Genomic DNA, 57,671 nt, shown 5'->3' with positions numbered 1-57,671 from the left:
ATGTGGAAATAATCGTAATCCTGAAGAAGTTGCTACAGCGTATTTCGAAGATGGAAACAGCCTACTATCAAATTAAATGATAGTAGGCTGGCTGTTAAAATTATTTAAGAACTGGGTTATGTTCTAAATGATAAGCTTTCATTATCAAAAAGATTATTACTAGTCCCTCCACAAACAAAAACCCCCTATCACTTCGGTTCTAAATTTAGCACCTTCCCCTCTATTCCCTCCGTATTCAATGTAGTCGTATGATACGTTCCACTTACCCAATCATCTATTTGATCATGATACCAATCACTTCTAAAATGTCCCGATTGTCCTGGTCCCACTATATGATAACCGTTTGACATATCTTTCGTATCAATAATGAATCTCCAAGACGCTCCGTGATTTACAATGCCGTTATCGCCGTAACTCGCTGCTTGCACGGTAACTTGACTTCCGCCAATCGGGACTGGTTTCTCACGATTAAAAGTGAGTAGTGCTAACATACTAGATGATTTTGAAATTGGATGTGTAAAAGCGAGTTGATGGTAATCGCCCCACTTCCACTCTCCAACATCCGGTCCATATTCCTTCTGCAATTTCTTCATTACATTCTCGTACGATGTATGCACAACTTTTGTGAAACCTCCGTACTTCGTAAACCACGCGCTATTTTCTCCCGCTACTTCTTTTCGAATCAATTCATCAACAACTTGTGACTTCCCTTCAAATAACTTCATTACATCTTTCGGTATTTCTTTTGAAAATAACGTATTTGAAATCTCTTTCATTAATAAATAGAATATTAATGGTGCCGGTTCATCTTTACTATCGTAAAAATTCCACTTTGTTAATTGGTTTACGCCTTCTTTCTCTACCTCATTTAAAGATGCTTTATTTAACTCTTTTAAAAATATAGGAGTAAACTCTTTCCCGTATAAATTCTTTTGATCCATCTGTAACTCTTCTAAATCTTTCACCGTATACTTTTCCTTCTCTTGCAAAAATTCTTGAATACGCATTTGCCTATATGGCTGTGCCCACGTATTGCTAATATGGTACGGATAATCATCATCAACAATTTTATTATTCGCAGTTGAAATAAAACCTTCTTTCGGATTTATAACTTTCGGCAGCTGATCAAATGGAATATACCCTTCCCATTCATATTCATCTGTCCATCCTGGAACAGGCAAGCTACCATCGCCTTTTTTACGCACTGGTATATTTCCATTCGCTTTATAAGCAATCGTGCCATCGTTTGATGCAAACACAAAGTTTTGGGTTGGTGTATGGAAATCTTGAAGAGCGGTTTCAAACTCCGTCCAGTCTTTTGCTTTGTTCATATTTAATACAGCTTTTAACTCAGCTGACGGTTCTAAAGCAGTCCACTTTAAAGCAAATACTGTTTTCGTTTTCTCCTTCCCCTTATCCGCAAACTCTGAAATTACTGGCCCATGCCTCGTAATCGTAACGTTATAAGGAATTGTCTTCCCGCCTTTTACTTTAATCGATTCATCAACTACCGTAGCTTTCTCCCATTTATCGTTATACAGAAATTCATTTTCATTATTAGGATTTCTCTTCTCAATATATAAATCTTGCACATCAGGCCCCGTATTCGTAACGCCCCACGCTATTTTGTCATTGTGGCCTAATATAACACCTGGTACTCCAGCGAAAATAACGCCACTCACATTTAAATCTTTCATTTCAAGTCTCGTTTGATACCATATAGAAGGTGTCGCAAGGGATAAATGAGGGTCATCTGCTAAAATCGGCTTACCTGACGCACTCTTCTCACCGCTCACAACCCAGTTATTACTACCGTTAAACTCCGGGGGAATTATCGTTTTTGAAAAACTTTGTGCTACGTCCACATTTGTAGTTTTTAGTTCAGCTAGCAATCTAGGTGCATCTTTCGGATATGTAGGAAATAGCTCATTCGCTTGCTCTTTCGGAAGATTTTTCAGCGCCCAATATCGAAACGCCTGCCCATGCCAATGTCCCCCTAAGTCAAACGCCATATACTTCCCAATTGTTAAGGAATCAACAATTGACCATTCAGAAGGCTCATAACCTAATATAGTAAACTCAACTGGTAATTTCTTTTCCGCTTTCGCCTCACGTATAAAAGCGTTCACCCCATCAGCAAATGACTGCAGGGCATATTTTGCTTCTCCATCATATTGACTAACTGAAGCTTCTGCCGCTCGCCGTAAACCGAGTGTTCGAAACAATTTATCTCGGTCAACGGCTGCTTCCCCAACAACTTCACTTAACATACCAGAAGCTTGTCTTCTACTTAAATCCATTTGAAACAACCGATCTTGCGCTTGTACATATCCTTGTGAAAAATATAAATCATGTGCATTTTCCGATTTAATATGCGGTACACCTTTACTATCCCGCTTCACCGTAACAGCGTGTTGTAAATCCTCTAGCTTTATCGTTCCATCTATCTTTGGCATAGATTTCAGCGTATATATATTCAAAAAAATCGCAGCGGAAATAACTAACAAGAGAACGATACTACTAGCCCAAATAAAAATTCTTCTTCCCCTTTTTCGTTTCTTCTTTATAACTACCTCCATATAATCACCCCTTTCTCACACTATTCGCTTCTTTTTGAGAATGAACCTTTTAAAAACATTGAAAAACCCCCTTCATTTTCCTACCAATGAAGGGGGTCTTTCTTATCGTTTGCTACGCCGACTTTCATTATGCCCAAGATTTGCACCTGTCGCTACTTGCACATCATATAACATTTCACTAAAGAAGCGTTTATCTACTTCTTTTGGTACAATGCGTCTTTCATCATCAATTTCATCGTATTCATATGAACCATGATTCACTGTACCTGCTTTATAAAATTGAATGTCAAATACACATACATCTTCTTCATCTTCATAACCAATCGGCGCTCCGCTAAATGAAAGCTCTGCCCCTAATCCAGTACGAGTATCTTCTTTATAAAACGTATAATACACACCGCCATCTTGAACAGATCCACGGATCCATCCAAGCTTCGTCATCTTACCGAATAACAAACGACCATTTACTAAAATACCACCAAATCTCTCAATAGCACTCTCATCATTCTCTTCTACTACAAACACTGGACGCTCAATTTGTAGGAACGGCTGAACAATTCCCGCACTTTCTAATTGCTCTTTCCATAATTCCTTCTCCGCCCCAGACAATTCTAACGGATGAACGAAACCAATAACAGTGCCAAATGAAAGTTCATAACTCTTCCCGTCAATTGTACAGAACACGCCACCTTCTGCATAACGGAATGCGTTCAGCAACTTCCCTTCCTTATACTCACCCCAAATGAGTGAAATAGAAAATTGCTTCATAATTGGATTATCCATAAATACAGACTTCCATGCATTATGTGACCAATAACGCTTTAACGAAAGTGCCGCTTCCAATCGTTGTTTTTGCATTGAAAGAGTAGTTCGGAGTTCCTTCTTTAAAGAGGCTAATTCTTTTTTAGCCTCTTCAGCCTTTTCTACATCATCTTTTGCATTCGGCTTTGGAAGTGACTTCATACGTTTTCCTTCCTCTGTCTCTAATTCAATTTTTGACTCTGTAGTTAAAATGGCAGTAAAACTTCGATTCCCGAAATCAATTATCTTTTCACCATGTATAGTAAAGCCAAGGTCCGGCACCAATTGATCTTCCAGCTCTTCCTCTGTTATACCACGTGTTTTCGCAGCAAGACTTAACGCTTCTTTTGCTGCATTACGTACTTGCTTATGTTTATATTTAAATGCTATTGCATGAATAGACATAAGTGCAAGCTTAGATGAAGACAAACCTAAAGCACGAACGGCATCCGCTGCTATCTTTCCTCTCATTTGAAGCACCCATTCATCAATTTGCTTTATAAGTATGTCGACCATTTTGTCGTCACTATACATTCCGTATAACGAAAGAATTCCACGCTTCTTCACATCTGCGTCTTGAGAAATCCATATTTGATATATCGTTTGCACATATTCTTTTAAGTCCTCTTCATTTAAAGCTCTACCAATTACTTCTGCCGTTTCTTTCTTCTCAATAACAGCATCTGAGATATACTGTTGTAAATAGGCTAACGGAATTGCAGCATCAGCAATTTCATTAGAGTCACGTAAACGGATTTGTGGCTCATCCCCAATCAATTGCAGAAGTGAATTTCTTGTTTGTTCCGTTAAAATACGTGCACATAGTTCTTCGATCTTTTCTTCCTCCGTTTGAAATAAAAACGAGAATTTTCCTGCGAAAGATTCATTTTTACTTTCTTGCAAAGCTTCCTGTACAAGTTTCGTATATTTTTCAAGCTTATACTCTATTAGTATTTTCATCACATTTTCACGAACAATCTTCTTTTTATTATGAAGTTCAACTGCTACATCCGCTGCAGCTTCTACATCTTTTGAAAGCAGTTTAACTACAGACTCACGCATTTTTTTAGATGAATCCCCTAAGCTTTTAATTAAAATCGGACGCATTTTAACCATGTTATCCTTTGCTAACTCTTCTAAAATATATGCTTTTGCCATAGCAGAATACTCATCAAACCGTTCAATTATATATGCTTGTTCTTTTACAATTACACAAACAAGCGCTTCCTTCGCCTTATTTCTCTCTTCACTGTAGCATGCAGCTTCTTCAACTGCATAAGCGATAAGTTTTTCCTTACTTAACCCATACGAAAGCAGATCTTCTAATACTTGTTTCGGCTCTACTCCTCTGACAGAACATTCGTAAAGAAGTTCGTATAAATTAACACTATCATCATCTCCAAACTGTAGTGTAAGTACAGCTTCCCTTTTCGCTACATCATCTATATCCCAAAGAAGCGCAACCTCTAACACCGGCATACCCCAATACATACTTCTATATTTCGGATTTTTAAGTATTTGCTTTATATCCTCAAGTGACAACTTCCCTAGTAAATAATCACAATATGTATCCCGCAATGTAGACAATTTAATTTGCAAAGCAGCAACAAAAAATTCTTCTCGCATTTTCCCTCTATTTAGTTCATATCCTTTTTCGGCTAGCGTTCGTGCGATGATGAGATAATTCATTTTACTTACATATTGCAAAGTTTGTTGAATAAATTCAGGATTTCCCTCCAACATAAAGCATAGCAATTCATATTCATACGTCTTACAAAAATCCTCACTATTCAAATCATGTTGCCTTAGACGATGCGCGAAAAATCGTTCCTTAGAAATCCAAAACTGTGTACAAAAACTTTGAATTTCTTCATATGTTTCTCTATTTACACTACCAGTTTTTTTGTAGTTTTGAGACTGACCGAGAGTGTGACACATATAACGTGTTGCATAGTTTATAAAACCCCAAACATTTTTCTTCGCCAATATTTCAATATATCGCCTCGCAACATCCGAATATTTATGAACACAAAATAATAGCCGCCAAATATGTTCCGGTAAATTCCAACCTATAAATACTTCACTCTCATCTTTACCTTTTAAATACCGTTTAACTGCTTCAACCTTTTCCTTTTCCCCTAGCAGTTTCAATATAAATTCTGTATGTTCTTCTAACCTCTCATTCAATAAAGAACTATATGTACGAAACTTTTCATAATCTACATCAAACATTACAAGAAGTAATGTTACTTGCTGGTTAGTTGGTAAAGTATGTAATTGTCCCTCTATATAGTTCGGATTCTCTCTTGTTAACTCTCTAAGAAAAACATCTGCTTCATTCACATAACTTGAAATACTGGATAAATATTTACATGCGATTGCTACAAGTTTGTCCAAAGGAAGTGCACTTTTTTCTAAATAAATCTTCATTTTAGAAAAACTGACATGCGCAAAACGGACTACAAGAACATTTAATAATTGCTCCTCGAGTATATGGTAAAATAATCGAAAAAAATCCGGATCTTGTTTATGCACTTTCCTAAAATCGTTTATAAATCGCTCCGCAAAATCGCTTCTTTTTTGATCACGAATTGTCGTTAGTTGAATATCTTTTAAAATCCCTTCTTCTTTTGTCTGTAAATATCGTTGTGATAATTGTTTCTGTTCTTCTGTCATATTAATATATTGAAACAACTCAGATGTACTAGTAGTCAAACTTTGTACCCCCCGCATCTTTTTATCTATTATAAAAATACCCTTATTTAATGGTAGTATAGCATAAATCTCACAAAAACGAACATACATTCTATGTTAAGTTAATGTAAATTAAAATACACTACTCAAAATACATTTCCTTCTCTCTAAACTTCCCATTACGCACTTCTCCCCACTAAAATCCTTTAATTTTTCACTACACCAATTCCTCAAAATCCCCTTCACATAAACTAACGTTTTCTTATTATTTTCAAACGCAATTTTAAGTGCCTCTAACACTTTCTCTCCAGAAAGTCTTTGTATCCAATTCTTCAATTCCTTCACAATATATGGGGATAAACTACTAATATTTTGTTCATAAAACTTATAAACTTCACTATTTGGAACGCCCTCTTCTATGGTTTCTATCTCTTCCTCTTCTTTTTTCTCTTCAATAACTACTTGTGAACTACTATTATCCTCTTCTTCTGGCATACCAAAATGCTGCAATAATAATGGAATCGTGTATTCTTCTTCAAGGCATTTACGTAAAAATATATGTATGAACTCATTACTTTTTACAGTCTTTAACTCACGTAATACGCACTTCTCCACATTCGCATTTGAAATAGGGTTATAGTGTAACCAGTTTATTATGAATACCTCTTTCGTTTTCGTATCATATAGAATCTTTCCATACTCAACAAACCTGTTTAGCAGCTTCTCAACAGTCTCCATACTATAACCTGTTTCAAGCTCTGCCACACGCTTCGGTAATATGTAAATACCACATTGCTTTGTTTTCGTACCAGTTAACAAATATATGTAAAAATAACGCTCCTCTGGCGTTAAATCTAATATGAATTCATCTTGCCAAAAGTTCACCTGCACATTACGGTATACCGCCATATGTTTCCCTCCACTCTTTGCTAGTAAATAGGAAAATTTTAATCCTTCATTATAAAGATAGGCATGCGGGAATGGTTTTGGCATTCGAATTACAATTTTTTTACTACTACAACGCCGGTTTCATTTTTTCGCGCTTGTTTTGTTCTTGTAGTTGTTTTTGTTTTTGTTTTTTCTTAGTGATTTATTACTTGGTAGGGGCTTATGAGGGGCTTGGAAGGGCATTCTACATTACAATCTATCAAATACAATTTTTTCTTCCTACTAAATAGGAGCTATTCCAAATTATTATTTTGGATAGCTCCTTTCAAATTCTTCTTATTTTTTACTTCTACCAATGTCAGCTTCTACATACAATTTCTTCTGCTATTTGCGGGCAGTAACACTCTCATTTCAAAATTCGGTGAATAAACTGCTCGATTGCAATGCGAGTGACCCTCACTGATTAAAGTTTCATTTTATTTTTGCATTGAATCTAACATCTTCACAATAAAGGCAGCTGCCTGACCACGAGTTGCTGTGCCTCGAGGATCAAACTCATTATTTCCAATACCATTAACTACCTTTAGACTGTATAATCGTTGAACCGATTCTTTGTATGTTATTAAATGCTTATCTGTAAATGGTAATGCTACTAACTCACCTGTAATTCCTTTATATCGTAATGCTTTGTCAATCATAATAGATACTTCTTCACGAGTAATTGGTGAGTTAGGATCAAAAATCCCTTCACCACGACCATTAATAATTCCTGCACTTGCACAATGTTTAATACCGTCATGAAGTGATGGATGTGCCTCATTAATATCTACAAATGACTTATTTCCCTCTGGTAGTTTAAGAGCATTCGAGATTAATTTCGCAAACTCCGCTCTCGTTACATTTCGATATGGCGCAAATACACCATTACCTTCGCCTTGCATAATACCTAGACTGTTTAATTTACGAATATGCCCTTCAAACCAGCCACCTGTAATATCATCTTTTGGTTTTTGTACTTCTTCCTTTGGCTTTTGTACTTCTTCCTTTGGTACATTGTAGTTAATTTTAATCCAACTTGGGTCATAGAAAATCCATTCTCCATTACCTACTTTATACCAACCATTTTTAACCGCTAATACTTTGTAACGATCTCCGTTTGAAGCTTTACGTACAACACGATGTTCAATACCCGCATCACTACGTACATTGATGCCACTACCATTTACCACTAGTTCCATGCTAGGTTCAGCTGGATTATTTTCATTTGGATTAAATGAGTCATTTTTATCTTGTAAAGGCGTATCAATCTGCGCATTTATATTTGCATACCACTGAATTCCTTGTACGAAACCAGCCCAATTACCACGTGAAATTAAAATGTCAGGACATTTTTTCCCGCTCCATTGTTGATGCTTGTAAATATGATCTGCACCAATTCCTTCTTTGTTCATTAAATAACCTGCAAGTCGTTTTGCATTTTCTAATGCTTTATTGTAATCACCATCTTGGTTAACCGCGATCTCGATACCGATAGATTCCCTGTTTCCTGATCCATCTCCATCTCCTGCATGCCAACCATTTTCGTTTGTTGGTAAGTGTTGATAAATTTGTTTATCGTCTACAGTAAAATGCCATGAAGCTGTTCGGAAAGTGCCTTCAGTTGCTTGCTTGTATAAATATTTCGCATGATTTTCAGCATTAGCACCAGCGGCTGTATTTGCGGTCTCATGAATTGTAATGTAACGTGCTTTCATCGGATTTGCAGGACGAATATCAGGATTTCCTGCCGGAACAATCCACTCCACAAATGGAACTCCTGCAAGTGTTCCATATTTCTTCGTACTCTGTGCGCTATATTGAATACCTCTTGGCTTTGCAACAGGTTTCATTTGACGATCAGACCCATCATTTCGACCATCTACAGATTCAAATGCCTTTTCAATGTTTGAAATAGCTTCCTTTTCTGCTACTTGTCCCTTCTTAGCATCTTGCATTTTGTTTAATTCTTCTGTTTCATCATGTTTATGCTTATATTCTTCTAAAAGCATTTTTTCATTTTCAGATACTTCTGCTTCGTTAATTTGTACATGATTAGGAACTTCCAACTTGAAATTAGAATAATTTAATCCGCTCGATCCGTATTCTCCTTGGGCAATATTAAGTTGATCAGTTTGAGAGTTGTTTATCTCTTCTGCTGATACTGATAAAGGTACGCTCCCTAAAATCACTAGACTTGTTGATAGTGCGATTACTTGTTGTTTGATTGTCTTATTCATTATTATAATAGATACATACACATTCCCGCCGTGTATGTATCTCAACCTCCCTTTATTGTCACATTAATTTTTTAAAATATGAATCTACTATGTACTTCTAATACATTTTCTTTTTATTTATATATTTACATTACTATATTTTATACCCATTAAGAAAATATTTATATGTCATCCCTACAGATGAATTTCATCTAACATACTTTTTATAAAATTCGTCAACAAACATTATTTTACAACTAATTACAAATGCCGTCAAAATAATCAATTTAAACTTAAACAAATGACTGGCACACAAATTTATATAAATTGGGATGGCGTGTTAGTAGACGACATGTTAAATGATGAGGGCAACCAATTCGCAATGTACTACTTTAACAATAAGGATGAGTGGAAGTATATAGATGATTACTCAGGTATTTTTACAGACGATGGAGAAACTCTCTACCACGTGCAAGTTACTTGAGAAAATTATTTCAAATTAAAAGAAGTTATTGATAATAGCTATAATTTTTGGAAAGACAACTTACAAAATATATAATTATAACAAGTCGATTTCTTATTTTAATAAGGAATCGACTTTCTTAATATTTAATTTGCTGATTAACATCTCACTCAAAAATTATTTTACTAACGATACTATTATAGATACCGAATTATCTATAACGGAACGTTCTGGGCGTGATTTCATTAACACTGTTAATCCAATTAAGGACGTGACTAATGTTTGCGCTAATGCTTTAGCGTTCAAATCACTTTGTAGTTCTCCTGATCGAATTCCTTTCATGATTAATTCTTGAAAAATAACTGCAAGATACATTTGGTGTTCTCTAGTCAGTACTTCAAACTTTTCATTATGAGGAGCAAGCTCAACCATTGTGTTAATACAAAAACAGCCTTTACTGAACTCTTTTTTATATTCCTCTTCCACCATATTTTCAAAAAACATCTGAATTGCTTCTTTTACAGATTGTTCGTTTTGAAGTTTTGTTCGTATACGAGCCGCATGTAAATTTGTGTATCTCCTTAATGCCGCTTCAAATAAGCCCTCTTTATCACCAAAAGCTGAATATAAACTCGGTTTTTGTATTTCCATTCTTGCAGTTAGATCACTTAATGAAGTAGCAGCGTATCCTTTCTCCCAAAAAAGTTGCATAGCAGCATCCAAAGCTTTTTCTTCATCAAATTCGCGTAGTCGAGCCATTTAAAAATATCCCCTTCCTCTACATTTTCAGATTATAAACTAACACTTTATGTACCAATCAGTATATTATATATCGTATTAAATTATAAACGATGTGTCAAAGAAAATGGAATTAAATCAAAAGAAACTTGACATATATATTTACTCAAGATTATATTTTACTTACAAAATAACATACCGTTCGGTACGTTATTTACAACAATACAAAATGGAGCTGATTTTATGAATAGCAAGGAAAAGATGATGACCACTCTTAAACATAATGATCCCCAGTTACATTCACCTATTAGCACAAACATGTCCCGCTACATGACTCTATTATTCGCAATAGCTTGCGGGATGGCGGTGGCAAATATATATTTCGCTCATCCGCTACTTGATTCTTTATCAAATGAATTTAAGATTAGTCATTCAACTATCGGTATTGTGATTACTATTACTCAAGTTTGTTATGCAATCGGATTACTTTTATTAGTTCCACTTGGTGACTTATTAAACCAAAAAAGACTCATTATTGTTCAAATGGTTTTATCCGTTATCGCTTTAATTGTAATTGGGACCGCTCCCTCGGCCATCGTACTTTTTATAGGTATGGCCTTAGTAGGAATTCTTGCAACAGTTACGCAAACACTCGTCGCATACGCATCAATTTTAGCAAATCCAGCAGAACGTGGACGCATAGTAGGTTTCGTTACAAGCGGTGTTGTAATAGGCATTCTCCTTGCGCGTACATTTGCAGGCGCATTAACAGACTTAGCTGGATGGCGGTCCGTTTATCTCACTTCCGCTACCCTTATACTATTCGTAACTGTTTTGTTATATCGTAATTTACCTACTCTTGGACAGAGCAGAATGACAACTATGCCTTACCGGAAGTTAATACGTTCTGTACTCTTATTATTTATAGAAGAACGACTCTTACGCATTCGCGGAATATTAGCATTGCTCATTTTCACTTCATTCAGTATTTTATGGACTTCTTTAGTATTACCTCTAAGTGCTACACCACATAATCTTTCACATACAGCTATTGGTGCGTTCGGCCTTGCTGGAGTTGCAGGTGCATTAGCTGCTACTAAAGCTGGACAATTAGCTGATAAAGGATTAGGACAAAGAACAACTGGCATAGCTTTATCTTTATTAGTACTTTCATGGCTCCTAATTAAATCTATTAATCACTCTCTATTATTACTAATTTTCGGCATTATCCTCTTAGATTTAGCGGTGCAAGCTGTACATGTCACCAATCAAAGTATGCTGTTCACAGTGCGTCCCGAAGCAAGAAGTCGACTTACTGCCAGTTACATGATTTTTTATTCTATCGGTAGTGCAACAGGTGCAATTCTTTCAACAAATACGTATGCAAAATATGGTTGGGATGGCGTATGCATATTAGGTGTATCTATTAGTGCTTGTGCTCTTTTATTTTGGATAATAACCTTGCGGCGATCATCACAGCTGAACGAAGAATAATTCATTTATGATTAATACGTGTTTTTCTACAAGACTATAGAATAGCATTTATTTTTTAACACAAATCAACGGCATTTTCATATAAAAAATGCCGTTGATTCACAATTTCATAATAAGAGATCCTATACTATCGAAATACATCTATTACAAATTCCCTTTAACGTTTTCAACAATTTCGTTTATCGTATTTCGATCAAACTTATCACTAATTTCGTATGGCTCACGATCTTCTACTAATTGTACGCCGACGATATCGTTGCGATTTTTACTATATTGCACTTCAATAATAGACCCACGCTCTATTTGTTTCCAAACGAGACTTGCTTCATCTTTATTATCTAAAATAATACAGTCCTCAATATTTTCATCAATTCCAATTAACTTATTATCATCCATATATCCAATCTCGTATTGTTGCCGTTCTTTCGCTTTGCCACTTACTAATATACCTTTGCTACCATATGAATAATCCATATAGTCCTTTTTCTCCGTTTGTACCGCTTTCGGCTTTTGTGCTTCAGTTTTTTCAGTAGCCCCACAACCTGTAATAAGACTGATTGGCATAACCACTATTAATACTAATCTAGTGAATTTCTTTATCATTTGTAACCAACCTCATATATTTAATGTAAAACTCCATTTATTACTCTATTAAAGAATAACATGATACTAAGTAAACAGAACGAAAGATAACATATTATTTACATACCCACACTTTAATGAAGGACCAGACCATTTAAACCTAGTCCTCCATAACTTTAGCTTTGCTTCACATACTTAATTGTATGAAATGACGTCTCATTAAATAATCGCAAGTTTTCCCCATCATAATCTTGAACTTTATATGCTATTTTCTTTTTTTGAATTGTATCTTCTACACCGTCTACTAAACGTTTATTGAGATGTAAATAGATTGTAAAAGCTTCCTTATCATATTCCCAAGTGCCTTCAATATAATTCTTTTTATTTGGATACTCATCTTTACCATACGTTTCAAATGTCTTATCACCTTTTAAAATAAGTGACATAATGAAACCGTCTGTTCCTTTGAATCCCCAATTACCAATTAATTCCATACCATCCTTCACATTCTTCATAACGTTATCCGTATTAATTCCAGCTTTCTTATCTAACTCTTTCAAATCTTTCACAGATACTGTACCGTCACCGATTTTAATATCCCCTTCAAGGTCTTTGAATGCCTTAAGCCAGTAAATATCTCCTTCTTTCACTAACTTTTCGGATTTCTCCATTAACTCTTTATCAGTCTTATCGCCTTTTTCTCTTTTTTCTTTTCGGGTGAATACTTCATTGATTAAAGAAAAAGACTCTCTAAAATAACTAATTGCTTTTTCAAAATCCTTTTGTTGATTTACATACTCTGCAGGGGGATCTATCGACTCGAATTTATCTAACGTTTTATTTAATTCTTTCACACTATCTACTATATCTGATTTCTTTTTCTTACCGTCAAAAACCTCTCTTGTAATATTGTTATGCTCCGCAAACAACTTATCAAACTCTATCCCTAATTTATACACTTTATTAGGATAGTCTTCCTTTGAAACTTTTTCTTTCTTACTATTAGACTTCGATTCTTTTACTTTAGACTCTTCTGTTTTCTCCTGTTTAGAAGTGTTCGTTTTCTCAGACACTCCACAACCAAATAACAACATGACCGGAACTGCTACCCCTAGTAGTTTCTTTGTATTCATGACTGATTTCTCCTTTTACTTGAATAGATTACTCTTGCTATACCCATCCTCTTTTTTTATCTTGTAATTAAAATTACAATCGCAATAACTCCTAGAATCGGTCCCCAATATTCCATTTTTATAAAAAATAATGAGTGCTTTTTGTTAAACATAACTTTTTCACCAGTTTCGGCATCTATATAAACTTTCCCATCTGGATTATTAATATATTTACCTAAATACCAAGACATAACCCCTGATATAATAAACATTACCGCCATTGGCCAACTATGGTCTTGAAAATATGTAGCGTCCCCCATTATAGATCCAAAGATAGCCTTACCCAAAAGAGTATTAATAATTACAATAATTGCGACTAAAAAACCCCAACCAGACCAAATAATCATTTATTTCTCCTCCTAAAGCGTACAACTTTGTACTTTATGTTAATTTGAACTGCAAACGAAAATGTTTAAAAATCCGAATTTTCAGACGTCAATAATTATATTTAGCTTACATTCGATTCTAACTTTAATGTTCTAAATGCAAATGAACCAGACATAATTTGTAATATTGTTTGAATAAGTAAAAAGAATAATGACATAAATAACATAACTATAGGAATCACAATCATACAAACTCCATAAACTTTATTATTAACCTTGTTTACTAAACATGATAAAATAAGCAACCCTATTTGAACCGTTAAAATAATAGAATAATAAGCTAAAAGTTCATAATCAAAACCTTCCATAATATTAAACGCTACAACTATTAATAGTATGGAAATAATAATTCCTATAATGCCACCAATTAAACCTAGTACGAATTCAATCGTTCTTTTCAATTCAATCCCCCTTTTATGAGCCACTAAAAACTTGTATATTTTTCCCATTCACCATCATACCAAATATTAATTGGAAAAACTATACATATTTTTCATACTCCCTTACCTTACAGTGACCTTCTTACCATTATAGATAGCTTGTAGCAGTCACAAAATCAAAACCTTCAAAATTACTAACCGAATTGTCATACTGAAAATTATAAATTAATATGATCGAATTGTAGGATTTCTTTAATTTAACTTCTTCGTTAATTCGAGAAAGTATTTTGTCATCATATGAACATCCCGTTAATAACATAGAAATGTCATCACTTGCTTCTTCTAACACTTCCTTTTCAATAAAATCCTCATCTACATCAATCATATCTATATTAAAATCAACAAAAAAACTCGCTGGTATAGCATCTCCTTCTTCATCATATGTAACATCGATATATGCATCTAACTGATCTTGCGTTTTCATATTACCTATCCATATTGAAACCATTCCATGTACTTCCATTGTAGTTCTCCTTTATTTTTTATCTTGCAGAACCAATTTTATAACTTACCGACTACTTTAAAATACATAATTTTTATAAAAAACATTTCTTCTTTCCATTTAGTTAAATGGGGTTATTCGGAAATTCATTATCATACTTATTAATTAACGCTTTATCATTTTCATTAATTGGTACTTCACCTAAGTATTTATGTTTCCAAATAATCATTTGATCACTAAAACTATATTCTGTTTCGAGCCAATTGGTATAATCGAAATGCATGTTAAATTCCCCACTATGTTCCAGGGACATTGTAAAAGAGTACCAAAGCTCTTGCTGATTATCTTTAAAAACATCTCTTAATTCCTTACTCAATTTATATAAAGAATCTTCTTTCCTTTCAAACTCCTCTTCATTAACTTCGTATTTAAAAGGAATTTCTACACTATACTTATAATTTTGTTTATTTCTGAAGTTGTTATAGAAAAAGTAAGTTCCCCCTCCAGCTTCTGATATTTGTGCATAAAAATAAAATTTCTCCCATTCTTCTGGAATCATGGCATGAACCGTTTCCGCTATCTCTCTATATAATCGATTCAATTTTATTTCCAATTGAATACCCCCTATTTGATTTTCATCATTCACTTTTTCTATATTATACCACCCTTTTAATTAGCTCTTTATTTCATCTAAAATTCAAACCAAGTTTCGATGCCTTTAGAAAGTAGACATACCTCTTAAATACAATTAGTATTAAAATAAGAAATATGAAAGACTTAAAAAGGCTCTTACATGAAGGAAGGAAGTGCACAGCTATGGATTTTAAAACAGTTATGCAAGAACTTGAGGCTCTAGGTAAGGAACGAACGAAAAAAATATACATATCTAACGGTGCGCATGAGCCAGTATTCGGAGTAGCTACAGGTGCTATGAAACCAATCGCCAAACAATTAAAATTAAACCAAGAGTTAGCTGAAGAACTTTATGCGACAGGTAATTACGATGCTATGTACTTTGCAGGCATTATTGCGGATTCGAAAGCTATGAGTGAGTCTGATTTTGATCGTTGGATAGATGGGGCTTATTTTTATATGCTATCTGATTATGTTGTAGCCGTAACTTTATCGGAGTCAAATATTGCACAAGACGTTGCTGATAAATGGATTGCAAGTGGGGACGAGCTTAAAATGTCTGCCGGGTGGAGTTGCTACTGTTGGCTTTTAGGAAATCGCAAAGACAATGAATTTTCCGAAAGTAAAATTTCCGATATGCTTGAAATGGTGAAAGATACAATTCATCATTCTCCAGAACGAACAAAATCCGCTATGAATAATTTCCTAAACACCGTGGCAATTTCATATGTACCACTACATGAAAAAGCAGTCGAGATTGCAAAAGAAGTTGGTATAGTTGAAGTGAAACGTGATAATAAAAAAAGCAGTTTGTTAAATGCTTCTGAAAGTATTCAGAAAGAACTAGATAGAGGAAGACTTGGTTTTAAGCGTAAGTATGTAAGGTGTTAAACAGATTCGTATCTGGGTGTCAATTCGAGAAAGGTTGACACCTTTTTCATTCAGTTTATATATCCCCCGACTTATATTAAAAAATAATATCCTGATAACCTACTTCCATTACCTTTTCATTTAATAAACGAACTCCTACACCATTTTCTATATCCCACGTACAATTAAATGTAATTCCAACCTCTCGTCCTTCCGTAATATCTGCATACGGAACAACAATACCATCTAAACTAATCATCTCTAGTATTTGATCATTTGTTTCAATTAATGGATAATTTTCTTGCACTCCAATATCATATCCTAATTCACATCGCCTTTGTTTGTAATAATCTAATATAGAATGTAATAAACTTATTTGTACCTCTTCCCAATTTTTTATTAATGATTGATATGCTACATACTGCCCTTCATCAAACACTCCATCTTCTTCACCATCTATCATCAAATCAATCTCAGTTACATTGCCTATAAAAGTTATAGGCATACACTTAGCCCAAGCATAATTATATTCAATCTCTCCAAAAACTGAATTGTTCACTCTCATTTATCTGTCATTCCTCTCGCACTTATTACTAAGGTGTCCCTGCTTCTTGTTAACTTCCATCAACACTTAACACTTGAAATACTCTTTCAAAAACATATAAAACGTTGGCCAACTCTCCTTTAATTCTCCATTTCAAAGTAATTCATCTCCACCTTCAAAATTTACTGAGTAAACTTTATCGGTTACACTATCAAGGACCAATACAGCATTTGCTGTCATTTCCGTTAATACTAAATACTTATTAGGAAATCCATGTTCCTTTCGAGCAATAATTGTGTAATATTCTATATTATTCTCTTCATCTATAATGTCAAGTAATTCATAAGGAACATGCACTTCCCAAAATGGTCCTGCAAATCGATAATAAAACTCTCTAAATGTATTAGACACTTCTACACCTAACCTATTTATTACTTCATTCACCTGACCTTTATCTTCCCGTTTATATATATCTTCTTCCAAGACTTCTTCTAAACGATTTGGCAAAGCATGCATTTGTATCCCTCCTTTACAAGGTTTATCCATGTGTTTATGAAATGAATTTGCAGCTCCCTGCAAACTACCTGTACGGCATAGAACCAATAAATGTAACCTCTAAACCATCAAACATATCCTCTCTTTTCACTTCATTATATTTAAAATCATAAAGAACAATAGCAAAGTTAATATCGTTCGCTAAACTATCTCCATTTACTAGCTTTTTTATTTTAGGAATAATTCGTTCACTATAAGAAAAATCATTTATGTTCAATTTCCCTTTTATTATTCTCATAAAAACAAATTTCAATATTATCTTCATCATAATAACCGAATTCAAAGCTCGTCCCAAACTTTGAATGAACTGAATCACCATCTATCGTGTAATCTATATCGACATACTCCTCAAGATTTTGGAGTGATTTAGAAATTCCAAACCAAACTGAAGCCATTCCACTATATTCCACTTTCCCACCCCATCTAGCCGGTCTATAATTCATATAAACATTCTTTACTTTACTATTTTTATAGCCTCAAACAAGAAATTAACTCATTTAAACTATTCGAAACCTCTATAAACAACCCACGTTCAAAATCCTCGAATTCGATCTTTCCGCTTACATTATTTAAAACAAATAGTGAACCATTTCTTTCTACCACTATAGGAACCTTATCTTGTCCCTTAATAACTCGTGATTAAGTCTTCACCCTCATATCTAGGGTCTTTCTCAACTTTACCATCTTTTGTTTTGATGACTTTTAGTCTACCTAACCACTCTGCTCCGTTATATGTCTCTTCACTTACCCATACATTATGCTTTTTACCGTCTACCTCAACTACTAATGTTGGATGTGTAAACATGAATTCCTTCTCTACATGCCTACCTACAATTTCTGCATGTAATGATGTACCTTCTTCAACTAGTTTACTATTCTGATACCCTTCGATAATAGGTAATCCAATAAATACAAATAATATCAACCCAAATACGGTCACTTTCTTCTTTGTACTCCATTTATTCTTTTCTTTCACTTCTAATTATTCATATAAGCTCTCAATTTCCATACACCAAAAAGAACCCTTTTCCATACACTTATCATCAATTTTTTTCAATTCTTCCCTCAACCAACTTATTGTACACTCTGGTATATTATTATCGATAAAGGCATCCTCACCATTTATCTCTACTGCCTTATCAATCATTTTTGAATACACTAATAAACATGCTGCAAATTGTTGTATAGAAGAATTCATAAACACTTCTTTATACGCATCACTATTATTTAGAAATACTATTTTTTCTTGTTTTTCAATTATACAAATTGGATCTCCAGAACTTGTTGTTCCTAAATACCAATATTTTCGAAACTCTTCTGGCATATGAAATACATTTATAATAGACCTTACGAAAGACTGAGATGAAGTAAATTCTAAATATGGTGGCGGTGTTTCTGGCAAGCCTCCTATAGACAAAAATCGTTTCACTTCAGCTGAAAAGTTTTTGTTTATTAATTCTTTTTCAGGAAATGTAATGAGTGGGCCATCTTTATTAACATCCCATTTCTCTCGAAAATCCTCTGGTAGTATCATTTTTTTCACCTTCTTGATGTGTTTATGTCTTTTAAGATTTAATTGGGCTACTAGATGTATTTTTATTTTTCCCACACTAAAAATACCATCTAGTATTATCTACACTTATTCACTAAAACTCCCTAGTTCCTCTGTCCAAAAACATCCTTCTGTTAAAGCAGCTGCATCAATTTTTCGAAGTGCACTAGAAATCCACTCCACCAAACCTTTAGGTATATTTTTTTCAATATAAGCCTTTCTTCCATTAGCAGCCTTTACTTCTTTTATAAATTCCACATAGACAAGTAAAGATTCTGCAAACTTCTCTATCGTACTATTTATAAGAACGACTTTATTTTCATTGTCATAATCTATATATACGAGTTGTGATTTAGCTTCATCAATACAGATTGGATTTCCACTACCAGTAAATCCAAAGTATATAAACTTATCATACATCGTACCTAATTCATTTTGTATCTCGCTCAACCTTATCCCGCCACCGTTATCCGCAGTTTCAAATGTAAGAAATGGAGGAGCAGACTCGGGAAAACCTGCTTTAATTAAGAAGTCTTTCGTTTCTTTCGAGAAGGAAAACGAGTGAATGATTTTTTCATTATAATGAATTAAACCGTATATTTCTTCATTCCAATTCACTAAAAAATCTTGTGGTGAGATCATTTTATCCTCCTGTATATCATACACTCTGTATTCGATTTTACTCGTATATTGCTTTCTTATACGACTACATGTCCATAAAAATACTTTTTACCAATCTTCCATTCTTTCTTTGTTAAAACATCGATATATGACATCAACTCTCTATTTTTTTCATTTTTTATTATCGTATCGTATTGAATAGGACATTTGATTCCACTCCTAAAACGGAAGGTATAGTAACAACATTATAAGTAGTTCTATCTCTTAAAGAACTCATAACTTCCGAAACTAACTCCTTTGCCAAATCTCCAGGAAAAGATAGTCTATTACGATAATAGTATTCTTGCGTATCGTTATTTTCGATAAAACTAGAATAAGCTTCATTAAATTCTTCTAACGATACTTCATAATACTCGTCCTCAATTCCAAGCATCCATGAAAGTTCATTTCTTATAGCTTTTTCAACAAAGGTATCTTCCCACTCTTCTAGTAACGCTAAAAGATGTGGTACTACATGATATGAAAGAGTTTCACTAGCACTTACTACAAAATTATGAACTCCATCCTCTGAAGCACTTGAAAGGAATTTCAAATTATTCGTTTCTAATAAATCATCATGAGTAGCTACTGAACAAAATAGTCTAGTGCATAAATGCAAAACAAGCTCATTTCGAGTACTATTCATAAGTTCAATTAGTAACCCCTTTACGGAGAAATCACCTAACTTTAACAATTCGTTAATTAAAATAAAGGATTCTGTCTCTGTTGCACTATCCCTTAAGTTAGACTTAAGAGTTTCAATTGTATGATTAGAAACTTTTCCATACCAAATATCTTTTTTTAAATGCTCTAAGTCCATCATTCTCTCTCCTTTTATTGCTGCTTACATTTATACGAACCATTTCATATGAATAATATTATTAATCATGTAACTTATTTAAAAACTCCGTAAAATTATTAGCAATATGGTATACATTTTCTCTTGCTCTTTCCTCTGCTTCCTCAGCCGTAATCCCTTCACTTTCCATCAATGTTTCCTTTTCCCATGCCCCCTCATGTTCCCAAAAGACGACAATTGGATCTTCTTTATGATTTTTATAATCAAAGCAGATTAAATTTCCTGCTGGATCAAATGCGAATGGCACCAATTCATTTGGCAGAGTAGAAATATACTAGTTATATACTTTAACGATATATTCACTACTATCTACATCATAAGTAAGCAAAATTCCAAATACCTTTGTTATCGTATCTATTTCAAATTTATAAGGTAATACAGCTGAACCATTATTATTTTTAGCACATTCTACATAGTCACTTGGAAATATATACCCTATCTCTTTTCCCACATTGTTTATATATTCTGCTGAAACTGTCTCATCCGGTACTGGCCATGTTAAGTCATTTCTCATTTAACTTCACCTCCTAACAAATCACATCACGTTTATCCGAAATAACTAATTGCATCATCTAAGCTTTTATGTAAATTCCAGTCTAATTACGACCTCGTTTCTTTTAATTTTTCAGATAATCCTTCCCAGAAACATTTGGAGAAAAGGATACACCCCTCCGATCCTCCTCAAAACTTGGTATAGCCATTGCTTGTGCTGATTCTAAATATTTCATTGTAGATAGCCAACTATCAAATAACGTATCCATATCAGATACTAAGGGATTATTTAAAACATCTATGCAAGTTCCATCGTATATGTAAACCTTAAATTTCATTAATTATTAAAGAGGTTTGGAGTTCTCACTTAATAAGAGAAGAGATAGACGAGAAGAAAACGCCTAATAATCAAAAACTATAACAATTTATCGCGCTACTTTTGGGCAGTAAGTGCCTGAGTGGTTTAAATAATCCATCAGTAAGGATGAAGAAAAATCCTCACTGATGGAAGTTTCACTTTATCCTGCAATCTCAGCCGAAGAGAGCCCCTCATGAATATTTCCGCTTACAATGATAGAATGTCCCCAAAATATATCTCCATCCGAAAAGAATATTTCAAAATCACCTTCTGAATAAACGCTTAAGCTGCTTAATGTGATGGAATTAATGAACATTTCTTTTGTAATTTCGTCGATTTCTGCTTCATCATCATCTTGTAGCCATTCATTTGCTAACTCTACCAGTTCTTTTGCAGCGTACATTTTCATTTTCCATTCATCTTGCTCTTTGAAAAGTGCATGTGCTGTTTCCAGTGCAGACTTCATCATATGTTTGTCTTCACTCCAATCAAAATATAAATGACATTCTTCACCAGCCCAAGATATTCTCTTTTCAAAAGTTTTCACTCTTTTATCGAGTTCGAACACACCCAACATCTCATCATGATAAAAAAGCGGTTTCATTGCATCTTGTAAGATGATTTCCAACTCATCATCTTTATATGGTGTTTCCAAAACCTTAACAAGCATCAATGAATTTTCTGACTTGCGCACCTGTAATGTTACAACTGTATTTGCTGTCAAAATGTCTTTTGATTTTCTCCATTCTGCATCATCAACCAACCATGCGAGTCGTATATCTTCTTTTGTAATCGTTTCATTGGTATGTAAGTCTTTCCACGCAATCAAATCAATTGACGCAGTCCACAAAATGTTGTCACCGCCTTTTGATGCGCCGATTCCTAATGCCCCTGTGACAGCTGCTATTTCAATCACATTTTCTGAGAATCTATTTTCAAATCTACTTATTTCACTTGATTTACTCAATTTCGAATACATTCCTTTCATCACCCACAGGCATAAATACTTTGTGAGTTTTCCTGTTTTATTATAATTGGTCATGGTAAAGCCTATATAGAATTATAGCTATAATTCTATATAGACTTTTTTTCACCTGGAATTTTAAATTTATTTACATCATATTCTTTAATTATATATACTTTTATAGCTTCAAAATCTTTACCAAATGCAAGAGATGGATTTTTTAAAAAATATATTATTTCTTCCTCTTCATAAATTCGGGCTTTAATTATTTCTTTGTCCGAGTGAAACGATAAATTGACTCCTTTGTAAAAATATTCGTAGTATCCCTCTTCATCCTGCTCACTCTTATCTTCAAAAGGAACAGATTCAATATGATATATATTCCCATTTATATTTATTGATTTCATATAGCATCACTCTCTTTTTAAGAATATTCATAAGAAATTAAATAGTCTCTGTCAATCATACCAAAAATAAGGGATTTACTTTTAGAATTTATAAAAAATATATAGGATTAAATTTAAATCTTTATATTTTTTTTCATATTACTTCATTATCACTGTACAATTGTGTAATGTGTCACAGAAGTAGACATATTGCAATGAGTCGCAGTGAAGTGGGATATCCCTTGAGAATATAAAATAAGAAGATTAATCTAGAAACACTATCTAGTCTAATCTTCTTTTATTGAATTTTTAATTAATGCATTTTTACCCTTAAAATAATATAATCAACGGGTGGATTATTATTTACATCCTCAAAACTGGTTCTAATTTTAAAGTCAAATTCATTTGTTATATTTTTCAATGAATAAAGGTTTGTTCCATCTACACTTGTACGGAGCAATATATCCGAAAACGTAAAACGCATGAAGAATATGTTGAGGAACTATTAGAAAACGCGGGTATGATATGCCGCAGAGGTTTTAGAAGTTCATGGCGATAATATCGAAGTTATAGGAACATACAAAGGCGCTAGAAATACCACAGAACACAAATGTAACTCATGTAAAAATATACGGGAGGCAGCACCAACAAATATTTTAAAAGGAAAGGGAGAGAAACATTATGTCAAAGTTATTACGTGAATTATCTAAACCGGATAGTGAGGCCCTGCGTTCCGAAGCACTAGAACAGTTAAAAGTTACTTCAGGTAAAATTGTTGCTTGTGATCCTCTTATTTTTAATAAAAATCACTTCGAACAAACAATTCAGCCAGGTACATATTCAATTGTTGCTTGGTGGCATAAGGAAGATGGAGTCATTGCTGGTGCTGAATTGAAATTGTCGGAGTCAAAAGCGGTAGGATGGAAGATGGCAACAAAACCAGAACAAAATGTAAGTGAACTGGAAGACGGATATATTTTTGGTTACCCGGTTGATACAGGCTTAGGGTGCTTTGCAGATGTTGAAGCAATTGATAAGTTAGAAGAAATAGAAGATAGGTTACAACAAGAACTAGGAGAAGAATTTACTAGTTTGTATGATGATCTTATAGATGACATACTAACAGAACATGATGAAGATTGGGGAAATTGCGTGGTTTGTGAGGAAACAGGAAGTAATATCATTATATTCCGTTCAGGTTATGGAGATGGATTTTATCCTTCCTATTGGGGAATCGATGAAGCAGGAAAAATCGTTTCACTTGTTACTGATTTTCAAGTGCTACATGAGGAAAATTGAGGACAATATCAATAATGATATAAGAATCAATATTTTTTCTTTTACAGCGTCAAATATTCCTCGTCTAATATTTGTATATAACTCGTAGAATAATCTCCTTATATACTACTGGTTCTAATAAATAGGGTTATATTCTTAAGTGAATATAACCCGTCATTAATTCTCGTTGTTTATTAACAGTTTTTTATTTAAATAATTTATTAACTCTACTGATGTAGAGTTAATAATGCACTGTTTTATCACGATACAGGTGAACTTCAGATACTCTACGCTCCGAAATTACTTTTTCTATGATTTCCTGGCGATTATATTCTACCTGCATCGTTTCACAGTTTCCCCAATGAGTAGGAGCGGATTTTTCGTTTGACTCAAATACATCTAGAAGACGATTTAATATCTCTTCTTCGTTAAATGCTACAGTCGGATACATTGCGATTGTAAAATAATTCGGTTTCATTTTAATCCCCCCTTTTTATTAGAAACGAGGTTATGTAACTATTTTCATTTATCACTGCCAGATAAGTTTGAATCCTTTCCACTATTAATCATGTAACTTATTTAAAAACTCCGTAAAATTATTAGCAATATAGCTTTCATACATCCTCCCTCAAAAAAATCCCCACGCTTATGTGAAAATAATCTTTCAACACAAATATGAGGACTTCCTTATTTCATTACTATACTTTACACATTTTATTCGCTAGAATCTTCTTCTTTCAATTTATATACTCTATCTCTTTTCTCATCACTTTTGACAAAAATAAGCTTTTCTTCTTTAACAAAACCTTCTAATAGTAAGCATACTTGCCCATATGCTTTAGGCTTATCCGTTGTGAATCTTTCATCTGATATTTTACCAGCTCGTATTAATTGCTCGCATAACTCAAGTGCACTTATTTCTTCAGAATTAATTAACTCTAAAATAGCCTTTTGTAAGGGCGATAAAGGTACGGGAATCTCAGCTACCTCCAACTTTTCTCGTTTGTTTTCTTCTTCAAATAAATCTTCGAATGAAATTTGATTCATACTTCTTTTCCTTTCTAACTATTGATTTTTATAACATGAACTGAATCCTATAGCGTATGTATTATTATGTATTACTTACCTTTTTTCATAAATCTCAAACTCATGTACATCGTTTCATATAGTATATTTTGATTATACCAAATATACGTTCTGTTTTCTATTGTAGAATTTGTTATAATAGGAATGAAAGTAATTATGAACCTTTTTCTCGTTGTTAATTGTATACTCTCTGTAAAAAAATAGAAATATAATTTATAAATTTGTATAATAAAATAGTACGAGTGAAATTTTATTATAGAAAGGTTCTGGTAATATGTTAGGTATTCATGTTGAAAAAACAAAAGATGAATTAATTATTTCATGGCAATTCTCTAAAATTCATATTCCATTATGTGAAATCACTGAGGTAACGGAAGATAATACATATGCTGGTGTTGAAGAAAAAAGCGCAATCCGAATTGGAACAGCATATGGTACAACTGATCGTATTTTAATTAAGACAGCAAAGCAAAATTATTTATTATTCACTACTAATAGAGTATCCATTTTAAATAAAATAAAAGCTTAATTGTTTTTCTTCCTATATTTAAACGTTAAACATCTACTAGATGTATATGTAACAACCTCACCAGCGTTATTGTCTTCTAATTGGCGATCAAGATGTTCTCCCAAGGCTTTTCTCCCTTTTATTTCTTCTTCTCTTCCACGCTCTTGGCTCTTCCTTAAATTTTCAGTCCTAGCGTCCCAATCTTTACGCTCTAAAGGTTGTTTTGTTTCTTCACAATGACAATCATATCTAATATCATCTGCTGCCTTATAATCTCCTCGCGCTTTGGCTTCATCTATTTTCATTCGATAGTATTTTTCTCGTTCTGAAGTTAGTTTAATTTTGTTTGGGTTTGTATTACTACCTTCACCTGTCTCCTTAACCCCACCACTCTCCAAATTCGAGACCCTACTCTGAATACTCGCCTTTGAGGCATCATGGGCTTCTTGGAATTTTCCGCTATAGTTCGTTCCAGATCTAACGACACTTCCATCTGGCATTATTTCTACACCTTTAACGAATGGGGTTACGGAGTCCACACCTTTTGCTAATGTATTTTCAATTATATAATACTAATAATTTATGTTAGCCTGAATTCATAAAAAATAATTTCTAAAAATTTATAGCATGTCTATCTAATAAAAAAGCACTCGTTGCCTTTCGGAGACAATCAAGTGCTTTAAGTTCATGTATTTTTAAATAGCATAAATCTGTAAGTTTTTTAGTAACAGTACGACACCTTTTATATGTCATGACAACTACTACATTAAAACTTACGAGTTTCTATCAGTTCGTTAGTTTAATATGCATTCCATGTGTTTTGAAGTATGCACTTTTTAATAGCCTACTTTTTTTCCACTGCAAATACACTTTATTTTCTATTCATCTACATATATGATTGTTATCTTTAACCAAGTACCACATTTTTTAGCATTCTCATGTATAAAGTATAGTTTTAGCATTTATAAAGTTACTGTAACCCATTTCGTATATTTGCTTAATATCTTAAATTATTAATTACAACATACAAAAGCTGGTAATTAAGGATTCTTCAATCCATTAATAAAATCCTTAAAGCTATCAGCTATTTTATACGTATTTTCTTCTTCACTAGACTGTGGAAAATAAAAAGAGTGATCCCAATAATATACACCATGGTTTTCAGTATCTGTAATAAGTACAATTAACCCTGAATTCGGATCATCTCCTATGATTAAACTGGTCGGTAACATATCTTCTTCAAACTCTTCATAGCATTCACTTAAATCAAAAGTTTTTGTTACACCTATACCATACAAAACATCTAAAGGGATTTCCTGATTTAATTCTTTAACAAAAAATTTACTATACCTAACTTTCGAAGTCCCTCCGTTATATTCACTTAAAAATTTTTTATAATCTTCCGGAAGTAAAAATCCTAAAAACTCTTCTAATTCTTCAATTGATTCTTCAGTTGCTTTACCAAAAGCATTTAAATTCATTTATTTCACTCCTATTTAATCTTTTAACTTCTTAGCTAATGACATTCCACCCATATGTCGAAATCTTCTGTGTATCTCTTTACTAACTTCTTGCATTGTTGTTAAATCTTGATGATGGTGCCATGTGTTTTCATCTAATTTTGGTCCATTTGGAGCTAATTCATCAGCTTTAGCAAAATCAATGTCATATCTATTAAATTCACCTATCGGAACTTCTTGTCTTACCAACCCAGCAGATTTAAAGTTGGGAAAACCTCCAGGATAAGAAACTCGATTTGGAGGAATCTCCCAATCAATATAAGTACATATTCCTTCCTCACTAATTTCGATTTTCCCACCTTTTTTCTGCCATTTTTCAGGATTTCTAGAATATAAGGGTTTAGTAGATAATTGTTCCTCTGTAAATTTCACTATTTCTGGATTTTTACCCGTACCCTTAGCAAGTTGATAAGCGTCATAGCTGCCGTACTTGCCTTTGAAAACTTTCCAGCTACTTCTCCAACAGTTGAAGATTCTATATAAGGAAGCTTCATTCCTATTCCAGTATCCACCGTCCTAACTGCTACTGGAATAGGAGTATTTTTCATAGCATCTAGTGTATTCTTTAAAGTGTTATTTTCCTTAAGCGATTGTACCACATTATTTCTACGCTAAAACGCAAAAAAGCACTCGTTGCCTTTAATTGACAATCAAGTGCTTTAAGTTCATATGTTTTTAAGTAGCATAAATTTGTAAGTTTTGTAGTAACAGTATGACACCTTTTATATGTGGTAACAACTACTACGTTAAAACTTACGAGTTTGTACAAGTTCGTTAGTTTAATATATATTCCATGTGTTTATATTCAGCACCCAGTAAAATGTCATCTCGCCAAAGCTCGTACTTCTTTTTCTTTTCTATCATTGTACATAGTACTCCATGATGGTACAACCATCATGGAGTTTACTCTTCAAAATAGCCATTTCTTTTTCTACCCACTTCTCATATATGCTTATGCATGTTTACGTTAAACCACTATAAACTTTTATCATATATGGTATTGCACTCAATTTTTTGTATCTTCAAGATTTTTAAGATGCTTTTCTAAGTATTTTTTCCCTGAATTACTTTTAGGCATAAGACCAAGATGTTCATATTCCCAAATAATCATTCTCTCGTGGGAATTTTCATCTGAAAGGTCATCATAATTAAAGTCAATATTAAACTTTCCTGTATTATCAAAAATCATAGTGAAATTTGTCCAAGCTTCTTGATCATTATCAATAAACTCTTTCTTCCTTCTCTTAATACAATCTAACAAACGATGCCACTTCTTAAAATATTCTTCTTCTGGGACATTAAAGAGTTCAAAAATACTATGACTGTAAATAGGAGTACTATTCTCTTCAGGGTAGTAATAAAAATATAATTCTTGAGCACCTTCCCCAACCTCACCATACAGGTAAACCTTAAACCACTTCTCTGGAATTGTATCAATTACAACCTCTGCTATTTCATTGTATAACTTGCTTAATTTTTCATCATTCATCTAATTTTCCTCCTGGTACATTATCAAAATTCTTTAATCTCCATCTATCTTCATCACCAATTTTATATCTAATAACAAAACTGTCTGGACGTTTTGAATTCCCGCTATAATTCGGCGTTATTTTCACCCTAACTTTATCACCATCATTAAGAGCATTAGCCCATTCATTCTCTAGTTTTTTCCATTCTCCTCTGTTTAAGTTACTATTCATTGGAACTAAATTATCCATATTACCAGAGCCTTTAAATATAGTTGCAATTAAATGTCCGCCGTCATCATCATCCAAACGGTCATTCCCACCTACCACTCTCTGAGCGTAGTTATTCCGCTTACCATCACCTAATTGAACTACCCTCGCAACTTGCAACACGCCCTTGACTATCTGTTGTATATGTATATCCTTCTTTACTTGTATACTCAACATTTGGCTTTAATATCTTTTTACGTTTTTCCCTAGCATATTGTTCTCCATAGTTTACTTTTACAGGTCCTTCACCCGTACCCTTAACCCCACCACTCTCCAAATTCGAGATCCTACTCTGAATACTCGCCTTTGAGGCATCATGGGCTTCTTGGAATTTTCCGCTATAGTTCGTTCCAGATCTAACGACACTTCCATCTGGCATTATTTCTACACCTTTAGCGAATGGGGTTACGGAGTCCACACCTTTTGCTAGTTTAATTTCAATTATATAATACTTGTAATTTTTGTTAGCCTGAATTCATAAAAAATAATTTCTAAAAATTTACAGCATGTTTATCTATTAAAAAAGCACTCGTTGCCTCAAGTAGACAATAAAGTGCTTTAACTTCATATGTTCTATAAGTAACATTAATCCGTCACTATTCTTCTTTCAATAGTCCAACTAAAGCTAGTTAATTTGGATATTTTACATATTTACTCGCTAATAATACATTCCTTAATTTAACAAAAAAATATTTTAAGATTTATTTTGCTCTTCATATTCTTTCATCTCTTCGAATTTTCTTCGCTCATTTTCATTACTAGGTTTCTTCCCTAAATATTTATATTCAAAATAATCCACTCGGTCATTCGGTCCAAAAGTAGATTGATACCATTTAGTATACCCATAATGAATTTTTACTTTCCCCTCAGATGTCACAATCATATCAAAAGAATACCAAGGTTCCTGATTATTTTTTATAAATATTTCCTGTAACTCTACACTTAAATGAAATAATTCATCATATGTCTTATCATATTCTTTTTCACTCACATTAAATACATCTGGTATATCATGGGAATATATATATTCATCCGATCTATCTGGGGTATTGAAAAAGAATAATACCCCACCCTCTTGGTTATAAATCTCTGCATTAAAATAAAAGATATCCCATTCTACGGGAATTGTATCATTTATTTTTTGCGCTATATTTTGATAGATTTTATTTAATTCTAATTCGAACACTTTTACATCAACCTCCTGTTTTATTAAGTATTTCACGTATTACCTTACGTTGGCCTTCAATTTGGTATTTTATTTTAAATGAGTTTGGTCTTAGCGATGAACCTAAGTATACTGGTTCAATTTTTACTGATACTTTTTTAGGAGGCTTCCCACCTAATGCATTAGCCCATTCTTTCTCCATATTATAACATTCTCCACCCGAACGATTAATTTGTTTATTTTGAGCGATTAAATTATCAATATCACCGGATCCATGGAATTGCGTCCCTATCAAGTGCCCACCATCATCATCAGGCAATCTATCTTCTCTTCCTGCAGCCACTTGCATTCCTGTGTTTCGTTTTCCTTTTTGAAGTATTAATCCTTCCGCCTCAACATCTACTATTCTACCAAGCTCATCTGTTGTATATTTATAACCATCCTCAGTGATATAACGTACGTTTGGCGCAAGTTCTTTCCTTCCATTTTTTCCTTTAACAATGTGCTTCCCAAGATCTTTCTCTTTTATTTCAGTTATCTTAGGAGTCTCACCCGTACCCTATGTTGTAATCTTAAACCCTCACAATAAAAAAGCAAACCATGTAAAACCTTATTAAACTACTTCTTTTTCTTCCACTACCGGCAATTCATAAGCTGTTTTATATTTCATCATGCCATATACAATGTTTACAAGCCTTCTCATAATACATACCAATGCTTGTCCTTTTGTTTTTCCTTCTTTAAGCTTCTTTTGATAGTACGCATGAAACACTGGATTTCGTGGCATCTTACTCCCTTTTGCTACTTGCACTTGCTGTACTGCTAAATTATAAAATAAAGCGTGTAGCGCCCTGTTTCCTTGTTTGCTTTTGTGTGGTGTGTCTTACCTTTCCCACCAGAACCAAAGTAAACAGGTGCAATCCCCGCAAATCGTGCTAATTTATTGGCATTTGAAAATCGCCTTACATCCCCAATTTCTGCAATTAATGCCGATGCCGTCACAAGTTCTATTCCCGGCATCGTCTCTAATTGATAATCTAGTAGTTTTACTAGCTGGTTTAATTCTCTTTCGATGTATTTCATTTCCTTCTTTTTAAACTCAATGTCCCTTACAATACTTCTTACTAAAAAATCTCGCGTTTCCTGATACTCTTTCATTGTTTGTCCATCTTCTTTTACAAGTTTTAATATTTCGCTTGCTTTCTTTACTGAACATGTATTGTTGCTAACATCTAATAAAAAAGCTGTTAATTGCTTTATATTAGCCCCCTCTAAACAAGAGGGTGACGGATATTGCTGCCAAAATGCTAATGCTGTTTTTCCATCTAACTCTGAGAAAAACTTTTTATAGCTTGGATAATGATGGTTTAATTGAATATGTAGTTGGTTCTTTAATGCACTTTGTGCTTTTACTAATGCATTCCTTCTTGAAACTAGTTGTTGTATCGACCAAAATAAATCGTTTGGCTTTGCATCTGGTAATTGATTTAACTTATTTATTAGTATACGGGCTACGCATTCCGCATCCCAACTATCATTTTTTTGTATCATCACTTGGCTCTTTCGTTCTAAAAATGATAAAGCTGGATTTACTTCTTTCACTACTTGTTCATGATCTACTAAATATTTCGCTAATGCTCTTCCATAACCGCCAACATCCTCTAAACCAAATACAACTGATAAACCATCACTCACATATGTCTCTACTTCTAATAAAAACTTCGAAAATGCAGATGGTTTATTCTCAAATTGTATTTCTCCTAATTTCTCTTGCCAACAATTAATAATAACAGCCGTATGATACTCCTTATGTAAATCTACTCCTACATACAAATAGTTCTGTCTATTATGCATAACTCATCCCTCTATTCAATGATTTAGTCATATACAAAAATGTCGGCAACCTTAGTTCGAGCGTTCATCTTTCGATGCGCATAGGTACGCAAGCCTATCCATTTTTCATCTCTTTAGTAGTATGTATAGTAAAATGAGCTAATTTTTTAAGTGAGTTTATAAAATAATTGCTGCATGTTGTCCTTTTGTTTGTATTTTCCCGTATTTATACATGCCACGATAAAAATTCTCTCTATCTAACATGCGTTTCACTTGTACTTTCGTAAATTGTTTACCTTTCGCTGTGCAGTAGCCTTCTACATTCAATTGTTCTGCCAATTGGGTAAGTGACCAATGTTTAAAAATGTGTCTTAACTCAAATAGTCTACGTACAACTACTGCTTTCCCAGCATCTACTTCTAACACCTTTTGTCCTTTTTTGGCCTTGTAGCCAAAAAGTACGCCACCACCTGCATATCCACCTCGTTCAGCCTTCTTCTTTCTACCTCTACTTAACTTCAATGCAATTTCAAGTCTTTGATATTGGTCTAATAGTTCTAACATGCCATTCACCAAAAAGTCATTTGGATCATGTGTGTAAATACTATAGCTTGATTGTTCAATTGCCTTCACATCTACTTCATGTTTCTTTAGTTCTCGTTGTATCAATACTTTCGCCATATCAGAGCGCCACAATCGTGATGTATTCAACACAACAACATAGCTTACTTGTTTATACGCCATATCGGACAATAGCTCTTGTAGTCCATCACGTTCAACTGTTAATCCCTCTTCATCAACAGTCGCTCCGCTTAATCCTCTATCTTCATACACACGAAGTAGTTCTAAATTATTTTCGTTACAGTAACGTTCAATCTCTTCTATTTGATACGCTAAACTATACCCATCACGTACTTGTCCTTCCGTTGAAACTCGTATGTAACCAACTACTTTCTTTCCCATCATAAATCCCCTCCCGTTACAGTAATTTGAGTCCCTGTAACGTTTATCCGTTTTTTTGCGGATAACGTGTTCGTAACGTAAATCCGTTAAAACGTACTTTACGATGACTTCAAAACATAATACAACCCTTTATTTTTACAATAGTTTTTTCTCTAGTAGTGTCGTACACTGTACAAAGCCACTACAGTTTATAAAATTTAACACTTAATACATTTATAAAATTATACGTTTACCAACTTATTTCTACTCTAAAATGCAAAAAAGCACTTGTTGCCATAATTGACAATCAAGCGCTTTAAGTTCATCTGTTTTTAAGTAGCTTTAATTTATAAGTTTTATAATAATAGTATGACACCTTATATATATCGTGACAAATATTAATTTAAAACTAACGAGCTTGTACGAGTTCGTTAATTTTATGTCTCTTCCATGCGTTTATATTCATCTTTCGGTAAAATGTCATCTCACCTAAGCTCGCACCTCGTTTTCTGTTCTATCATTGTACGTAATACTCCATGATGGTACAACCATCATGGGTCTCTACTTTTAAACCACTTATTGTTTTTCTTTCCACTACAAATATACTTTATTTTTTATCTGGTGAATATACAATTATTCTCCCTTGTGGATATTCACCTTCCCATCCACAAGGCCATCCCCCAAGCTTATAAACCTCAAAGATTCTTTCATAAAAATTATCAACTTTTCCATTTACTAAACGATTTAGTGCACACATATGTAAATCTCCAATTATTTCTTCAAAAATATCAATATATTGTAATACAAAATCACCTGGATAGTTCTCAGATGATTGAATAATCTCCCTTATAGGACGCTCCATAGAGTTTAAATCATGCTCATATAATTGTCCTATTATTTCCCCACCTTCTGAGGATTTAATATCTTCCCAAACGTTTTCAACCTCATCCAAATCTTGAGACCATGCCAATTCTTGTGCTCTTTCATACTCATTAACCATAACAACATCACGATTTAGAAGGTTTTCATTATGAAAAAGTTGTAAATTTGTAATAAAATTAATAACCTCTTCGACTAATTGAGTGTTTTTTCCGTACTTCATTTATTTATCCACCTTTCCCAAAGTTCTTCAGTAGCACCGCCACCTCTTTGCCAAATCTTTATTTCTTCATTTAATTTTGTTTTGTAAAACTTCTCAATACCAATTTCTAATACCTTTGATTTGTATAATGGCAAGCCACTTTCTGTACCTTTTTTTAATTTTTGTTGCAATTCAAATACTTGTTGTTCCAACTCCTTAATACTTTGATTGATATTTAATTTATCTAACTGATCTTTAACCACATTATTATATACACTATGAAATCCTCTATGCCTAGACAAAGCACTTGGATCTTTTGCTGGTATCGGTAAAAATATCCCGTTATCAGCATGATCCATATCCATTCCAATTTTCTTTAATACCGGATGATTTCTTAAATTTTTAGGTATTATATGTTGCGCCTGATATCCTTTCCGTGATGCAGAACGTGGAAGCCCCATGGATTCCAATAAATTTTGCCCTAATTTTGTAGAACTACCTCCTGTAACCTTTCCAGGGGTACCTGGAATAAGTCTAGTAGCTTCACCCGTACCCTTAACCCCTCCACTACCCTTAGCAAGTTGATAAGCATCATCCTTAGCTGCCGTACTTGCCTTTGAAAACTTTCCGGCTACTTCTCCAACAGTTGAAGATTCTATATAAGGAAACTTCATTCCTATTCCAGTATCCACCGTCCTAACTGCTACTGGAATAGGAGTATTTTTCATAGCATCTAGTGCATTTTTTAAAGTCTTATTTTCCTTAAGCGATTGTACCACATTTTTACCCAAATTTGGATTAAAACCAGGCATTCCTTCTTTGAATTTTAATAATTTGGCTAAATCAGCTAATTCACTCATCCCTTTGAATGCTTTTACTCCTTTTCCTACTGCTCCAACAACTGGGATTGCGTCTAATCCACCAAAAATGATGTTTCCTACCCGCTCTTCTTGGCTCAATTTCCGGTGTGTTCCCCAGTCTTCTCCGTCGATACCGCTTTTTATTTGTACACCTCCGTATACTACTGCGGCAGCGGCCCCGAGTGGTGGGCAAAGGATTGTTGTGATGATGATTCCTACGCCTATTCCTATGTCTCGCACCATTTCTAGTTTTTTCTGTTCATCTTCTATCGATTTGTATTCAAATCCTCGTGTGGATGGGACTACTTTCTTGTATTCTTCATAATTTAGTTTTGCATCTGGATTTCGTTTTTTTAGTTCTTTGTATTCCTCTCTCAGTACATTATCAAATGCAGGTGAATCTTTAAAAATATCTTCTACTGTTATTTTATCTTTCTTCTTCTGTATTGTTTGTGGTACACTTCCGTAGCCCGCATGCGCACCTGGTAATACTGTCGTTGTTGTGGAGCCAATTCGGTTATTTGTTTCAAAACTGAGAATAGATGTATCTCTCACTTTTTGAGCGAATTTATCCATTTCTACTAAAAAAGGTTTATCTATATGTTCAGAGACTAATCGCCCTGCTTCTCCGCAATATTTTTGTAATGTCGTATAACTATCAAGTAATTCCCCGATTTTTTGCGATTGATCTTTAGGATTAAAATGTATACTACCATCCGAGTCTAAATCTCGTATTCTTCCATCAATTCTTTTTAATGATTCATTTGCTTCCCGTAATTTCATGAGTGCATCTTTTGTAATTCGATTCATACCATCTCCCATGTTTTGCCATGGTTCAGGTCTATATTTCACATCCATCTCGTTTTCATCCCCCCAGCCGTATGGTGATTTCTACAACTTACTTAATATTTCACGTAATTGTTCGTCCTTTTCAAGCATTTCTACACATACATTCCCTACAACTGTCGCTGACCTAGAATAGTGTTCAGCCAATTCTAGTGTTTTGTGTAATATATCAGGATATTTTTCAATTACTCTCATCGCTTCACCTTTTTGATAAAAATCACAGCTTAATAAACTCTCAATATTCGTTCCAATGACGTCTACATGGATTTTATATATATTTTCTAACTTCATTACTATATCTAGTAGTTCTTGAAAATTAACTAATACTTCTTCTCCACCACCAGAACCACTATCTCCCATTGATACTTGCATTATTGAATACCTCCTAACGAGAATTGTCTCGGGTCAATTAACTTTTTATATGGCATTTTTAACACGTCATACAATTTCTTATTAACCGCATAGAGGCTCACCCAGTCATATCGATTACGATCTACATCTATTTGAACGAAATCTTCTCCTTCAGTGAAATATAAGAAACATTCCCATTTTCCTCCTCTATTACTTCGAGGCCTCGTATACGTTTCTATCGCTATAACGTCTTTATTTGATAAATCTTTTTCCTCAAATGTTTGTTGTTCTGCCTCTGTCATTCTCTTTGAGAAAAATGTATCTTCTATTTCTCTCGGTTCTCTCAATAAGAAGGGTATGCGTGTTAATAATGAAAAATATACGTCCGGTTTTGGTATGTAGTCGATCTCGTATTTTTTATTTGGTTCTATTTCTGTTAATACAGCCACTCGGTCTTTATCCTCTTTTAAAAAGCCAATTAATACATTATTCATTCTCGTGTATTCATGACAATTTTCATATTCCTTTAATAGTTCAATTATTTGAAAAGCTGCAGGGGTAATTCCATTTTCACTTGTAAGTAGGCCTTTTTCTTTTAAACTCGTAGTTGCTTTCGTGACACATTCTGCATCAAGTAAAATAATTGCGTCACGGTTTGGCAATCCAAATATATCGGTAACCCCAGCTGCACCTGCGAGAACATATAATTCAGCAGGTGCAAAACTCATTTCTTTCCCCATTCTTTTATCCCTCGTTTCTCCATCACAATTGTTTTATCGCCCTTACTTCCGATCTATCTCCGTACGTTTGAATGCTTTTATCTAACTCTTTCAAAGCTTTCGTATGCCCTTCAAATGCCTCTACCATTTCTGAATTATATTGAATGATCAAATCAAGGTAACTTAAAAAAGCATCTCGCGTTTTTCCATTCCATTTCGCACCTGTGACATATGCTTTTAAGTCTTTCGCTTGGTTTAAAGAATCCTTCATACCATTTTCAATGTTTTGTGCGTAAGAAATGGCACTTGCAGTGTTACTTCCTATAATTTCAACCTCTTTACCACTCATGTTCGTTCCCTCCATTCTTTGTATGCTTAATGGATAAAGTTTTCAAATTCCTTTTTCTTTTCTTCAAAAGCCTTGGTCGCTGCAGCGTATGCTGACGCTTTCTCCGATTCTGCTTTCGCTTTATATTCCAAATACTTTGCATAAGCTGTACTTTTTGCAGATCCAATATCGCTTAATGCACTTTTAAAATAGGATAATACTGTATTTAAGTCTTCATCCTTTTCATGACGTTTTTGTTCAAATTCAACTGCCGGAATTTTATTAGCTTCTAAACCATTACTTTTACTCTCATACTCTCTCTTCGCTGATTCAGCCTCTTGAATGAATTGCTTTAACTCTCTTTCTTTATCTTTTAAATAATCATGTAAATCATCATACCGATCTCGTTTCCTCGCACTTTCTGTAAAACCAGACGCATTTAAAAAAGCATTGTACAATTCATCTAACATCTTTCTCCCCCTTTAGCACAATAACTATGTAGTTAAATTCGTATATTTAAACATGAATATTCATTACATTAAGAATTAACAAATAATTATTTTTACATATTGCTATTTTATCAAAGGGATTTTAACATTTCCATATTTTATGAATGGCTTTCGCATTTTTCTTCAATAAAGTGAAACTTTAATCAATATGACTATGTATTTATGTGCAGAAATAATAAAAAACACTGCCAGGCGCAGTGTTTTTTATTACTACCTTTTATCCAATTCATTCGTATTAAATCCTTGCTTGAGAGTAAGACCAGTTCTTTCTTATTTCATCAACAACTATTTCTGGATAATCCCAATGAAGCGTACGAGTAGACTCCCTGATTCGTTATACTATTCCTTTGGCTGTTTTGTTTCTATATTCATTCCAATATTTTGGCTCAGTCGCTCTTAAAAGAACGATAGAAAAAGGATCTGATATGAATATCAGATCCTTAACTTTAATTTCTTAATACATACATCTTTTTACACGATAACTGGTTCATACGTGCTCAAATTATCATACTCAGTTTTTACAATACTAGGCGGAAGGTTAACACATCCTCAGATTCACCTTTTCCTGTAGCAGTGCATAATGTTTAATAAAATTAAAGCATATTTTTACTTACCAGACTTAATTTTTTCGTTATATTCTTCTAAAGTTAACCCTTTTTCTTTTAGATAAACAGCAACTTCTTTTCCTACATAACGATAGTGCCATGGCTCATACTTAATGCCAGTAATATTCTCTTTATCTTTTGGATAGCGGAGAGTAAATCCATACTCTGCAGCATTCTTATCTAACCATTTGAATGCATCGGTAGTTTCAAATTTTGCATTTAAATCTTCTACAGTATTCTGCCATTCAACTGAAATAATGTCTAACGCTAATCCAGTATGATGTTCACTTGCACCAGGATACTGAAGATATTCCAACGCCTTAGCACTAGCCTCTTTATCCGACAAGCCTTGAGATTTATAGCTTTTAACTGAAGCATCATAATAGGTTTGTTGTAATTTTATAGCTCGATAACCTGATCTTAAATAAAGATTGATTCCCTCTTTTTTTGCAGCTGCTACCATATCCTGATAGGAAGTTGCAATTCTACTATCTATTTTCATATTCGGCTTAGCATTTTGGGTAATACTTGTTAATTCAATTCCTAGTTCCTTTGATAACATATGCTCTCTATTTACAAGAATAATTCTCCAATCATTAGGATCAGAGATAGGTAAAACATCTTTTTTATTCGCATGTATCTCTTTTTTATTTTTATCGTTATTATTAGTAGTTTCCTGAGATGTTTGCTTTCCACTACAAGCAGCAAGACTCCATCCCATTGCCAATACCAATGCTAAAATTATAAATTTTTTAATTGTATCTCATTCCCTTTTTGTTTATTAGTCTTTATACCAATTTCCCAACACGTCTCTAGGAATCTCCTTAAAATCCTTCAAAGAAACGGGGCCGACAAATTTTTTAATTCCATGTTTTTTAGAATCTTCATCCGAATAATCTTTTAAAAATTGAATTTTAAATTGTTTCTTACCATCAGCGTAGTCGGTTACTGTCGGTACGATTGCCGCTTGTCGTATACCAAAAGTTTTATCTTCATACTTAACAAATTGTACATAAGATAATCCTCCAACCAATGTTTCTAATTTTTCTTGCGCAGAAATAAGATTTCCAAGAGAATAATAGATTAGCGTTTCATGTCCCTCTTTATTTTGTTTCCACTCAATTGGTTGAATTACATGTGGATGATTTCCAATTACTACATCTACACCTAAATCTGTTAAATATTGAGCAACTTCTTTTTGTTGCTTTGAAGGTGTTGAGGTATATTCTACTCCCCAATGCACCATAACAATCACCATATCAGAGCTACTCTTTGCCTTTTCCACATCATTTTGTATCGCTTTTTTATCAATTAAATTTAAAGCCCAAGACTTATCAGCCGGAATTTTAATTCCATTCGTACCATATGTATAATTTAGTAACGCAAAGCGAATACCATTTTTTGTAATCGTTTTTATTTCATTACGCTCGTTTTGACTCTCATTCATGCCTACTGGGATAACATCCGGATATTTCTTCCAGTATTCTCTTGTATTCGCAACACCTTTAATACCCATATCCATAGCATGATTTGTCGCTTGAGTCACTATATTGAATCCAGTGTCCACTAAAGATTGTCCTACTTCTTCAGGTGTATTGAAAGTCGGATATCCCTGTACTTTTAGATTATTTCCTGCAATTGGAGTCTCCTGGTTCACGATAGCAAGATCACTTGATTTAACAGCTTTTTTGATATTTTCATAAATATAGTTATAATCATATGAACCGTCTTTTTGTTTGCCATCTTTAATTACTGCGTCATGATATAAATTATCACCCGTTGCTATTAAATTCACAACCGATTTTACTTTTTTATCTTCCGTAAAATTAGGAGACTGTTGGATAGGACTCTTCTCTACCCAATTTGGTGCTTTTAATGATGTATCTATATTAGATTCAGCCGGTGGTAATGAAGCTTTAGATGTCTTAACATCTGTATTACCACAAGCAGTTAAAAGCACTAAAAAAATAAGACATAATAAAAAAAACTTTTTACTTCTCTGTAAAGTATCTAACATGTGATCCTCTTTTCTGTTTTATTACTTATAACCAGTTCTAACAAATCATTCTTTAAAACAACGTATTTTGGTTTTACCCTTAATTATGGAAGGACACTCTGTTACATTTACTTCGGAATATACAGATAATCATTTTCCATTCTCTAGCAATCTATCAATTCCATCAGAATTGATAGATTGCTAGAAAAACATGATCCATCAGGATGTCGACTAGTTTCATATACCTACCTGTTCCAATTGCAGTAACTCGTTTAATCTAAACAAGATAGAAGAATAGTTCATATAGCCTCTTCTCTTGCTTTACGTTTGTGAGTGGCTCCAAAAAGAGGGGATCGTTGCTGTACCCCCTTTAAATATTATGGAATCATTGTAACTAATTTCTTTACGTTAAGCGACAAACATTATACCGATAACGATAAGTAAGACCCAAGAACTTATTTTACCAATATACAAAAAAAGTAGCAATCTTTTGACCCATATAAAGAAGCCAATTAGGAGAAATGAAAGGAAGATTCATTTTAATTAATTCCTTCCTTCATTGATTAATAAAAAAACAAGCCATCCAGCTATTGGATGGCTCTATACGATAAAGAGAATTTGTTATTGGATTACTTCAATTTCCCTTCAAAAACAATCTTCCTACCGCACGGCTCAACTACTGTTTTGCCGTCTTTCTTTACTTCATGAAAGATCGGCTCTTCCATACGACGAGACGGAGCGTAGCCTTCTTGTTCCATACGTGCTAAGCAGTCTGTAATTGTTTCATTTTCTAGTACTTCAAATTTCTTTTTATTAGGTTGTTTTGTCATGCCCTAACCTACTTTCTATTTTTCTTGATGCGAATTGATTCTTCATGTAGACCATATATAACATTGCTAGAATTCCCATTATAATCATAACCGCAATAAAAAAGCTTGTATACTGTATTTTTTCTATAAATACGCCGCCTAATACAGGCCCCATAATACTTCCTAAACTAAAAGCGATTCCGGATAATATATTACCTGCCGGTAGTAAATGTCTCGGTAATAAATCAGTCATAAATCCAAGCCCTAAAGAGAAACACGATCCAATAACCATACCCGCTAAAAGCATGCAGGCAAAGACAATCCAGTAATATTGATCAAATACGGCGGCAAGTAGAAAAATTCCCGTACTTATGCTAAACGTCCACGTTAATATACGGTCCCTTCCGTATTTGTCACTTAATATACCGAGCGGAATTTGTGTAATAATACCCCCAACTGCAAATGCTGGTAATAAGAAGGATACATCTGAAACAGACCACCCTTTACGAAGTGCGTATACTGGTAAGTTACTGTTTAACATTGCTTCAAGTACGCCATATGCAAGTGGACCTAGCAGTGCAATCCATCCTAATCCAACAACTTGTTTATAACGAGAAAATGATGATTCACTCTTCACTTCTCTTTCATCTTGCGCTGGGAATGCATTTTTTGTTGGAAGTAGTAAAAGCCAACCTATTAAACAAAGTACAGTAGATATAATAAATGGTGTCGCAAGACCGTACTGCACAGTGCTTGCTAAATACGGACCAACGGCAAAACCAATTCCGAAGAATACACCGTATATCGATACTTGTCTCCCTATTTTACTTGGGTCCGATGTTGTCGTGATCCATGTTTGTGTTCCGACATGAAGCATATGATCTCCGACTCCAACTAGAAATCTAAGGATAAACCATACCCAAAACGAAAATGTTTGTGTAAAAAAGAATAATGAAATAATAACGAGAAACCCACCTATAACAATAATCGGCTTCATTCCAAACCTTTGCATCGGTTTTTCAAGAAACGGCGAAATGACTAATATCCCAATGTACAATGCCGTCGCATGAATACCATTAATACTTGAACTAACCCCTTCTTGTTCAAAAATCATTGCAATGGCAGGTAAGAGCATTCCTTGTGACAAACCCGAGATTGCTACAATCCCAACCATAATCCAAAAAGTAAAACGCATTGACATCCCTTTCCCTCTCCTTCTCACGCTTCCACTTTTCATTATAAACTGTTTCTTCAAATGCGTGTACGAATATTCGCAATAAAAAACAAGCTAAAAGAATGAACCTTTTAGCTTGTTATCTTATCCTTCCCAAACTTGCGCTTTCACATTGTAATGAAAGTGTTTAAAATATGGATTTTCATAAAATGATGGTCCATATAAGTAATGTTGCATATGAACTGTTAGTGGCTGCTGCATTTGTAAAGGAACTACAGCTGGTGAAACTTGCATATACATCGGATCTATCATTATTTTTGTATAGATATGATGATTATATGGCGAATAAGCGATTAAGGATGGTTTATGCATTGATAATCTCCCCTTATACATACAAATGTTATAGTATATGCAACACTTCTCATTTCGGGGATTATTTCTGTTCTAACCAATTCTCTACATGTTTTATAAATACATCTAAACAATCAATAAACGGTGAGTGTCCGCAATCTTCTAATACCTTCAACTCTGCATTTGGCAAATGTTTCGCTAATTCCTCACCGACTACTTGCGGTACGACATAATCTCTATCACCTTGTATGACGAGTGTTGGCGCTTTAATACGATGAATTTGCTTACTTCCCTCTACAACCCCGTTATGTTCATCTGAAATATTAAATGTAATGAGCGCATAATTCACATCTACGAAATTACGTTGCGTTAACATATCATCTAAATACTTTTCATAACGGTCCGGTTCAGGTTGATTATGTGTATATATTAATAGATTCCATACTGTACGGTAATATAGTTTGTTCATATTTTTTATCGCATCTAATACTGGAGCGATTTGTACTGGATCTTGCGCAATTTCTTCTTTCGTCTTTACTAAACTTGATACAATCGGCTGCCCATTCGTATCTTTTTTAAAGATTGGGTATCCTTTCATTCCTACTGATTCTACTAAAATTAACTTTTCTACAAAATTTGGGTGATTCGCTGTAAATTGCATCGCAACGCCACCGCCCATTGACCAGCCCATTAATGAGAATTTCTCTAGCTTTAACTCGTCGATAAATAATTTTACATCCTCTGCAAAGTCTTGTAATGAATCTATCGATCGATTATACGTTGATTGTCCAAACCCTCTTAAATCAAGAGCGTAAATATGGTATTGATCTTGCAACTTTTCAATGACTAAATCCCAATGTTGTGACGATGTCATGTTCCCGTGAATGAGTACAAGAATATCTGTATTTCGCCTTCCAACTTCCTGATATGCAATCGTTTCTCCGTTCGATAGTGAAACAAACTCCATTGTTGCAGGCTTAATCATCACAAGTTCCCCCATTCTATTTAATAGAAAGAAAATTCTTTACTTAATTAAAGAATAGCACGTAGAATATACGTTCGCAACATAAAACCTATAAGAATTTTTTACATAAATCAACATGTCTATTACTAGACAATTATTATAAAAAAGTATATAGTTAGCTAGGTAACTAATTTGAAAGGATCAAAATACATGGACGAAAAACAACATTTTTTTCACATCGTCAGCCAGACTTCTCGAAAGTTTACGAAGAAATTTAATGAACGTGTATCTCCAACAGGGTTATTTAGTGCGCAATGGGCTGTTATTTTCCGCATTAATCAAACTGGTTCTTGTACGCAAACAGAATTATGCCAGTATTTAAATGTTGAATCACCAACGATGACTCGTACGTTAACACGTATGGAAACGATGGGATGGATTATTCGTACAGAAGGTAAAGATCGCCGCGAGAAGCTTATTTCTTTATCCGAAACAGCGATAAAGATGATTCCAGTATGGCAAGAAGAAGTTGACACTTTCGAAGAAAAAACGCTAGAAGGTATTAACGAAGATGATTTACATCAAGCATTTCAAATGTTACAACAAATTATTAAAAATTTAGATTAAATTGGAGGGATGACGATGCAAAGTGAGAAACTTTGGACGAAGGATTTCCTCGGAACTTGTTTTAGTAGTCTATTTCTCTTCTTAACATTTTACATGCTTATGACTACTCTGCCTGTCTATGTAATAGACGGCCTAAAAGGAAAACCTGAGGAAATTGGTTTAGTTGCAACTGTGTTTCTTATTTCTTCTGTTTTATGTAGACCATTCACAGGAAAATGGCTCGATGATTTAGGAAGAAAGAAAATATTATTTATTTCACTTTCATTATTTTTAGCCGCTACTGTTATGTATTTCGGTGCGCAAAGTTTATTCTTATTACTTGCCCTTCGCTTCTTACACGGTATTGGGTTCGGGATGGCAACGACAGCTACTGGTACGATTGTAACTGATGTTGCGCCAGCTCATCGACGAGGCGAAGCACTTGCATATTTCGGCGTATTTATGAGTCTGCCAATGGTAATTGGTCCTTTTTTAGGTTTAACAATTATTTCTCATTTTTCGTTTACTGTATTATTTATCGTTTGTTCCGTATTTTCATTACTTGCATTTTTATTAGGGCTACTTGTCGATATTCCTCACGAAGCACCTGTTAGCAAACAAAAACGTGAAAAAATGAAATGGAAAGACTTAATCGAACCATCTTCTATTCCGATTGCACTTACAGGATTTGTTTTAGCCTTTTCTTATAGTGGTATTTTATCCTTTATTCCTATTTATGCGAAAGAACTCGGTTTAAGTGAAATTGCAAGTTACTTCTTTATTGTATACGCACTTGTTGTTGTCATTTCTCGTCCATTTACAGGAAAGATTTTTGATCGCTTCGGTGAAAATGTACTCGTTTACCCTGCAATCATTATTTTCACAATCGGAATGTTCATATTAAGCCAAGCACAAACTTCATTTTGGTTCCTTGGCGCAGGTATGCTAATCGGTTTAGGTTACGGAACATTAATTCCGAGTTTCCAAACGATTGCAATTTCTGCCGCCCCAAACCATAGACGTGGTTCTGCGACAGCTACGTATTTTTCATTCTTTGATAGTGGTATTGGTTTTGGTTCTTTCATTTTAGGTATTGTCGCAGCGAAATCCAGTTATCATAATATGTATTTTATCGCAGCTATTATCGTTGCGTTCACTTTACTTTTATATTACGGATTACACGGACGAAAACAAAAATTCAAGAAACAACCTACAGACGGAAAAATTTCCGCTTAACGTTAATAAGGAAAGTAAACTTCCCCGTTTACTTTCCTTATTTTGTATTTCTTTCAAGACGAGCGTATACTTATAGTAGAAATAAAAAGGAGGGCCATATATGAAACTAAAAAAATCTCCCCTACTCTTACTTATACTAACATTCATATTTGTAATTACAGGGCTTGGGTTTACTTACTTCAAACATAATAAAACGACCCCATCAAAACATAATGTGACAAAAGAAAACTGGTTAAATGACCCTTACTTACGTTGGTCGTATACACATATGAAAGAATTCACTTTAGTTAATAACGTAAAAAACAACCCTGACCAAATTGCTCACTTCCCTTCCGCATTGCAAAACTTAGATGATTTTGCTGTGGAGCGTAGATTCGGAAATACAACTCCTCTAAAAAAACTTTTAGACGATAACAAAACAGATGCTTTTGTCGTTGTACATAATGGACAACTTGTTTATGAACGATATTTCAATGAGTATAAACAGAATGAACCTCATGGTATGGCATCATTAGCAAAAGTCTTTACCGGGGCAATTATACAATCTCTCGCTGAAGAAAAACGTATTGACTTAGAAAAAACAGCTGACACTTACATAAAAGAATTAAAAAACACACCGTTCGGTAATGCCACACTTCAGCAATTAATGGACATGCAAGTTTCAGCTGAATATCCTACTCATGGATATGAGCAACCTGGGCTAGAAAATCAAGATGCACAATTATATTTAGCTAGCAATATTTTACCCCGCGGCAAAAATTACGACGGTCCGATGAAAATTTATGATATGTTACGGGAAGCCGAAGAAACTGCACCGCCTGGTTCTTCCTTTTCTTACAATAACGGATCAACAGAAACGCTTGCTTGGATTATTAGAACTATTACTGGTAAATCACTAGCTGAAAATGTAAGCGAACGAATTTGGTCTCAAATTGGTATGGAAGAAAACGCGTATTACGTTACAGATGAAATGAAAATAGAACAAGCAAGCGCTGGCTTAAATGCAACTGCTAGAGATATGGCGAGATTCGGGCAATTACTATTAAACAACGGGGAATATAACGGAAAACAAATTCTCCCTTCTTCTATTACAGAAAGTGTAAAAAATGTACAAGAAGGTGAACTTGAAATTAGTATTGGCGCTTCTATTTCTTATCATAATCAATGGTGGATTCCCCACAATGAACAAGGTGCTTTCGAAGTGTTAGGTAGTTACGGACAAACACTTTACATCGATCCGAAAGCAAATATGGTAATCGTTCATTTCTCTTCTAACACAACGCCAAGTAATGAAATACATTCGGTTTATTCAAATATGTATATTGATATTGCACATCATTTAGAAAAGCTTCCACAGTAGTGGAAGCAGGAGTTTAAACCTTGCACAGTTATGACTATTCAATTGAACACTCGATCTGTTGTGCTAAAACGTCAATATAGTAAAAAAGGATCTCTCTTGATATAGAGAGATCCTTTTTTTTATTTCTTCTTCTTTTCTGTCGGTTGGCTTTGTTTAGCGAAATTAGATGAATCATCGAAATTTGGTTGCTTTTTACCTGCATTATTACTTCTACCTTTTCCCATATGTAATGCACCTCCCCTCATCCTTACTATTCCCAATAAAAAACTCCTCTTGCGTTCAGGAAAAAATTTTTATTGTCGCTTATTAATAATGTCCAACAGTTCTCGTAGTACTTCCAACACTCTCGGTTCTGCCATACCATATTGTATACTTTCAACCATAATGTTAATGGTGATCATCATGCTGAGCTTGATAAAGAACAGCTTGTGGATAAAAAACCGTACATTCCATACATGTGAAAGAAGTTTTAGTGGTATTTTGACTCATCCAAGCATATAAAGTAACTAAATACTTGCTTGGTACCTATCTGTTTGTTGCACAAAACCAACATCCCTAGTAATCTCTCGTAAGATATTTGGAGATAACAATCTTTAAAATTCTTAAGCAAATAATTGTAATTCATCAGATACAAGAATAGACATAAAAAAACGCTATCCTTTCCTATATATTTATAGAAAGAATAGGTTTTTTCATTTTAATAGTATTACTTGATAGTATTGGCATTCCTATTAAAGCTAATATACAAATAACATCAATAAACTTGTAACTATGCCAACCCAAATGCAAAGAATGAAACAATAACCCATAATGTCTTTAATTTTCAATCCCAGCACACCTAAAAGAGGTAATGCCCAGAACGGCTGAATCAAATTTGTCCATGCGTCCCCCCAACCTACCGCCATAGCGATAGTAGCCGGATCTACACCTAACTTCAATCCTGCCGGGACCTGCAGTGGTCCTTGTAAAGCCCATTGCCCCCCGCCAGATGGCGCCAATAAGTTTACCAGCCCCGCTGACCAATATGTAAATATATCAAATGTATCCTTTGACGCAATGGATGCCATCCATTCAATGATTGAGCTTCCCAAACCTGAACTACCTAAAACAGCAATAATCCCTGCATAAAATGGAAACTGTAAGATAATTGGAGAAATGGATTGCGCAGATTCTTTAAATCCTTGTGCAAAGTTACCAAGAGAACCATGTAGGAGCAAACCAAGTGACAAGAAAAACAAATTAATGATATTTAAATCTAAACTATGACCGTTCATGAATTCATAAACACAATACAACGTGCCGATTGCGCCTAATATTATTCCTAAAACTGGTGTCCATTCCAGTTTTTCCGCAGGAGTTAAACTTTTTTGAGGAGGTTTTACAAAAGAATTTGTATCAGTTTCGATTGCTTTATAGCTGATAATCCCACTTTTTGGAGCCATAAGTACAATAATAATTGGCATCGTGATGAATAGAGTGAAAAAAATAATTAAAGTAGAGTAACTAAAGATTGTTTGTGAGGTAGGAATAATTCCAATCATATCTACAAGAAAATGATCCTTTGTGGCAATTGTCAGGCCAATAGAACTGGAGAGACCTGCGCTATATAAGGCTGTCGGAGCATAAGCAGCAGCTACAAGTAATGGAAAATGTGCATTCGCATTCTTTTTTGCTACTTCCTTTGCAATGATAGCTCCCACAACTACGGCTAGCCCCCAATTGATATAGTATGCAATTGCACTGATCAAAAATGTCATCGTATAGGCCTTTTGAGGTGTATCGGCTAACTTTGCAACAGACTGCAAGGCTCTATTAATAAACGGGACAGAAGCTAACGTCATCCCTGTAACCATTAGCAATACCATTTGCATTGTAAACGTTAAATAAGTCCAAAACCCATCCCCCCAAGATTTTACGATTTTGTACGGATTTGAGGGATTCATCAACAAAGCTATAATGAAAGTAAATAAAGTGAGCAGCACTGCAATAACAAAGGCATCCGGGACATATTTCTGAGACCATCTCGAAAATATATTTGCACATCGTGTAAGCAACGATTCTTTCTTTTCTGGTTCTGAATTTGTCTCCATTAAGGAATGTTTCATAAATATTCTCCTTTCTAAATTTTAATAAGGTAAATATAAATAACATTCCACAAAAGAAAATAAAATCCTTTTGCACTTGCTGCATATTAATCAACTAGATCAATATTCAAATACCGTTCCTTTCAACCTTTCTGGGCATTACCAGCATTAGCGATAGCTGGTTTAGGTGCTCGTGACATTATGGGATTTTGTGTTGTGAACTTACTATATGCGGGTTTTATCATTAGTCTATGCTTCTTATTTATTTAAACGAAAAGCTAGTTTTATACTAGCTTTTTTACATAATAAATCACTTATTTTCCATGAAATTTATAATCTTCTCCCACTCTAACTCCGTAAGATGTAATGACTCAAATGCAAAAAAATCTTCGCACACTTTTTCAATTAGATGTGGATTTTCCCTCAAAAAATTCCACTGTAATACTTTAGGAAGAAAATGCATTTCATATTCTTTACTTCCCCGTACTACCTCATCAACTTCTCTTTCACAAATTCCTCTTATTAAATAATCATTTCTTAACTCTATTTGAATTTGCTGAAATGTTTCGCTGCATTTTTTCAATTGAAGTAAACACGTAACATACTTCCGAAAAAGTTCGCCATCATACTGAACACAGTTTATAATACGATCGACTTCATTCATAATGCACGAGCCTTTTCTTCTATTTGTAATAACCATTTCTCACGCTTTGATACTTTACTCGTTTTCACAGATTGAAACACTGACCGTTTTATATCGCGAATGCCACAAAAACGTAAAATACCTCTCTTCATCATAATCCAATCTGCTGATCGATATAACAATGCGACGTACCATAGAGGCGAGTCTAACGTATTAATAACCCATGCTTTTTTCCCTTGCAATAATCCTTTCGGCAGAGCCCCTTCATATTTATAAGCAAATCCAGCTACGAAAATACGATCGATAAATCCTTTTAAAATTGCTGGCATCCCCCACCACCATATTGGATAGATGAATAGAAGTGTATCTGCTTCTTCTACTAACGTTCTATACCGAGCTGTTTCCTCTTCATTTACTAAATCGCGTCTTTTCTTCTCTTCATTAAATACGAGGACTGGATCAAATTGTTCTTTGTATAAATCAAGTACGGTAACTGAATGATTTGTTTCCTGTAGTCCTTTTTGCACATGATTGAAAATCGCCGCGTTAAAACTTGAAGGGTTAGGATGAGCATATATAATTAGTACGTTCACTACAAAACAACTCCCTCTATACGTTAAAGTTTCTCCTTCTTTAATAACTTCTCTACAATTTGTACGTTTTTCGAACTTTGCAACAATCGATTTAATAATATAAGTAACTCTTCTTTTTTTAAATCTTTCAGTTTCTCTTTAACTGCACTCTCACCAGCACCTTGAATATCATAAACAACTGCCACCATATGTTTACAATAATTTTCATAGGGACACTCACAGTTACTTTCTGAAAAATCTTCGAGATCGATAACTACTTCATAATTCCCTGCATTTCCAGTAACGAAAGCAAACACTTTTTTATCTTGTATTTCAACATCTTCTACATGCCCATCTTCATAATATTCATATCCCTTATCTACAATGTACTTTGGGATCCATTTCGTTATATCTTTTAATAAGTAAGCGTACATAATTGTACCCCTTCCTTTAATTCCCTTTTGACTTCAAAAATCCTGCATGTTATTCTAATTACTGTTAAGTAGCAAGTCTACGTGACAAAACGACTGACACCTATTCGGCGAAGGTGTCTCTTTTCATTTGCAGCCGATATGAATTGCCTCTTTCAGGCACATTCAATTTTTGACACTACACACTCAACACCATTCCCTGTATCAGGCTGCTTTAGCAGTCTTTTACTCTACATACTCCGTTATTTTAAGAAAAAAAGAGAGCTTAGCTCCCTTTTCTCGCCTTATACAATACACCTTTTTCAGCATAGAGATATTCATCAGCTAATGTAATTTTCCCATCCAGTTTTAGTTCGTCTAATAATCTTGATAAATAAAATTGATGCAACATCTTTTTCGTGAATTTTCCTTCATGATGCGAAACGATATGTTCTTGAATATCTAACAATGATATCGGCTTATCTTGCTCTATCATATATTCATAAACTGTACTACGCAGTTTTACGTATTTTTCGAGTGTCACAGTAATGCGCAACCCCTTTCTTCTTAATATAAATTTTCGTAATCGGTTTTTTTGCAATAAAAAAACCTCTCCGATAAGAAGAAGTTACGTATATATCTTCGTCTTATCTCCCAGAACAAATATGTTCTGCTGGAATTAGCACCTGCATCGCGGTTGCTGGGTTTCATCGGGCCAGTCCCTCCACCTCTCTGGATAAGAAAATATTCACTTAATTCTTACTATACGTAATTCCACTTTAATTGTCAAACAAATATAATAAATATAACAAATTATATTTTCTTCCTTACTGTTCATACTACCCATATACGAACATGCAAGGAGGATTATGAAATGCATCAAAATGCTCGCGGATATGTACAAGATTCTTTTCAATCATTACAAGAAGCTAAAAATTGTTTAGAAGAAGCGCTCGAAACAGTTGAAAAAGATTTTAATCGCGCTCGTATTGAACAATCACTTTATGCTGTTGAACAAGCTATTCAACGTTGCGAGTACACCGTTCACATTTTAGAAAAAGATTAAAAACTTCCCATCTATTGATGGGAAGTTTTTTCAAATGGCATACTTCATAATTATTGCCGTTATGATTAAAAAATATACAGAATTAGCAATTTCTAAAATTCCTACTTTTATAATAGAAATTTTTTTGCCATACAACACAATTGCTCGAATGACACTTGGTATAAAAATAAGAGAACACCACGGATTAATCGCAAATACAATTATCGTTAATAAGATATGATATCCCCAAGATATAAGACGATACTTCGGGTTATTTTTTTCACGAATCATCGTTTTCACATAGAACGTACTACCTAAAAAGTATAAAAATGAAATAAGTGCAATGAATAAAGCTGTATGATCGATTTGCTTCATTGAAAAGTAATAACTAATTAACCCACCGATACAAAACACAATGATTGCACAAATATCATTTAATAGTGCTCTTTCATTTTTTTGACGGGCGTAATACATATTCACTATAAATAATGGAATCATTACTATTAAGAATAAAAGAATTCGCCACTCATATAATAAAGAAATCATCCCAAATAGGAACGCAATGCTGAAATAAACAATGGCAGCTTGTAAAAACTCTTTTTTTCGTCTTTGCTTTATGTACGTAAGAAATGGATACGTGGCTAAATAGATAAAAAACCACGCTAAAAACAATGGAATATGATAAATAGTAGGTTTCCCAAGTACGACACTTAATAAAAAAGGAATAACAAGCATGGCCCATGCACCATGTTGCTTCGGAATAACTAACTTCATTAACTATACACCTCACTTTTGAAAAAAGTTCTCACCTACCATTATACAAATAATTTTATATAATAACGGATGCATATTAAATCAATTTTTTGACAAAAAAATGCTCCTTACAATATGTAAGAAGCATGAAAGAGGCAAACGAATATGTAAGTCGCGACCCTACCTTATATGAGTATGCTTTTCTATGTCACGTTATGCTCATCTAATATACCGTATTTCTTTTTAAATCTTGTAAGAATCGTAATCCATGAAGTACTAAATAGTAATAAGAAAATAACATTCGAAATCGCATGGCTCAAATCAAAGTAAAAACTTGCGATATAATACGAAATGACAGTTTCCCACGTTGCTTCTCGTATAAAACCGAGAAGGCCCCAGAAATTCATAATCCAGCCAAATAAAAAGCCAACAATTACTCCGTAAAGAAGTCTTCCCCATAGCTTTTTCATAAAAAATGTATTACGAAGTAGACCTGCTATAAAACCAATCATGCCCCATGAAAACATTTGCCACGGTGTCCATGGACCTTGTCCTAAAAAAATATTGGATATGATTGCTGCTGTAGCACCAATCATAAAACCAGTTTCACTTCCAAATACAATTGCAGAAACGATAATGACAAAAGAAGTTGGTTGTACACTTGGTAAAATAGAAAATGGCACCCGGCTTACTGCTGCAATTGCCGCTAATACAGCAACGAGAACAATTTCACGTGAAACAAACGCCTTCCTTTCAAAACGGATATAGAAAGGTAACATAATAACAACTAATAAAAACAAACTACTTAACATGTAATAACCGTCCATAATAAGTGTAGTAAAGAGTAATGTGCCTATTATTACTGCAAAAATACATATTATGAATGCAACATATCGTTTGGACACGCTTCGTACACATCCTCCCACGTTAATGCATATGGCAATTCTTTTCGAATGAATCGATTAATAGATGTTGTATAAAAGAAGTTACCACTAAAAAATTCTTTCGGTGCATCATTCATAATGACTGTCCCATCAAATAACATCATACATTGATCCACGTATTTCGCTGCAAACTCAATATCATGCGTTGCCATTACAATTGTTGTACCTTCTTTTTGTAGCTTCCTAAATAGCTCTCCTACTCTTTCTTTCTTCCACGGATCTAGCCCCTTTGTCGGTTCATCCAGTAATAATAAAGTTGGCTTTGATAATAATGTCGTACATAACGCAAGTAATTGTTGCTCTCCTCCGCTACAATCGTGCGGATGGCGTTCTTTAAGCGAGTACAACCAAAACTGTTTTAGCGTATCTTCTGCTATTTCTTTTCCTTGTTCTCCGTATAATTCACGTGCACGTTCATACACCTCATCCCACACTGTATCAAATGTAAAATGATAATATGGATGCTGCGATACATACCCAATACTTTTAAATCGTTCTTTCGAATCAATTTTATGTATCACTTTCCCATTCCACTTTACTTTCCCTCTTCTCACTTTTTGCAAACCAGCTAAAAGCGTTAACAGTGTAGACTTCCCTGTCCCATTCTTTCCAACGAGCGCTACCCATTTTCCTTTTTCAATCGAAACTGATAAATCACGTAAAATAAGCGGACTATTTTTTTCGTACTGGAACGAAATATGCTCTGCGCTTAAAATTACCTCTTGCTTTTCACTTTGTGCTATTAGCTCATTTACATATGATATCGCCGAAAAATTATTCATTTTCATTTGCGCCTCTCGCACCGTAAACGGAATATCTCTCACATTCCACTCTAAAAATAGCCTTGGAATTTGCGGAATAAATGGACGGAATGTTTCTACTCCCCACATATTCGTAATAACAGTTTTAGGACTACCATCATACATAATACAGCCATTATCCATACAAACAACGCGTGTTGCAAGCGGGATAACTTCATCTAAACGATGTTCACTTAAAATAATCGTAATTCCAAGTTCTTCATTAATCCGTTTTAATAATCCTAAAAACTCTTTTGCAGCAATTGGATCTAACTGCGCTGTCGGTTCATCTAATAATAGCAATTTCGGCTGCATAACTAATACCGCAGCTAAATTAACAAGTTGCTTTTGCCCACCAGATAACATGTGAACAGATTGATGCAATAAATCTTGAAATCCTAAAAAGCTAATAAGCTCTGCTATTCGTTTTTGAATAATATGTGATGGTAACCCAATATTTTCTAAAGAAAATGCTAATTCTTGAATAACTGTATCCATTACGAGTTGATTTTCTGGATTTTGAAATACCATACCAATTTCTTGAGCAGATAACAAATCAGGTACATTTTCTAATAAAGTACCATCATAATATGTATCCCCAGTACGCTTACCAATTGGAAGTAATTCTTTTTTAAAATGTTTTAATAAAGTCGTCTTCCCGGATCCTGATTCGCCGGCAAGTGCAATAAACTCTCCTTTTTGAACAGAAAGAGAAATATGCTGTAACGCTTTTTCGTTTTCATCAGCATATACAAATGATAAATTGTTTATTTCTGCATGCGCCACCATAACCATTCCCTTCCTTCCATTATAATTGGCAAACTAATAAACATCGTAAATACGATAAACATCATCCCATCGTATTGCTGAAATAAAATAGATTCGACTTTCGGATAAATGATTAACTTTCCTCCGCCATACGTACTACATATGATAGCAATTATAAATAGAATACTTAAATAACTGAGCGTATACCAATCTCGTTTTTCCATTCTATAGCGAATATATGTCGTACGTTTCGTTACACCAAATCCACGAGCTTGCATAGAATCTGCCGTTTGCAGTGCATCTTCCAATGAACAAATTAATAATACTTGCAGCAATTGCATACCATTTTTGACGCGTTCAATTATCGAACCTGAATCTACCTGCACACCTTTCGTCTTTTGAACGAGTGTGATTTTCTTTAATCGCCTTATAAACAAAGGAACAAATCTCACTGTAATCATCGTTAACAATGCAACTTTCGGTGAAATTCTTGAAAACAAATATAAAAATTTATGACTGGAAATAATATCATTGTATGACGCAAACGTAAACATAACTGCAACTAGTAATAACCCCATTACTATTCCAAACATAATCGCCTCAAGCTTAATACGGCTATCACCTAACCAAAATAATGTCGTTCGGCCTCTATGCGTTAATAACGAATTAAATAAAATGACCATAAAAAAGAAAATAATTGTGCTTGGTAACATCTTTCTTATCTTTTCGCTATTCCCTTGCATCACATTTAAAATAACAATTAATAGTATTGCTCCAATTAAAAAAAGAGGATGAAGACACATCATACATAGTATCATCACCCCGATATAATAGAAAAAATTCACAAAAGGATGTAAAGAAGAAAAACTTATTTTCATAGCCCTTTACCGAATGCCTTTCTTATTGTAATACGTATACCCACTCAATTGTATCTCCTGGTTTTACCGTAGCTACACCAGCACTATGGTTTGGAAAAGCACCGTTCACACGATATTTCCATCCACTAGTATCCGCAATATCTTTTTCATATAAATCATTAATACCTTTTACATAAATACTATCTCTAGATCCGCTTGCATCAACATCTAATCCTGTACGTTGCAATACTTTATACACTGTATCGCCTTCTTGTACATCCATCTTTTTCGCACCCATTATATATCCGTTATTTCCTTTTACCGAGATTGTTACTTGTTTTGCTTTAGGTACTGGTGGTACTGGTGGTGGTACTGGTGGTGGCACTGGGTTTGGTGGTGGTACCGGTGTTGGTGGAGCTGGTACACTATTATTCTCTTCTGACTTTTTCTTTTGCTCCTGCTTCGGTGTTTCTTTCGGCTGATTCACAACCTTTGCTTCTTCTTTTACTTCTGGTGCTTTCGGTTGTTGTTTCTCTTCTTGTGCTTGTTGCTGCTCTGGTTGCTTATTTACAGCCGGCTGTTCTTTCGGTTGTTCCTGTTGTTTCTCTTCTTTCTTTACCTCTGGTTGTGCCTGCGGCTTTTCCTCTTTCGGCTTCTCTTCTACTTTTTGTTCTTGTTTCTCTTTCTGCTCTTCTTGCTGCTTTTGCTCTGATTCAGCTTGCTTTTCTTCTGTTTTTTCTTCCGGCTTCGCTTCATCTTTTTGTTCTTCTTGTTTCGCTACCTCTTCTTGCTTCGGTTCTACCTTCTTCTCAGGCTTTACAGCTGCCTCTTCACATCCGGCAAGTAGCCCAAGCGAAAGCAGTAAAGAAATGAACCATTTCACCTTACTCATCCTATCTCTCACCTTTCATACGAAAATTAGGAGCAAATAATTGCTCCTAATTTTTTGTTAAGCTGCTTTACGTCTCCATAATACATATGCAGAAGCAATACATAATACACCCATACCTACTTCTGTTGCTGCACTATGAGAAGATGCTCCTGTTTTTGGTAGACTGTTACCGTTTCCGATTTTTTTATTCTTAACCGGTTCGTTATCTACAACTACTTTTAGATTTTCATCTTTTGTTTCTTGTTGTACTTGGTTTTGTTCTTTCGGTTCTTCAGTAACTTCTTTTTCTACTACATTATTTTCTGGTTCAACGACCTTTTCTGGCTCTTCAATCGGTTTTGGCTTAATTACATCACCAGCGTCTACATTAGACCAATCATAAATAGATTTTCCCATTTCCTTAAATTGAAGTAATGCTAAAAGAGCCTGTTCTGTAGCCATTCCGTTACCATTTTGATCACTTGGTAACCATTTAAATTCACCATTTGAAAGTTGATATGATAATAGGTTTTGCATTGCCTTATGAAGACGATTTTGATCTACATCTTTAACAAGTGATAATCCAATAATTGCTTGCGCAGTACTATTTGAATTTTCTTGTCCATCAGCTGAAAAACCGCCATTTTGCAGCTGTTCGTTATATAAATACGCAACAGCTTTTTGTATAGCTGGTTTCACATCTGATCGCTCTTGATAAGGAGCTAATGCTGATAAAACCATACCTGTTACATCAACGCTACTAGCACTATCTTTACTACCTGAACTATTATAAGTCCATCCACCGTCTGTATGCTGATTATTTAACAGTGCTTCCACTAGAGCAACTCTGTTCCATTTTGATTCAACTGGAATCTCATACTTCTTCGTATCAAATGCAAGTAAAGCAAATGCATAACCTGTAACAGAATTCACTTTATCTGACTCATACAATTTTTGAACTAAATTATGTCCACCTACATTTTTAGGGTCTGCACTCATTGCATTCATCATAATAATTGTTCTAGCTAAATCTGTCGCTGAAAAACGATTAATGCGCTTTTCTACTTTTTCAGTTACTGACTTAACATAATTTAATTTTGCCTCAATTGGCACATTCTTTCCAGAACGAGAAAGCGCTACAGCTACCCAATCACTTTCAATTCCATCTTGTAACATCTTGTCTGATGTTTTAGAAATGGCTTCATTTAATTGTGCACTTGGAACTTGAATGTTCTCTTGCTGTGGTTGTTCTGG

54 protein-coding genes, 14 pseudogenes and 1 riboswitch are annotated in these 57,671 nt (G+C 34.2%); of the genes and pseudogenes, 10 read left to right on the top strand and 58 right to left on the bottom strand.

Features of this window, described 5'->3' with window-relative positions; all coding sequences use genetic code 11:
* Nucleotides 1-188 precede the first annotated feature (188 nt).
* The 4 genes from MR160_RS10200 to MR160_RS10185 all read right to left on the bottom strand — a co-directional run bounded on the left by MR160_RS10200 (nt 189) and on the right by MR160_RS10185 (nt 9,238).
* Entirely contained in the window at nt 189-2,579 is a 2,391-nt protein-coding gene (locus tag MR160_RS10200) for a penicillin acylase family protein (RefSeq protein ID WP_242297309.1), read from the bottom strand.
* A gap of 102 nt (nt 2,580-2,681) precedes the next feature.
* A complete protein-coding gene (locus MR160_RS10195) occupies nt 2,682-6,095 on the bottom strand; it encodes a DUF4132 domain-containing protein (protein ID WP_098311408.1) in 3,414 nt (1,137 codons plus the stop codon).
* Between the two features lie 111 nt (nt 6,096-6,206).
* Nucleotides 6,207-6,983 carry a DnaD domain-containing protein gene (locus MR160_RS10190; RefSeq protein ID WP_000312102.1) on the bottom strand — a complete coding sequence of 259 codons (777 nt, stop codon included), beginning with the start codon at nt 6,981-6,983 and terminating at the stop codon, nt 6,207-6,209.
* A gap of 455 nt (nt 6,984-7,438) precedes the next feature.
* Entirely contained in the window at nt 7,439-9,238 is a 1,800-nt protein-coding gene (locus MR160_RS10185; protein ID WP_015945848.1) for an S-layer homology domain-containing protein, read from the bottom strand.
* Nucleotides 9,239-9,497: 259 nt separating this feature from the next.
* On the opposite strand from MR160_RS10185, the pseudogene MR160_RS34830 reads away from it, so the two are divergent.
* Nucleotides 9,498-9,776, top strand: a pseudogene (locus MR160_RS34830) (DUF7832 domain-containing protein); the annotation flags it as partial.
* Nucleotides 9,777-9,857: 81 nt separating this feature from the next.
* Here the strand turns inward: MR160_RS34830 and MR160_RS10180 are convergent.
* Nucleotides 9,858-10,439, bottom strand: a complete 582-nt coding sequence (locus tag MR160_RS10180; protein WP_000113331.1) for a TetR/AcrR family transcriptional regulator — start codon at nt 10,437-10,439, stop codon at nt 9,858-9,860.
* 222 nt (nt 10,440-10,661) lie between these two features.
* Between MR160_RS10180 and MR160_RS10175 the strand changes: the two genes are divergently transcribed.
* Nucleotides 10,662-11,912 (top strand): MFS transporter, encoded by a 1,251-nt coding sequence (locus MR160_RS10175; RefSeq protein ID WP_001085014.1) that lies wholly within the window; start codon nt 10,662-10,664, stop codon nt 11,910-11,912.
* Nucleotides 11,913-12,056: 144 nt separating this feature from the next.
* Here MR160_RS10175 and MR160_RS10170 read toward each other — a convergent pair whose 3' ends face one another.
* The 6 genes from MR160_RS10170 to MR160_RS10145 all read right to left on the bottom strand — a co-directional run bounded on the left by MR160_RS10170 (nt 12,057) and on the right by MR160_RS10145 (nt 15,547).
* Nucleotides 12,057-12,515, bottom strand: a complete 459-nt coding sequence (locus MR160_RS10170) for a hypothetical protein (protein WP_000591641.1) — start codon at nt 12,513-12,515, stop codon at nt 12,057-12,059.
* Between the two features lie 155 nt (nt 12,516-12,670).
* Entirely contained in the window at nt 12,671-13,627 is a 957-nt protein-coding gene (locus tag MR160_RS10165) for a DUF3994 domain-containing protein (RefSeq protein ID WP_098506645.1), read from the bottom strand.
* A 56-nt stretch (nt 13,628-13,683) separates the two neighbouring features.
* Nucleotides 13,684-14,013, bottom strand: a complete 330-nt coding sequence (locus tag MR160_RS10160) for a hypothetical protein (protein WP_000587852.1) — start codon at nt 14,011-14,013, stop codon at nt 13,684-13,686.
* Between the two features lie 101 nt (nt 14,014-14,114).
* Nucleotides 14,115-14,453, bottom strand: coding sequence for a DUF4064 domain-containing protein (locus tag MR160_RS10155; RefSeq protein ID WP_242297307.1), 339 nt, complete (start codon nt 14,451-14,453; stop codon nt 14,115-14,117).
* A 127-nt stretch (nt 14,454-14,580) separates the two neighbouring features.
* On the bottom strand, nt 14,581-14,955 hold the full coding sequence (locus MR160_RS10150) for an immunity 22 family protein (RefSeq protein WP_000451796.1): 375 nt from the start codon (nt 14,953-14,955) through the stop codon (nt 14,581-14,583).
* A gap of 103 nt (nt 14,956-15,058) precedes the next feature.
* Complete coding sequence (locus tag MR160_RS10145) at nt 15,059-15,547, bottom strand: antitoxin YezG family protein (protein WP_000403543.1); 489 nt, start codon at nt 15,545-15,547, stop codon at nt 15,059-15,061.
* A gap of 203 nt (nt 15,548-15,750) precedes the next feature.
* Between MR160_RS10145 and MR160_RS10140 the strand changes: the two genes are divergently transcribed.
* Nucleotides 15,751-16,458, top strand: coding sequence for a DNA alkylation repair protein (locus MR160_RS10140; RefSeq protein ID WP_242297305.1), 708 nt, complete (start codon nt 15,751-15,753; stop codon nt 16,456-16,458).
* Nucleotides 16,459-16,534: 76 nt separating this feature from the next.
* On the opposite strand, the gene MR160_RS10135 is transcribed toward MR160_RS10140, so the two are convergent.
* The 11 genes and pseudogenes from MR160_RS10135 to MR160_RS10080 all read right to left on the bottom strand — a co-directional run bounded on the left by MR160_RS10135 (nt 16,535) and on the right by MR160_RS10080 (nt 22,828).
* On the bottom strand, nt 16,535-17,002 hold the full coding sequence (locus MR160_RS10135) for a DUF6985 domain-containing protein (RefSeq protein WP_001265695.1): 468 nt from the start codon (nt 17,000-17,002) through the stop codon (nt 16,535-16,537).
* A 66-nt stretch (nt 17,003-17,068) separates the two neighbouring features.
* Nucleotides 17,069-17,497, bottom strand: a pseudogene (locus MR160_RS10130) (SMI1/KNR4 family protein).
* Between the two features lie 64 nt (nt 17,498-17,561).
* Nucleotides 17,562-17,979, bottom strand: a pseudogene (locus tag MR160_RS35095) (immunity 22 family protein).
* Between the two features lie 25 nt (nt 17,980-18,004).
* Nucleotides 18,005-18,154, bottom strand: a pseudogene (locus tag MR160_RS10115) (SecY-interacting protein Syd); the annotation flags it as partial.
* 7 nt (nt 18,155-18,161) lie between these two features.
* Nucleotides 18,162-18,515: pseudogene (locus tag MR160_RS10110) on the bottom strand (hypothetical protein); the annotation flags it as partial.
* 3 nt (nt 18,516-18,518) lie between these two features.
* Nucleotides 18,519-19,070, bottom strand: coding sequence for an SUKH-4 family immunity protein (locus MR160_RS10105; protein WP_000602768.1), 552 nt, complete (start codon nt 19,068-19,070; stop codon nt 18,519-18,521).
* Nucleotides 19,071-19,175: 105 nt separating this feature from the next.
* Entirely contained in the window at nt 19,176-19,730 is a 555-nt protein-coding gene (locus tag MR160_RS10100) for an SUKH-4 family immunity protein (RefSeq protein ID WP_000625292.1), read from the bottom strand.
* A 56-nt stretch (nt 19,731-19,786) separates the two neighbouring features.
* Nucleotides 19,787-20,568: pseudogene (gene imm47 / locus MR160_RS10095) on the bottom strand (Imm47 family immunity protein).
* Nucleotides 20,569-20,629: 61 nt separating this feature from the next.
* A pseudogene (locus tag MR160_RS10090) lies at nt 20,630-21,121 on the bottom strand (SMI1/KNR4 family protein).
* Between the two features lie 496 nt (nt 21,122-21,617).
* Nucleotides 21,618-22,445, bottom strand: a complete 828-nt coding sequence (locus tag MR160_RS10085) for a DUF2262 domain-containing protein (protein ID WP_141525962.1) — start codon at nt 22,443-22,445, stop codon at nt 21,618-21,620.
* A gap of 86 nt (nt 22,446-22,531) precedes the next feature.
* On the bottom strand, nt 22,532-22,828 hold the full coding sequence (locus tag MR160_RS10080; protein ID WP_000836202.1) for a hypothetical protein: 297 nt from the start codon (nt 22,826-22,828) through the stop codon (nt 22,532-22,534).
* Nucleotides 22,829-23,488: 660 nt separating this feature from the next.
* Between MR160_RS10080 and MR160_RS10075 the strand changes: the two genes are divergently transcribed.
* Nucleotides 23,489-24,106: a DUF4241 domain-containing protein gene (locus tag MR160_RS10075; protein ID WP_000040618.1), complete on the top strand. Its 618-nt coding sequence runs from the start codon at nt 23,489-23,491 to the stop codon at nt 24,104-24,106.
* A 223-nt stretch (nt 24,107-24,329) separates the two neighbouring features.
* Here MR160_RS10075 and MR160_RS10070 read toward each other — a convergent pair.
* Together MR160_RS10070 and MR160_RS10065 are read right to left on the bottom strand one after the other, a co-directional pair.
* Nucleotides 24,330-24,563, bottom strand: a pseudogene (locus tag MR160_RS10070) (hypothetical protein); the annotation flags it as partial.
* Between the two features lie 236 nt (nt 24,564-24,799).
* A complete protein-coding gene (locus tag MR160_RS10065; protein WP_001071926.1) occupies nt 24,800-25,132 on the bottom strand; it encodes a DUF3895 domain-containing protein in 333 nt (110 codons plus the stop codon).
* Between the two features lie 313 nt (nt 25,133-25,445).
* On the opposite strand from MR160_RS10065, the gene MR160_RS10060 reads away from it, so the two are divergent.
* Nucleotides 25,446-25,700 carry a SunI/YnzG family protein gene (locus tag MR160_RS10060; RefSeq protein ID WP_000900618.1) on the top strand — a complete coding sequence of 85 codons (255 nt, stop codon included), beginning with the start codon at nt 25,446-25,448 and terminating at the stop codon, nt 25,698-25,700.
* 35 nt (nt 25,701-25,735) lie between these two features.
* Here the strand turns inward: MR160_RS10060 and MR160_RS10055 are convergent.
* The 22 genes and pseudogenes from MR160_RS10055 to phaZ all read right to left on the bottom strand — a co-directional run.
* Nucleotides 25,736-26,218: pseudogene (locus MR160_RS10055) on the bottom strand (ADP-ribosyltransferase); the annotation flags it as partial.
* Between the two features lie 501 nt (nt 26,219-26,719).
* On the bottom strand, nt 26,720-27,160 hold the full coding sequence (locus MR160_RS10050) for an SMI1/KNR4 family protein (RefSeq protein WP_001052205.1): 441 nt from the start codon (nt 27,158-27,160) through the stop codon (nt 26,720-26,722).
* A 15-nt stretch (nt 27,161-27,175) separates the two neighbouring features.
* Nucleotides 27,176-27,571: an HNH endonuclease gene (locus MR160_RS35085; protein WP_242297314.1), complete on the bottom strand. Its 396-nt coding sequence runs from the start codon at nt 27,569-27,571 to the stop codon at nt 27,176-27,178.
* Between the two features lie 12 nt (nt 27,572-27,583).
* Nucleotides 27,584-27,801 (bottom strand): annotated as a pseudogene (locus MR160_RS10040) (DNA/RNA non-specific endonuclease); the annotation flags it as partial.
* Between the two features lie 404 nt (nt 27,802-28,205).
* Nucleotides 28,206-28,688 (bottom strand): antitoxin YezG family protein, encoded by a 483-nt coding sequence (locus MR160_RS10035; RefSeq protein WP_242297296.1) that lies wholly within the window; start codon nt 28,686-28,688, stop codon nt 28,206-28,208.
* Nucleotides 28,681-29,353 (bottom strand): annotated as a pseudogene (locus MR160_RS10030) (DNA/RNA non-specific endonuclease). The gene MR160_RS10035 and the pseudogene MR160_RS10030 overlap by 8 nt, the downstream one beginning before the upstream one ends.
* A gap of 276 nt (nt 29,354-29,629) precedes the next feature.
* Nucleotides 29,630-30,121: an immunity protein YezG family protein gene (locus MR160_RS10025; RefSeq protein ID WP_000462360.1), complete on the bottom strand. Its 492-nt coding sequence runs from the start codon at nt 30,119-30,121 to the stop codon at nt 29,630-29,632.
* 7 nt (nt 30,122-30,128) lie between these two features.
* Nucleotides 30,129-30,638, bottom strand: coding sequence for a DNA/RNA non-specific endonuclease (locus MR160_RS10020; RefSeq protein ID WP_242297312.1), 510 nt, complete (start codon nt 30,636-30,638; stop codon nt 30,129-30,131).
* 75 nt (nt 30,639-30,713) lie between these two features.
* Nucleotides 30,714-31,954: pseudogene (locus MR160_RS10015) on the bottom strand (IS110 family RNA-guided transposase).
* Between the two features lie 156 nt (nt 31,955-32,110).
* Nucleotides 32,111-32,896: a recombinase family protein gene (locus tag MR160_RS10010; protein ID WP_000516939.1), complete on the bottom strand. Its 786-nt coding sequence runs from the start codon at nt 32,894-32,896 to the stop codon at nt 32,111-32,113.
* A 586-nt stretch (nt 32,897-33,482) separates the two neighbouring features.
* Nucleotides 33,483-33,977: a hypothetical protein gene (locus tag MR160_RS10005; protein WP_000873545.1), complete on the bottom strand. Its 495-nt coding sequence runs from the start codon at nt 33,975-33,977 to the stop codon at nt 33,483-33,485.
* On the bottom strand, nt 33,974-35,674 hold the full coding sequence (locus MR160_RS10000; protein ID WP_242297293.1) for an AHH domain-containing protein: 1,701 nt from the start codon (nt 35,672-35,674) through the stop codon (nt 33,974-33,976). Before MR160_RS10000 ends, MR160_RS10005 begins: the two co-directional genes overlap by 4 nt.
* A gap of 33 nt (nt 35,675-35,707) precedes the next feature.
* Nucleotides 35,708-36,034: a hypothetical protein gene (locus tag MR160_RS09995; RefSeq protein WP_001198201.1), complete on the bottom strand. Its 327-nt coding sequence runs from the start codon at nt 36,032-36,034 to the stop codon at nt 35,708-35,710.
* On the bottom strand, nt 36,034-36,753 hold the full coding sequence (locus MR160_RS09990; RefSeq protein WP_000514121.1) for a DUF5081 family protein: 720 nt from the start codon (nt 36,751-36,753) through the stop codon (nt 36,034-36,036). The genes MR160_RS09995 and MR160_RS09990 overlap by 1 nt, the downstream gene beginning before the upstream one ends.
* Before the next feature lie 22 nt (nt 36,754-36,775).
* A complete protein-coding gene (locus MR160_RS09985; RefSeq protein WP_000014538.1) occupies nt 36,776-37,081 on the bottom strand; it encodes a WXG100 family type VII secretion target in 306 nt (101 codons plus the stop codon).
* 26 nt (nt 37,082-37,107) lie between these two features.
* A complete protein-coding gene (locus MR160_RS09980; RefSeq protein ID WP_000883462.1) occupies nt 37,108-37,530 on the bottom strand; it encodes a hypothetical protein in 423 nt (140 codons plus the stop codon).
* Nucleotides 37,531-38,175: 645 nt separating this feature from the next.
* Nucleotides 38,176-38,907 (bottom strand): M15 family metallopeptidase, encoded by a 732-nt coding sequence (locus tag MR160_RS09975; RefSeq protein ID WP_000241993.1) that lies wholly within the window; start codon nt 38,905-38,907, stop codon nt 38,176-38,178.
* A 48-nt stretch (nt 38,908-38,955) separates the two neighbouring features.
* Nucleotides 38,956-40,191: a CapA family protein gene (locus MR160_RS09970; protein ID WP_000887594.1), complete on the bottom strand. Its 1,236-nt coding sequence runs from the start codon at nt 40,189-40,191 to the stop codon at nt 38,956-38,958.
* Between the two features lie 608 nt (nt 40,192-40,799).
* Nucleotides 40,800-41,000, bottom strand: coding sequence for an NETI motif-containing protein (locus MR160_RS09965; protein ID WP_000166303.1), 201 nt, complete (start codon nt 40,998-41,000; stop codon nt 40,800-40,802).
* On the bottom strand, nt 40,984-42,180 hold the full coding sequence (locus tag MR160_RS09960) for an MFS transporter (protein ID WP_000062804.1): 1,197 nt from the start codon (nt 42,178-42,180) through the stop codon (nt 40,984-40,986). Before MR160_RS09960 ends, MR160_RS09965 begins: the two co-directional genes overlap by 17 nt.
* A gap of 117 nt (nt 42,181-42,297) precedes the next feature.
* A complete protein-coding gene (locus MR160_RS09955; RefSeq protein WP_000549501.1) occupies nt 42,298-42,525 on the bottom strand; it encodes a hypothetical protein in 228 nt (75 codons plus the stop codon).
* Between the two features lie 61 nt (nt 42,526-42,586).
* Nucleotides 42,587-43,489 (bottom strand): intracellular short-chain-length polyhydroxyalkanoate depolymerase, encoded by a 903-nt coding sequence (gene phaZ, locus MR160_RS09950; RefSeq protein WP_000594887.1) that lies wholly within the window; start codon nt 43,487-43,489, stop codon nt 42,587-42,589.
* A gap of 189 nt (nt 43,490-43,678) precedes the next feature.
* Here phaZ and MR160_RS09945 point away from each other — a divergent pair, with 189 nt between their 5' ends.
* The 3 genes from MR160_RS09945 (at nt 43,679) to MR160_RS09935 (ending at nt 46,670) form a co-directional block, all read left to right on the top strand.
* Nucleotides 43,679-44,095, top strand: coding sequence for a MarR family winged helix-turn-helix transcriptional regulator (locus MR160_RS09945; RefSeq protein ID WP_000343679.1), 417 nt, complete (start codon nt 43,679-43,681; stop codon nt 44,093-44,095).
* 15 nt (nt 44,096-44,110) lie between these two features.
* Complete coding sequence (locus MR160_RS09940; protein ID WP_001190320.1) at nt 44,111-45,310, top strand: MFS transporter; 1,200 nt, start codon at nt 44,111-44,113, stop codon at nt 45,308-45,310.
* 100 nt (nt 45,311-45,410) lie between these two features.
* Complete coding sequence (locus tag MR160_RS09935; RefSeq protein WP_242297291.1) at nt 45,411-46,670, top strand: serine hydrolase domain-containing protein; 1,260 nt, start codon at nt 45,411-45,413, stop codon at nt 46,668-46,670.
* A gap of 441 nt (nt 46,671-47,111) precedes the next feature.
* Here the strand turns inward: MR160_RS09935 and MR160_RS35310 are convergent.
* Both MR160_RS35310 and MR160_RS09930 read right to left on the bottom strand, forming a co-directional pair.
* Nucleotides 47,112-47,260: pseudogene (locus MR160_RS35310) on the bottom strand (IS4 family transposase); the annotation flags it as partial.
* 147 nt (nt 47,261-47,407) lie between these two features.
* Entirely contained in the window at nt 47,408-48,775 is a 1,368-nt protein-coding gene (locus MR160_RS09930) for a short-chain fatty acid transporter (protein ID WP_000682890.1), read from the bottom strand.
* A gap of 123 nt (nt 48,776-48,898) precedes the next feature.
* On the opposite strand from MR160_RS09930, the pseudogene MR160_RS09925 reads away from it, so the two are divergent.
* Nucleotides 48,899-49,024: pseudogene (locus MR160_RS09925) on the top strand (TIGR00366 family protein); the annotation flags it as partial.
* Nucleotides 49,025-49,064: 40 nt separating this feature from the next.
* Here the strand turns inward: MR160_RS09925 and MR160_RS09920 are convergent.
* The 4 genes from MR160_RS09920 to MR160_RS09905 form a co-directional block, all read right to left on the bottom strand.
* Nucleotides 49,065-49,418, bottom strand: a complete 354-nt coding sequence (locus MR160_RS09920) for a hypothetical protein (protein WP_001006472.1) — start codon at nt 49,416-49,418, stop codon at nt 49,065-49,067.
* A complete protein-coding gene (locus tag MR160_RS09915; protein WP_001101572.1) occupies nt 49,415-49,990 on the bottom strand; it encodes an NAD(P)H-dependent oxidoreductase in 576 nt (191 codons plus the stop codon). Before MR160_RS09915 ends, MR160_RS09920 begins: the two co-directional genes overlap by 4 nt.
* A gap of 23 nt (nt 49,991-50,013) precedes the next feature.
* Complete coding sequence (locus MR160_RS09910) at nt 50,014-50,403, bottom strand: SWIM zinc finger family protein (RefSeq protein WP_000271530.1); 390 nt, start codon at nt 50,401-50,403, stop codon at nt 50,014-50,016.
* Nucleotides 50,404-50,665: 262 nt separating this feature from the next.
* Nucleotides 50,666-50,923: a hypothetical protein gene (locus tag MR160_RS09905; protein ID WP_000171476.1), complete on the bottom strand. Its 258-nt coding sequence runs from the start codon at nt 50,921-50,923 to the stop codon at nt 50,666-50,668.
* A 100-nt stretch (nt 50,924-51,023) separates the two neighbouring features.
* Nucleotides 51,024-51,122, bottom strand: a riboswitch (SAM riboswitch).
* Between the two features lie 131 nt (nt 51,123-51,253).
* On the opposite strand from MR160_RS09905, the gene MR160_RS09900 reads away from it, so the two are divergent.
* Nucleotides 51,254-51,445, top strand: a complete 192-nt coding sequence (locus tag MR160_RS09900; RefSeq protein WP_000554032.1) for a hypothetical protein — start codon at nt 51,254-51,256, stop codon at nt 51,443-51,445.
* Between the two features lie 30 nt (nt 51,446-51,475).
* On the opposite strand, the gene MR160_RS09895 is transcribed toward MR160_RS09900, so the two are convergent.
* The 6 genes from MR160_RS09895 to MR160_RS09870 form a co-directional block, all read right to left on the bottom strand.
* A complete protein-coding gene (locus MR160_RS09895) occupies nt 51,476-52,198 on the bottom strand; it encodes a YwiC-like family protein (RefSeq protein ID WP_000779995.1) in 723 nt (240 codons plus the stop codon).
* Between the two features lie 182 nt (nt 52,199-52,380).
* Nucleotides 52,381-53,082: an ECF transporter S component gene (locus MR160_RS09890; protein WP_000044893.1), complete on the bottom strand. Its 702-nt coding sequence runs from the start codon at nt 53,080-53,082 to the stop codon at nt 52,381-52,383.
* Nucleotides 53,055-54,716: an ABC transporter ATP-binding protein gene (locus MR160_RS09885; protein ID WP_242297289.1), complete on the bottom strand. Its 1,662-nt coding sequence runs from the start codon at nt 54,714-54,716 to the stop codon at nt 53,055-53,057. Before MR160_RS09885 ends, MR160_RS09890 begins: the two co-directional genes overlap by 28 nt.
* The gene (locus MR160_RS09880) at nt 54,689-55,567 is read right to left on the bottom strand and encodes an energy-coupling factor transporter transmembrane component T (protein ID WP_041488131.1); all 879 of its coding nucleotides are present in this window, start codon (nt 55,565-55,567) and stop codon (nt 54,689-54,691) included. Before MR160_RS09880 ends, MR160_RS09885 begins: the two co-directional genes overlap by 28 nt.
* A 22-nt stretch (nt 55,568-55,589) precedes the next feature.
* On the bottom strand, nt 55,590-56,438 hold the full coding sequence (locus MR160_RS09875; protein ID WP_000048890.1) for a DUF4430 domain-containing protein: 849 nt from the start codon (nt 56,436-56,438) through the stop codon (nt 55,590-55,592).
* A 57-nt stretch (nt 56,439-56,495) separates the two neighbouring features.
* Nucleotides 56,496-57,671, bottom strand: a 1,176-nt coding sequence (locus MR160_RS09870; protein ID WP_242297287.1) for a prenyltransferase/squalene oxidase repeat-containing protein, incomplete at its 5' end; no start/stop codon positions are given.

It is taken from the genome of Bacillus cereus group sp. BfR-BA-01382 (genome assembly GCF_022663475.1).
Lineage (GTDB): Bacteria > Bacillota > Bacilli > Bacillales > Bacillaceae_G > Bacillus_A > Bacillus_A thuringiensis_S.
Note: the sequence above shows the minus strand (reverse complement) of the source record. Positions and strands in the feature narration are given on the sequence as shown.

Bases quoted from the DNA above. Each gene is read 5' to 3' on its own strand.
- MR160_RS10080 (WP_000836202.1), bottom strand. From the start codon at position 22,828: ATGAAATCAATAAATATAAATGGGAATATATATCATATTGAATCTGTT.
- MR160_RS10165 (WP_098506645.1), bottom strand. From the start codon at position 13,627: ATGAATACAAAGAAACTACTAGGGGTAGCAGTTCCGGTCATGTTGTTA.
- MR160_RS10105 (WP_000602768.1), bottom strand. From the start codon at position 19,070: ATGATACTACCAGAGGATTTTCGAGAGAAATGGGATGTTAATAAAGAT.
- MR160_RS09970 (WP_000887594.1), bottom strand. From the start codon at position 40,191: ATGTTAGATACTTTACAGAGAAGTAAAAAGTTTTTTTTATTATGTCTT.
- MR160_RS09940 (WP_001190320.1), top strand. From the start codon at position 44,111: ATGCAAAGTGAGAAACTTTGGACGAAGGATTTCCTCGGAACTTGTTTT.
- MR160_RS09910 (WP_000271530.1), bottom strand. From the start codon at position 50,403: ATGTACGCTTACTTATTAAAAGATATAACGAAATGGATCCCAAAGTAC.
- MR160_RS10150 (WP_000451796.1), bottom strand. From the start codon at position 14,955: ATGGAAGTACATGGAATGGTTTCAATATGGATAGGTAATATGAAAACG.
- MR160_RS09990 (WP_000514121.1), bottom strand. From the start codon at position 36,753: ATGGGGAAAGAAATGAGTTTTGCACCTGCTGAATTATATGTTCTCGCA.
- MR160_RS09985 (WP_000014538.1), bottom strand. From the start codon at position 37,081: ATGAGTGGTAAAGAGGTTGAAATTATAGGAAGTAACACTGCAAGTGCC.
- MR160_RS09930 (WP_000682890.1), bottom strand. From the start codon at position 48,775: ATGAAACATTCCTTAATGGAGACAAATTCAGAACCAGAAAAGAAAGAA.
- MR160_RS10160 (WP_000587852.1), bottom strand. From the start codon at position 14,013: ATGATTATTTGGTCTGGTTGGGGTTTTTTAGTCGCAATTATTGTAATT.
- MR160_RS09965 (WP_000166303.1), bottom strand. From the start codon at position 41,000: ATGACAAAACAACCTAATAAAAAGAAATTTGAAGTACTAGAAAATGAA.
- MR160_RS09980 (WP_000883462.1), bottom strand. From the start codon at position 37,530: ATGTTAGATGAATTGTACAATGCTTTTTTAAATGCGTCTGGTTTTACA.
- MR160_RS09955 (WP_000549501.1), bottom strand. From the start codon at position 42,525: ATGCATAAACCATCCTTAATCGCTTATTCGCCATATAATCATCATATC.
- MR160_RS10135 (WP_001265695.1), bottom strand. From the start codon at position 17,002: ATGAGAGTGAACAATTCAGTTTTTGGAGAGATTGAATATAATTATGCT.
- MR160_RS10050 (WP_001052205.1), bottom strand. From the start codon at position 27,160: ATGAATTTAAATGCTTTTGGTAAAGCAACTGAAGAATCAATTGAAGAA.
- MR160_RS10000 (WP_242297293.1), bottom strand. From the start codon at position 35,674: ATGGATGTGAAATATAGACCTGAACCATGGCAAAACATGGGAGATGGT.
- MR160_RS10175 (WP_001085014.1), top strand. From the start codon at position 10,662: ATGAATAGCAAGGAAAAGATGATGACCACTCTTAAACATAATGATCCC.
- MR160_RS10185 (WP_015945848.1), bottom strand. From the start codon at position 9,238: ATGAATAAGACAATCAAACAACAAGTAATCGCACTATCAACAAGTCTA.
- MR160_RS09885 (WP_242297289.1), bottom strand. From the start codon at position 54,716: ATGGTTATGGTGGCGCATGCAGAAATAAACAATTTATCATTTGTATAT.
- MR160_RS10100 (WP_000625292.1), bottom strand. From the start codon at position 19,730: ATGATCTCACCACAAGATTTTTTAGTGAATTGGAATGAAGAAATATAC.
- MR160_RS10085 (WP_141525962.1), bottom strand. From the start codon at position 22,445: ATGAAAGGAATGTATTCGAAATTGAGTAAATCAAGTGAAATAAGTAGA.
- MR160_RS09880 (WP_041488131.1), bottom strand. From the start codon at position 55,567: ATGAAAATAAGTTTTTCTTCTTTACATCCTTTTGTGAATTTTTTCTAT.
- MR160_RS10140 (WP_242297305.1), top strand. From the start codon at position 15,751: ATGGATTTTAAAACAGTTATGCAAGAACTTGAGGCTCTAGGTAAGGAA.
- MR160_RS10190 (WP_000312102.1), bottom strand. From the start codon at position 6,983: ATGGCGGTATACCGTAATGTGCAGGTGAACTTTTGGCAAGATGAATTC.
- MR160_RS09935 (WP_242297291.1), top strand. From the start codon at position 45,411: ATGAAACTAAAAAAATCTCCCCTACTCTTACTTATACTAACATTCATA.
- MR160_RS09960 (WP_000062804.1), bottom strand. From the start codon at position 42,180: ATGTCAATGCGTTTTACTTTTTGGATTATGGTTGGGATTGTAGCAATC.
- MR160_RS09900 (WP_000554032.1), top strand. From the start codon at position 51,254: ATGCATCAAAATGCTCGCGGATATGTACAAGATTCTTTTCAATCATTA.
- MR160_RS09895 (WP_000779995.1), bottom strand. From the start codon at position 52,198: ATGAAGTTAGTTATTCCGAAGCAACATGGTGCATGGGCCATGCTTGTT.
- MR160_RS09920 (WP_001006472.1), bottom strand. From the start codon at position 49,418: ATGAATGAAGTCGATCGTATTATAAACTGTGTTCAGTATGATGGCGAA.
- MR160_RS10010 (WP_000516939.1), bottom strand. From the start codon at position 32,896: ATGGGAAAGAAAGTAGTTGGTTACATACGAGTTTCAACGGAAGGACAA.
- MR160_RS10200 (WP_242297309.1), bottom strand. From the start codon at position 2,579: ATGGAGGTAGTTATAAAGAAGAAACGAAAAAGGGGAAGAAGAATTTTT.
- MR160_RS10035 (WP_242297296.1), bottom strand. From the start codon at position 28,688: ATGAATGATGAAAAATTAAGCAAGTTATACAATGAAATAGCAGAGGTT.
- MR160_RS09995 (WP_001198201.1), bottom strand. From the start codon at position 36,034: ATGCAAGTATCAATGGGAGATAGTGGTTCTGGTGGTGGAGAAGAAGTA.
- MR160_RS10060 (WP_000900618.1), top strand. From the start codon at position 25,446: ATGTTAGGTATTCATGTTGAAAAAACAAAAGATGAATTAATTATTTCA.
- MR160_RS10180 (WP_000113331.1), bottom strand. From the start codon at position 10,439: ATGGCTCGACTACGCGAATTTGATGAAGAAAAAGCTTTGGATGCTGCT.
- MR160_RS09875 (WP_000048890.1), bottom strand. From the start codon at position 56,438: ATGAGTAAGGTGAAATGGTTCATTTCTTTACTGCTTTCGCTTGGGCTA.
- MR160_RS10170 (WP_000591641.1), bottom strand. From the start codon at position 12,515: ATGATAAAGAAATTCACTAGATTAGTATTAATAGTGGTTATGCCAATC.
- MR160_RS10065 (WP_001071926.1), bottom strand. From the start codon at position 25,132: ATGAATCAAATTTCATTCGAAGATTTATTTGAAGAAGAAAACAAACGA.
- MR160_RS10005 (WP_000873545.1), bottom strand. From the start codon at position 33,977: ATGAAGTACGGAAAAAACACTCAATTAGTCGAAGAGGTTATTAATTTT.
- phaZ (WP_000594887.1), bottom strand. From the start codon at position 43,489: ATGATTAAGCCTGCAACAATGGAGTTTGTTTCACTATCGAACGGAGAA.
- MR160_RS10075 (WP_000040618.1), top strand. From the start codon at position 23,489: ATGTCAAAGTTATTACGTGAATTATCTAAACCGGATAGTGAGGCCCTG.
- MR160_RS09945 (WP_000343679.1), top strand. From the start codon at position 43,679: ATGGACGAAAAACAACATTTTTTTCACATCGTCAGCCAGACTTCTCGA.